The 56,648-nt window shown below is 62.0% G+C and carries 52 protein-coding genes (2 of these 52 only partly in view); 33 read left to right on the forward strand and 19 right to left on the reverse strand.

The window, feature by feature from the left end:
• The 5 genes in view from HKK54_RS26040 to HKK54_RS26060 are tightly spaced (at most 12 nt apart) and all read left to right on the forward strand, a layout consistent with a single transcriptional unit that may run on beyond the window.
• Positions 1-1,092: the 3' end of a non-ribosomal peptide synthetase gene (locus HKK54_RS26040; RefSeq protein ID WP_169388302.1), read on the forward strand. The gene continues 4,332 nt to the left of window position 1, outside the view; the window shows 1,092 of its 5,424 coding nt (coding positions 4,333-5,424); the start codon falls outside the window, past its left edge; the stop codon is at positions 1,090-1,092.
• On the forward strand, positions 1,089-2,177 hold the full coding sequence (locus tag HKK54_RS26045; RefSeq protein ID WP_169388303.1) for a saccharopine dehydrogenase NADP-binding domain-containing protein: 1,089 nt from the start codon (positions 1,089-1,091) through the stop codon (positions 2,175-2,177). The genes HKK54_RS26040 and HKK54_RS26045 overlap by 4 nt, the downstream gene beginning before the upstream one ends.
• On the forward strand, positions 2,174-2,953 hold the full coding sequence (locus tag HKK54_RS26050; RefSeq protein ID WP_010169499.1) for a thioesterase II family protein: 780 nt from the start codon (positions 2,174-2,176) through the stop codon (positions 2,951-2,953). Before HKK54_RS26045 ends, HKK54_RS26050 begins: the two co-directional genes overlap by 4 nt.
• A gap of 12 nt (positions 2,954-2,965) precedes the next feature.
• Entirely contained in the window at positions 2,966-3,280 is a 315-nt protein-coding gene (locus tag HKK54_RS26055; RefSeq protein ID WP_010169498.1) for an isochorismate lyase, read from the forward strand.
• On the forward strand, positions 3,273-4,682 hold the full coding sequence (locus tag HKK54_RS26060; RefSeq protein WP_169388304.1) for an isochorismate synthase: 1,410 nt from the start codon (positions 3,273-3,275) through the stop codon (positions 4,680-4,682). The genes HKK54_RS26055 and HKK54_RS26060 overlap by 8 nt, the downstream gene beginning before the upstream one ends.
• Before the next feature lie 47 nt (positions 4,683-4,729).
• On the opposite strand, the gene efeO (HKK54_RS26065) is transcribed toward HKK54_RS26060, so the two are convergent.
• From efeO (HKK54_RS26065) to efeU, 4 genes are read right to left on the reverse strand one after another with little or no spacing between them, the layout of a single operon-like run.
• A complete protein-coding gene (efeO, locus tag HKK54_RS26065; protein ID WP_029615831.1) occupies positions 4,730-5,548 on the reverse strand; it encodes an iron uptake system protein EfeO in 819 nt (272 codons plus the stop codon).
• Between the two features lie 27 nt (positions 5,549-5,575).
• Positions 5,576-6,883: an iron uptake transporter deferrochelatase/peroxidase subunit gene (gene efeB, locus HKK54_RS26070; RefSeq protein WP_169388305.1), complete on the reverse strand. Its 1,308-nt coding sequence runs from the start codon at positions 6,881-6,883 to the stop codon at positions 5,576-5,578.
• A gap of 14 nt (positions 6,884-6,897) precedes the next feature.
• The gene (gene efeO / locus HKK54_RS26075) at positions 6,898-8,100 is read right to left on the reverse strand and encodes an iron uptake system protein EfeO (protein WP_169388306.1); all 1,203 of its coding nucleotides are present in this window, start codon (positions 8,098-8,100) and stop codon (positions 6,898-6,900) included.
• A gap of 10 nt (positions 8,101-8,110) precedes the next feature.
• Complete coding sequence (efeU, locus tag HKK54_RS26080; RefSeq protein ID WP_010169493.1) at positions 8,111-8,959, reverse strand: iron uptake transporter permease EfeU; 849 nt, start codon at positions 8,957-8,959, stop codon at positions 8,111-8,113.
• A gap of 168 nt (positions 8,960-9,127) precedes the next feature.
• On the opposite strand from efeU, the gene HKK54_RS26085 reads away from it, so the two are divergent.
• Together HKK54_RS26085 and HKK54_RS26090 are read left to right on the forward strand one after the other, a co-directional pair.
• Positions 9,128-10,144, forward strand: a complete 1,017-nt coding sequence (locus HKK54_RS26085; RefSeq protein WP_169388307.1) for an AraC family transcriptional regulator — start codon at positions 9,128-9,130, stop codon at positions 10,142-10,144.
• 50 nt (positions 10,145-10,194) lie between these two features.
• Positions 10,195-10,755: a hypothetical protein gene (locus HKK54_RS26090; protein ID WP_237150994.1), complete on the forward strand. Its 561-nt coding sequence runs from the start codon at positions 10,195-10,197 to the stop codon at positions 10,753-10,755.
• Between the two features lie 127 nt (positions 10,756-10,882).
• On the opposite strand, the gene HKK54_RS26095 is transcribed toward HKK54_RS26090, so the two are convergent.
• From HKK54_RS26095 to HKK54_RS26115, 5 genes are all read right to left on the reverse strand, one after another.
• Positions 10,883-12,298 carry an efflux transporter outer membrane subunit gene (locus HKK54_RS26095; protein WP_169388308.1) on the reverse strand — a complete coding sequence of 472 codons (1,416 nt, stop codon included), beginning with the start codon at positions 12,296-12,298 and terminating at the stop codon, positions 10,883-10,885.
• Entirely contained in the window at positions 12,295-15,474 is a 3,180-nt protein-coding gene (locus tag HKK54_RS26100; protein ID WP_010169485.1) for an efflux RND transporter permease subunit, read from the reverse strand. Before HKK54_RS26100 ends, HKK54_RS26095 begins: the two co-directional genes overlap by 4 nt.
• 15 nt (positions 15,475-15,489) lie before the next feature.
• On the reverse strand, positions 15,490-16,731 hold the full coding sequence (gene mexE / locus HKK54_RS26105) for a multidrug efflux RND transporter periplasmic adaptor subunit MexE (RefSeq protein WP_169388309.1): 1,242 nt from the start codon (positions 16,729-16,731) through the stop codon (positions 15,490-15,492).
• Between the two features lie 225 nt (positions 16,732-16,956).
• Complete coding sequence (locus HKK54_RS26110; protein WP_169388310.1) at positions 16,957-17,367, reverse strand: DUF3757 domain-containing protein; 411 nt, start codon at positions 17,365-17,367, stop codon at positions 16,957-16,959.
• Positions 17,368-17,435: 68 nt separating this feature from the next.
• On the reverse strand, positions 17,436-17,822 hold the full coding sequence (locus HKK54_RS26115) for a cupin domain-containing protein (protein ID WP_169388311.1): 387 nt from the start codon (positions 17,820-17,822) through the stop codon (positions 17,436-17,438).
• 267 nt (positions 17,823-18,089) lie between these two features.
• Between HKK54_RS26115 and HKK54_RS26120 the strand changes: the two genes are divergently transcribed.
• The 4 genes from HKK54_RS26120 to HKK54_RS26135 are packed head-to-tail and all read left to right on the forward strand — an operon-like array spanning position 18,090 to position 22,561.
• Positions 18,090-19,076 carry a sugar ABC transporter substrate-binding protein gene (locus HKK54_RS26120; protein ID WP_169388312.1) on the forward strand — a complete coding sequence of 329 codons (987 nt, stop codon included), beginning with the start codon at positions 18,090-18,092 and terminating at the stop codon, positions 19,074-19,076.
• Positions 19,076-20,611, forward strand: a complete 1,536-nt coding sequence (locus tag HKK54_RS26125) for a sugar ABC transporter ATP-binding protein (protein ID WP_169388313.1) — start codon at positions 19,076-19,078, stop codon at positions 20,609-20,611. Before HKK54_RS26120 ends, HKK54_RS26125 begins: the two co-directional genes overlap by 1 nt.
• The gene (locus tag HKK54_RS26130) at positions 20,598-21,590 is read left to right on the forward strand and encodes an ABC transporter permease (protein ID WP_169388314.1); all 993 of its coding nucleotides are present in this window, start codon (positions 20,598-20,600) and stop codon (positions 21,588-21,590) included. The genes HKK54_RS26125 and HKK54_RS26130 overlap by 14 nt, the downstream gene beginning before the upstream one ends.
• Complete coding sequence (locus tag HKK54_RS26135; RefSeq protein ID WP_169388315.1) at positions 21,587-22,561, forward strand: ABC transporter permease; 975 nt, start codon at positions 21,587-21,589, stop codon at positions 22,559-22,561. The genes HKK54_RS26130 and HKK54_RS26135 overlap by 4 nt, the downstream gene beginning before the upstream one ends.
• A gap of 30 nt (positions 22,562-22,591) precedes the next feature.
• Here the strand turns inward: HKK54_RS26135 and HKK54_RS26140 are convergent, their stop codons facing one another.
• Genes HKK54_RS26140 through HKK54_RS26155 form a run of 4 tightly spaced genes read right to left on the reverse strand, consistent with a single transcriptional unit; the run spans position 22,592 to position 26,511 of the window.
• Positions 22,592-23,443 (reverse strand): urea carboxylase-associated family protein, encoded by an 852-nt coding sequence (locus HKK54_RS26140; protein WP_003210853.1) that lies wholly within the window; start codon positions 23,441-23,443, stop codon positions 22,592-22,594.
• 14 nt (positions 23,444-23,457) lie between these two features.
• On the reverse strand, positions 23,458-24,123 hold the full coding sequence (locus HKK54_RS26145) for a GntR family transcriptional regulator (RefSeq protein ID WP_169388316.1): 666 nt from the start codon (positions 24,121-24,123) through the stop codon (positions 23,458-23,460).
• Positions 24,124-24,140: 17 nt separating this feature from the next.
• A complete protein-coding gene (locus tag HKK54_RS33810; protein WP_169388317.1) occupies positions 24,141-25,649 on the reverse strand; it encodes an amino acid ABC transporter permease/ATP-binding protein in 1,509 nt (502 codons plus the stop codon).
• 16 nt (positions 25,650-25,665) lie between these two features.
• Entirely contained in the window at positions 25,666-26,511 is an 846-nt protein-coding gene (locus HKK54_RS26155; RefSeq protein WP_169388318.1) for an ABC transporter substrate-binding protein, read from the reverse strand.
• Positions 26,512-26,777: 266 nt separating this feature from the next.
• Between HKK54_RS26155 and HKK54_RS26160 the strand changes: the two genes are divergently transcribed.
• The 8 genes from HKK54_RS26160 (at position 26,778) to HKK54_RS26195 (ending at position 35,677) form a co-directional block, all read left to right on the forward strand.
• Positions 26,778-28,178 carry a DHA2 family efflux MFS transporter permease subunit gene (locus tag HKK54_RS26160; protein WP_169388319.1) on the forward strand — a complete coding sequence of 467 codons (1,401 nt, stop codon included), beginning with the start codon at positions 26,778-26,780 and terminating at the stop codon, positions 28,176-28,178.
• A 120-nt stretch (positions 28,179-28,298) separates the two neighbouring features.
• A complete protein-coding gene (locus HKK54_RS26165; protein ID WP_010169463.1) occupies positions 28,299-29,258 on the forward strand; it encodes an AraC family transcriptional regulator in 960 nt (319 codons plus the stop codon).
• 85 nt (positions 29,259-29,343) lie between these two features.
• On the forward strand, positions 29,344-30,720 hold the full coding sequence (locus HKK54_RS26170) for a Rieske 2Fe-2S domain-containing protein (protein WP_169388320.1): 1,377 nt from the start codon (positions 29,344-29,346) through the stop codon (positions 30,718-30,720).
• Positions 30,717-31,205 (forward strand): benzoate 1,2-dioxygenase small subunit, encoded by a 489-nt coding sequence (benB, locus tag HKK54_RS26175; protein WP_010169459.1) that lies wholly within the window; start codon positions 30,717-30,719, stop codon positions 31,203-31,205. Before HKK54_RS26170 ends, benB begins: the two co-directional genes overlap by 4 nt.
• A gap of 10 nt (positions 31,206-31,215) precedes the next feature.
• Positions 31,216-32,238, forward strand: coding sequence for a benzoate 1,2-dioxygenase electron transfer component BenC (gene benC / locus HKK54_RS26180; RefSeq protein ID WP_169388321.1), 1,023 nt, complete (start codon positions 31,216-31,218; stop codon positions 32,236-32,238).
• Positions 32,239-32,247: 9 nt separating this feature from the next.
• On the forward strand, positions 32,248-33,009 hold the full coding sequence (locus HKK54_RS26185; RefSeq protein WP_010169455.1) for a 1,6-dihydroxycyclohexa-2,4-diene-1-carboxylate dehydrogenase: 762 nt from the start codon (positions 32,248-32,250) through the stop codon (positions 33,007-33,009).
• A 55-nt stretch (positions 33,010-33,064) separates the two neighbouring features.
• Positions 33,065-34,399, forward strand: a complete 1,335-nt coding sequence (locus HKK54_RS26190) for an MFS transporter (RefSeq protein ID WP_169388322.1) — start codon at positions 33,065-33,067, stop codon at positions 34,397-34,399.
• A gap of 30 nt (positions 34,400-34,429) precedes the next feature.
• The gene (locus tag HKK54_RS26195; RefSeq protein WP_169388323.1) at positions 34,430-35,677 is read left to right on the forward strand and encodes an OprD family porin; all 1,248 of its coding nucleotides are present in this window, start codon (positions 34,430-34,432) and stop codon (positions 35,675-35,677) included.
• On the opposite strand, the gene HKK54_RS26200 is transcribed toward HKK54_RS26195, so the two are convergent.
• Positions 35,674-35,892, reverse strand: coding sequence for a DUF2790 domain-containing protein (locus HKK54_RS26200; RefSeq protein ID WP_169388324.1), 219 nt, complete (start codon positions 35,890-35,892; stop codon positions 35,674-35,676). The genes HKK54_RS26195 and HKK54_RS26200 overlap by 4 nt on opposite strands.
• 110 nt (positions 35,893-36,002) lie before the next feature.
• Here HKK54_RS26200 and HKK54_RS26205 point away from each other — a divergent pair, with 110 nt between their 5' ends.
• Positions 36,003-36,908, forward strand: coding sequence for a LysR family transcriptional regulator (locus tag HKK54_RS26205; RefSeq protein WP_169388325.1), 906 nt, complete (start codon positions 36,003-36,005; stop codon positions 36,906-36,908).
• Here the strand turns inward: HKK54_RS26205 and HKK54_RS26210 are convergent.
• Entirely contained in the window at positions 36,905-37,699 is a 795-nt protein-coding gene (locus tag HKK54_RS26210) for an AraC family transcriptional regulator (RefSeq protein WP_169388326.1), read from the reverse strand. The genes HKK54_RS26205 and HKK54_RS26210 overlap by 4 nt on opposite strands.
• Before the next feature lie 127 nt (positions 37,700-37,826).
• Here HKK54_RS26210 and HKK54_RS26215 point away from each other — a divergent pair, with 127 nt between their 5' ends.
• The 5 genes from HKK54_RS26215 (at position 37,827) to HKK54_RS26235 (ending at position 41,907) form a co-directional block, all read left to right on the forward strand.
• Positions 37,827-38,015 carry a DUF1656 domain-containing protein gene (locus HKK54_RS26215; RefSeq protein ID WP_178120998.1) on the forward strand — a complete coding sequence of 63 codons (189 nt, stop codon included), beginning with the start codon at positions 37,827-37,829 and terminating at the stop codon, positions 38,013-38,015.
• Between the two features lie 10 nt (positions 38,016-38,025).
• Positions 38,026-38,934, forward strand: coding sequence for an efflux RND transporter periplasmic adaptor subunit (locus HKK54_RS26220; RefSeq protein WP_010169442.1), 909 nt, complete (start codon positions 38,026-38,028; stop codon positions 38,932-38,934).
• The gene (locus HKK54_RS26225; RefSeq protein WP_442962313.1) at positions 38,913-40,805 is read left to right on the forward strand and encodes an FUSC family protein; all 1,893 of its coding nucleotides are present in this window, start codon (positions 38,913-38,915) and stop codon (positions 40,803-40,805) included. Before HKK54_RS26220 ends, HKK54_RS26225 begins: the two co-directional genes overlap by 22 nt.
• A gap of 1 nt (position 40,806) precedes the next feature.
• Entirely contained in the window at positions 40,807-41,004 is a 198-nt protein-coding gene (locus tag HKK54_RS26230; RefSeq protein WP_169388327.1) for a hypothetical protein, read from the forward strand.
• A gap of 69 nt (positions 41,005-41,073) precedes the next feature.
• The gene (locus tag HKK54_RS26235) at positions 41,074-41,907 is read left to right on the forward strand and encodes an oxidoreductase (protein WP_169388328.1); all 834 of its coding nucleotides are present in this window, start codon (positions 41,074-41,076) and stop codon (positions 41,905-41,907) included.
• A gap of 44 nt (positions 41,908-41,951) precedes the next feature.
• Here the strand turns inward: HKK54_RS26235 and HKK54_RS26240 are convergent, their stop codons facing one another.
• Positions 41,952-42,683, reverse strand: coding sequence for a DJ-1/PfpI family protein (locus tag HKK54_RS26240; RefSeq protein WP_169388329.1), 732 nt, complete (start codon positions 42,681-42,683; stop codon positions 41,952-41,954).
• 127 nt (positions 42,684-42,810) lie between these two features.
• Here HKK54_RS26240 and HKK54_RS26245 point away from each other — a divergent pair, with 127 nt between their 5' ends.
• Positions 42,811-43,752 (forward strand): GlxA family transcriptional regulator, encoded by a 942-nt coding sequence (locus HKK54_RS26245; RefSeq protein WP_169388330.1) that lies wholly within the window; start codon positions 42,811-42,813, stop codon positions 43,750-43,752.
• A 73-nt stretch (positions 43,753-43,825) separates the two neighbouring features.
• On the opposite strand, the gene HKK54_RS26250 is transcribed toward HKK54_RS26245, so the two are convergent.
• Positions 43,826-44,740 (reverse strand): LysR family transcriptional regulator, encoded by a 915-nt coding sequence (locus tag HKK54_RS26250; RefSeq protein ID WP_003217142.1) that lies wholly within the window; start codon positions 44,738-44,740, stop codon positions 43,826-43,828.
• A 248-nt stretch (positions 44,741-44,988) separates the two neighbouring features.
• On the opposite strand from HKK54_RS26250, the gene HKK54_RS26255 reads away from it, so the two are divergent.
• From HKK54_RS26255 to pgm, 4 genes are all read left to right on the forward strand, one after another.
• Positions 44,989-46,011 carry a zinc-dependent alcohol dehydrogenase family protein gene (locus HKK54_RS26255; RefSeq protein ID WP_010169435.1) on the forward strand — a complete coding sequence of 341 codons (1,023 nt, stop codon included), beginning with the start codon at positions 44,989-44,991 and terminating at the stop codon, positions 46,009-46,011.
• Between the two features lie 660 nt (positions 46,012-46,671).
• Positions 46,672-48,093: a hypothetical protein gene (locus HKK54_RS26260; RefSeq protein ID WP_169388331.1), complete on the forward strand. Its 1,422-nt coding sequence runs from the start codon at positions 46,672-46,674 to the stop codon at positions 48,091-48,093.
• Positions 48,094-48,117: 24 nt separating this feature from the next.
• Complete coding sequence (locus tag HKK54_RS26265) at positions 48,118-49,524, forward strand: aminotransferase-like domain-containing protein (RefSeq protein ID WP_169388332.1); 1,407 nt, start codon at positions 48,118-48,120, stop codon at positions 49,522-49,524.
• Positions 49,525-49,630: 106 nt separating this feature from the next.
• The gene (pgm, locus tag HKK54_RS26270; protein WP_169388333.1) at positions 49,631-51,277 is read left to right on the forward strand and encodes a phosphoglucomutase (alpha-D-glucose-1,6-bisphosphate-dependent); all 1,647 of its coding nucleotides are present in this window, start codon (positions 49,631-49,633) and stop codon (positions 51,275-51,277) included.
• Positions 51,278-51,445: 168 nt separating this feature from the next.
• Here pgm and HKK54_RS26275 read toward each other — a convergent pair whose 3' ends face one another.
• Positions 51,446-52,141 carry a pirin family protein gene (locus tag HKK54_RS26275; RefSeq protein ID WP_169388334.1) on the reverse strand — a complete coding sequence of 232 codons (696 nt, stop codon included), beginning with the start codon at positions 52,139-52,141 and terminating at the stop codon, positions 51,446-51,448.
• A gap of 217 nt (positions 52,142-52,358) precedes the next feature.
• Between HKK54_RS26275 and HKK54_RS26280 the strand changes: the two genes are divergently transcribed.
• Positions 52,359-54,818 (forward strand): UvrD-helicase domain-containing protein, encoded by a 2,460-nt coding sequence (locus tag HKK54_RS26280; protein WP_169388335.1) that lies wholly within the window; start codon positions 52,359-52,361, stop codon positions 54,816-54,818.
• A gap of 44 nt (positions 54,819-54,862) precedes the next feature.
• Here HKK54_RS26280 and HKK54_RS26285 read toward each other — a convergent pair whose 3' ends face one another.
• Positions 54,863-55,135 (reverse strand): DUF1652 domain-containing protein, encoded by a 273-nt coding sequence (locus tag HKK54_RS26285; protein WP_003217129.1) that lies wholly within the window; start codon positions 55,133-55,135, stop codon positions 54,863-54,865.
• Between the two features lie 260 nt (positions 55,136-55,395).
• Between HKK54_RS26285 and HKK54_RS26290 the strand changes: the two genes are divergently transcribed.
• Together HKK54_RS26290 and HKK54_RS26295 are read left to right on the forward strand one after the other, a co-directional pair.
• Complete coding sequence (locus HKK54_RS26290) at positions 55,396-56,211, forward strand: helix-turn-helix transcriptional regulator (RefSeq protein WP_169388336.1); 816 nt, start codon at positions 55,396-55,398, stop codon at positions 56,209-56,211.
• Between the two features lie 49 nt (positions 56,212-56,260).
• Positions 56,261-56,648, forward strand: the start of a protein-coding gene (locus HKK54_RS26295; protein ID WP_010169422.1) for an NAD(P)/FAD-dependent oxidoreductase. The gene runs 1,019 nt beyond the window's last position; the window shows 388 of its 1,407 coding nt (coding positions 1-388); it begins with the start codon at positions 56,261-56,263; its stop codon lies beyond the right edge, outside the window.

A 56,648-nucleotide genomic window follows, 5' to 3' on the forward strand; every position in this document is an offset into this window, starting at 1 on the left:
GGTGGCGACTCATTACTGGTGGCCCAGGTGGTTGGCCGCCTGCGGGAAAGCCTGCCCCAGGCCCGAAACGTGCCGTGGGGGGATTTACTGCGGCAGTTGATCAATCAGCCGACGGTGGCCGCCCTGGCGGATTACCTGCGGGGGCAGGGCAGCGAGAGTCTTTCGCCGCTGGTGCGTATTCGTGATGAGGTGCAAGGCCCGGCGCGAATCTTTGTCCATGACGGCAGCGGCACCCTGGCACCGTATCGCGCGCTGTTTGCCGCGCTGGGGGAAGAAGCGCCACTGGAAGGGCTGGTGCTCAATGACGTACCGGGTTACCTGGCCCTGGCGCCGGCCACGGCGATTCGTGAACTGGCCGAACGTTATGCCGACACCTTGCACGCCGAAGGCCGGCGTCAGGTGAGCATCGTCGGCTATTGCCTCGGCGGATTGCTGGCGACGGAACTCGCCTCCTGCCTGGCGGCCAGGGGCATCGAGGTGCTGCAACTGACGGTGATCAGCAGCTACCGCGTGCCGTTCATGATCGAGGATGATCTGCTGGCCGAGTACGTGTTCGCCCGCGTCATGCAGGCCGACCCGCACACCCTGGGTTACCCGCTGGATGAACAGGCCATGGAGCGGGCGATTGCCAAGGTGCTGCGCCAGACACCCGGCCGCGTGCCCCAGGGTGCATTGCTGGCGCTGGAGGACGAGCCTGATTGCGCCACGGCCCTGGCCTGCCTGCGGGCCCTGGGACGCAAGTCGGCTGACCAGCGTTTGCAGGCGATTGCCGACGCGATGCGCCATGCGGGCTCGCAATTGAGCGATCTGGACTGGCTGCGGGAGCAATTGCAGGTGTTGCGCCACAGCCTCGCCGCCGTCGCGTTGCACCAGGCCACGCCTTACGACGGCGACATGGTGTTTATCCGCCAATGCGGCGAGGTTCAGGTACTGCCGGGCATGCACCGGGACATGAGCCAATACTGGCAAGCCCTGTGCCTCGGGGAGTTGCAGGTTGTCGACGTGCCGGGCGACCACTTCAGCTGCATGCAGAGCCCGCAGGTCGAAGCCGTGGCCCGGGCGTTCGAGCGGCTGGCGCAGGTGGCGGCATGAACGTCGGGATTGTAGGCGGGTATGGGCATGTCGGTCGGCAGGTCGCCCGGGTGCTGGTGGGGCACTACCGCCTTCGCCTGGGCGGTCGTGACCCCGGGCAAGGCCGGCGTTTTAACCACCGGGAGTTGAACGGGCGGGCCGAGGTCCGTGAACTGGACCTGTGGGACGCCCGCAGCCTGGCAGCGTTTTGCAGCGGCTGCGAGCTGGTGATCAATTGCGCAGGGCCCAGCTACAAGGTGCTCGACCGGGTGGCACTGGCGGCCTTGGCCAGCGGCGCCGATTACCTCGATGTGGGCGGCGATGACCCGCTGCACCATGTGTTGCCCGCGCAGTTGCCGCCCGGTCGTCGCGTGGTGTTGTCGGCCGGCATGTTACCGGGGTTGTCCGGTCTGTTTCCCAAGGTGTTGGCGGCGTCCTTTGAACGTGTCGACACCGTGCGTTGCTATGCCGTCGGGCTGGGGCGGCTGTCGACAACGGCCGCCGAGGATTTTCTGTTGAGCCTGGGCAACGGCTACGGCCAGGCCTCGATGGGTTGGGCCGAGGGCCGTGCAGTCAAGTCCGCCGTGCCCGCCGATGAACACTTCGAGCGGCCCTGGCTGGTGGGCGGTGCGGTGACGGCCTATCCCTACCTCACCACCGAACAGCAGCGCCTGTTTACGGCGTTGCGGGTGCCGCAAGCGGAGGGCTACAACCTGTTCGACGGCGGGCACTTGCGAGCGGCACTGGGGCGTATCCAGGGTTCGCCGCCGGCACTCAGGCACTCGGCAGAAAACGTCGCCAGCCTGGTGCAGGCCAGTGCCCTCGACCTGGCAGGGCGCACGCCCTACCAGTTGCTCGCGGTGGAAATGGAAGGCCTGCAACACGGCGAGCCTCAGCAGGCCAGCGCCTGGCTGCGTGCCGGTGATGGTTCGGCGTTGACCGGCACGGTGGCGGCCATCTGCGCGCTGCAATGGGCCCGGTTGCCCAAAGGCACGCACTACGCCGCTCAGGTGATGGACGCCGACGACTGCCTGCGCCAGGTGCTGCGCTGGTTGCCGCACACCCGGATCCACGTCACCACTGAGCTGGAGGAGGGCGTGCTATGAAAAAAGTCGCCAGCCCGTGGCTGCGGCGTTACCCGCAGCCTCACACCCCGCGTTGCCGATTGGTCTGTCTGCCCCACGCGGGCGGCAGCGCCGGATTTTTCAGTGGTTGGCAGGCGCTGTTGCCGGTCGACATTGAAGTGGTCAGCGTGCAATACCCCGGCCGCGAAGAGCGTCTGGCCGAGACCTGGCCCGGCAGCCTGGAATGGATGGCAGGCACCATTACCCGGGCGCTCTGGGACCTGTCCGACCGGCCGTTGGTGCTGTTCGGCCACAGCATGGGCGCTGCCTTGGCCTATGAGGTGACGCGGCGCCTGCACCGTCAGGGCAAGGCCCTGCAACGGCTGATTGTTTCCGCCCATCCGGCGCCTCACCGACAACGCCACAGCCAATTGCACCAGGGGCCGGATGCCGGGTTGCTGGCGGATGTGCGACGCCTGTCGGGGGGTGCGCCTTCGCCATTGGATGACCCCGAGATGCAGGCACTTTATCTGCCCGCGCTGCGCAATGATTACCGCCTGATCGAAACCTATCGCGGCGATATCGGCGAGCTGCTGGACGTCCCAGTGAGCGTGTGCCTGGGCACCACCGACCGCGAAGTGGATCAGGAAGAAGCCCACGCCTGGTCGGAGGTCACGCGCCAGGTCACCGACTTTCGAACCTTCGACGGCGGGCATTTTTACCTGCGCGACAGCCAGGCCGACCTGATCGAGCACCTGGAGTTGTTGCTGGGCAGTCCCGCCGAACCGGCCTGGCAGTGCTGGCCGTCGACCCCATGAGCAGAGAATCCTATGAAAACACCTGAGCAGTGCACCGGGCTGGAAGACGTCCGCCTGGGTATCGACACCTTGGACGAGCACATCATCCGCGCCCTCGGTCAGCGATTGGCCTACGTGAAGGCCGCGGCGCAATTCAAACCGACCGAAGCCAGCATCGCCGCCCCCGAACGGGTCGCCGCCATGCTGCCCCATCGCCGTCGCTGGGCGGAGCGCGAAGGGCTGGACCCGATGTTTGTGGTGCCGCTGTTCGCGCAGATCATCCAGTGGAATATCGACCAGCAAGTGCGCCATTGGCGCCAGCAGCATCAAGGAGCCGAGCATGAGTGAGCGTCTGCCGGGATTGCTTCAGGCGCTGACCCAGGGCGAAACCCTGGCGCGCGATAAGGGCGCCGCGGCGCTGGTGGTCTTCAGCCTGGCCTGGGAGCGCCTCGACCCGCTGCGGCTGTTCGCCGCCAACCGCCAGGTGCTCGGGCAGAGCCTGTTCTGGTCCAGCGACCGGGGCGCCATGGGCGTGGCCGGGTTTGGCTGCACCGAAGAAATCAGCCCCGGGGTGGATGATCGCTTCAACGCGAGCGCCCTGGCGTGGCAAGCGCTGCTGAGCCAGGCCCACCGGGTGGGGCCGCGCCAACCGTTGCTGTGCGGCGGTTTTGCCTTCGACCCGCAGGGGCCGCGTTCGCTCAAATGGCAGTCGTTTGCCGCAACGTCCCTGGTGCTGCCACGCATCCTGCTGCTGCGCGAGGCCGAGCAACACCATGTGATCTTCAGCCAATGGCTGGAGCCGGGGGCCGACGCCGAGCGTTGCGCCCGGAGCCTGGAAGCCCAGTGGGCCCTGCTGTTGTCGCGCTACGCCAGTGCGCCACGCCAGGAGATTCCCCTCGGCACCCCCAATGACGAAAACGTCATCAGTGCCCAGCAGTGGCAGGACAGCGTGGCGATGGCCGTGCAGCGCATCAACGCCGGTGACCTGCGCAAGGTGGTACTGGCCCGCGAAGTACGGCTGTGTACCGACCGCACCATTCCCTGTGGCCCGCTGCTGGAAAACCTCAAGGCGGCCTATCCCCAGGCCTACCTCTTTGCGTTCAGCCGGGGTGACAGCTGCTTTCTGGGCGCCACCCCCGAGCGGCTGGTGCGCGTGGCCCGTGGCACACTGAACACGGTGGCCCTGGCCGGCACCTGTCCCCGTGGTCGCCATGAGCAACAGGACACCGAACTGGGCCAGGCCCTGATGGACAGCCCCAAGGACCGCCACGAACACGCCCTGGTGGTGCAAACCCTGCGCGACGCCTTGCAGCCGTATTGCGCGATGCTTGACATTGCCAGCCAACCGCAGTTGCACCGGCTGGCTAACGTGCAGCACTTGTTGACGCCGGTGATGGGCCGCTTGCATCCCCACGTGCAACTGCTGCAACTGGTTCAGGCGCTGCATCCGACGCCGGCGGTGGGCGGCCTGCCACGCCGTGAGGCAATGGCGTATATCCGCGAACACGAGCAACTCGATCGGGGCTGGTACGCCGCGCCGGTGGGCTGGATGAATGCGGAGGGGGACGGTGAATTCGCCGTGGCATTGCGTTCGGCGCTGATCCGTGGCTGTGAGGCGCACTTGTTCGCCGGCTGCGGCATTGTCGCCGAGTCGGACCCGCAGAGTGAGTACGAGGAAACCTGCCTGAAACTGCGGACCATCCGCGATGCCTTGCGGCCCTCGGGAGTGGCACAGGTGGCATCAGCCTGAAGAAGCTTCTCGCCCGGCAGGCCGGGCGAGAGTATGACGGGTGTTGATCAGTTCAGGCCAAGCTTGCCACGCAGCGTGGACAGGTCTTCAGCCAGGGTATTAACCGGGCCAACCAGGGCTTTACGGTCGGCTTCCTTGACCTTGTCGTAGGTCTCAAAACCGCCATCCTTGGTTTTGTACTTGGCCAGGATCTTGTCCACGGTGGCGAAGTTTTTGTCGACTTTGGCAACGAACGCCTTGTCTTGCTTCTCGATCTGCGGACGGAACAGGTCGACGATTTTCTTCGCGCCGTCGATGTTGCCCTGGAAGTCATACAGGTCGGTGTGGCTGTAACGGTCTTCTTCACCGGAGATTTTGGTCGCGGCGACTTCTTCAAGCAGGGCAGCAGCACCGCCTACGACTTTTTCCGGCGGGAAGGTCAGGCCGTCCACGCGGGTTTTCAGGTCTTGTACGTCGCTGTTGAGCTTGTCAGCCAGGGCGTCCAGGCCTTTGGTGGTGTTCTCGGAGAACAGGGTGTACTCGATGCGGTGGAAGCCGGTGAAGTCTTCGGCTTTCACGCCTTTTTCGTGGTCGTCTACGCGTGAGTCGATGGAGGCGTCGAGGTCGCTGAACAGCTCGGCGATCGGCTCGATGGACTCATAGTGAACGCGGGTTGGCGCGTACAGCTTCTTGGCCGTCGCCAGGTCGCCTTTTTTCACCGCATCGGTGAACGCCTGGGTCTGGGTGACCAGCTCACCGATTTCTTCGGTGACGTAGATTTTGTAGTCCGACACCGGCCCTACCAGATCCAGTGGCGCGGTGGCGGCAAAGGCGGCCAGCGGCGAAAGGCTCATTAACAACGACAATGCGAGAGACGACTTCTTCATGGGACGATTTCCGCTCTGGGGTTTGTTTTAGGTATTGGCAGTGGTTTGTGGATGTGTCGCATCAAGCAGCGTGCGCCCGATGAAGTCCTGGGGCCCGGTGACGCCTGGCAAGGTGAAGAAATAACCGCCGCCGACCGGCTTCAGGTATTCCTCCAGGGGCTCGCCGTTGAGCCGGGTTTGTACGCTGATAAAGCCTTTCTCCAGGTCAGCCTGGTAGCAGATGAACAGCAGCCCCATGTCCAGCTGACCGTTTTTATTGACGCCGTTGGAGTAGTTGAACGGCCGGCGCAGGATCAGGTTGGCCTGGGTCTGCGGGGTACGCGGGTTGGCCAGGCGGATGTGCGCATCGAGCTTGGTCAACTTGCCTTCCGGGTCCTTGCTGTAGTCCGGGACCTGGGTTTCTTTCTGGCCGTCCATGGGCGCGCCACTGGTCTTGATCCGGCCAATGATGCTTTCTTGCTCTTGCAGGGGCGTGCGGTCCCAGCGTTCGACGAAGTTGCGGATGATCCGCACCGCCTGGTAGCTGCCATTGGCGGCCCAGGCCGGTTCGTCACTGCCGGGTTGAACCCACACAATCTGGTCCATCGCCTTGTTGTCGTTGGAGTTCGGGTTGGCCGAACCGTCGCGAAAACCGAGGAAGTTGCGCGCACTTTGTGCCGGCTCGCCGGGGCGGGCAGGGGCCTGGGGCGGCACGCTGCCTTCCTGTTTCCAGCGCACCAGCAACAGGTCCGGCATGTTCTTAACGATGTCGCGCAGGGCGTGGATGTTGGTGTCCGGGGTGTTGGAGCTGAACTGCAGGCTCAGGTCGCCGTGGCACTGCGCCGGTTCCAGCGCATCGTTGGGGAAACCGACCATGCGGATCAGGCGCTTGGGCTTGACGGCGGCCAGGCCGAAACGCTCGTCGAACAGCGACTCGCCGACCGAGACGGTGATGGTCAGGTTATCCGGCGTTACCACCGGGCCGAGGATGCCGGAATCGGTAGGCGGCAGTTTCGGGTCGACTTGCACCACGGTGCCGCCGGTCATCAGGAACGCGATGCGCTCGTTGAGGGTGCGGAACAGCCGCTCCAGGTCTTCGCGGTCACTGGCCAGTACGTCAAACGACACCAGCATGCCGCAGGCCGGTCGCGGGGTGACGATACCGGTCTGGTGCTTGCCGTGGTAATCGTGATGGTCCTGGGTCTTTTCACTGCTGGGTGCGGTGGTGACTTGTGCGGCCGCGTTGGCGGCCATCGCCGGGCAGCTCAGGCTGCTGCCGGCAATGGCAGCGCCGGTGGCAGCCATGCCCAGCAATACTCGACGACGTTGGGCGGAAAATTGTTCTGAATCACTCATGTCTACGGTCGTCTTCACTTCAGGCCGGAAAGGCCAAGGGCGGGGTCGATTCCATCGAGTGCAACGGCCAGAGCCTTGGCCTTGTCGGCGATCTGCTTGCGCTGATCGGCGGTAACGCTGTCATACGTGGCGTAGCGGCCATCGACTTTCAAGCCGTTGAGCTGGGCGTCGAGGGCGGTGATCGCACTGTCGATGCCCGGCAGCAATGGCTCGGCCGATTTGGTCAACAGGGGGCGCATCAGGTCGACCACCTTGCGGGCGGCGTCCAGGTTGGCGGCGAACCCGTTCAGGTCGATATGGCTGTAGCGTTCTTCCTCGCCACTGGCGGCGCGGACGTCAGCCAGGCTGTTGAGGTTGCGCACCACAATGCTCACCAGTTGTTCCGGCGGCAGCGACTGGGCCAGCAATTGTTGCTTGAGGCTGGTGACGTCGGTGACCAGGCGCTGGGCGACCGGGGTCAGGCCGTCGAGGTTGCGCTGCTGGAACAGGCCGTATTCAAGGCGGTGGAAGCCGCTGAAGGCCGGGTCCTGCTCGCGTTTTTCAAAGTAGTCGGCACGGGCGTTGATCGCGTTGTCCAGCTCCGCCAGGCGTTGCGAGGCCGGCGCCAGGCGCTGGTATGCCTCGCGGGCCGGCACGTAGAGTGCTTGGGCCTGGGTAAGGTCGCCGGCTTCGATGGCTTGTTCAAGCGCGGTAACGGCCTTGACCAGGGCGCTGCCCTGGCTGCTCAGGTACACGCGGAATTCCGACAGTGGGCCAATGAACGCCACCATCGATGGTTTGGCCTTGGCTTGCGCGTCTGACTCGGCCGTTGGCGTGACCTTCAAGGTGCCGCGCGGGTTGCTCAGCAGGCCGCAGGTGATCTGGTAGTCGCCGGGCAGCAGGTTGGCGTTGATCACCTGGCTCAGGCCCGGGGCGATGTTTTCGCGTTCTTCGACCACCAGCACGCCGTCAAGGATTTCCCACTCCACGGCACGGTCCGAGCGGTTGATGATGCGGAAACTGGCGTGGCCGGCCGGCACCGTCAGCGCGTTCGGCTCGCAGCTGTGGGCGTGAATGGTCACGGCAATTTCATTGTGGTTGGCCTGGCGCTTGGAGGCGGCCAGCTGCGAGGCGTAGTAGAACAGGCCACCGGCGGCGATCATCACGACCACCGAGCCGCCCACCGCCCAGCGCAAGGCGCGGGAGGGCGGAGCCGGTTGAGGGGTTTGGTTGGACAAGAGGCGGTCCTTACTGGCTGGAAACGGAAGAGGTTGTACGGGTGGCCGGCTTGCTCGGCGGCGCCGGCAAGAAGAACATCACCAGGGCCACTGCCAGGTAGATCAGGTAGGCCCCGAGGGTGCTCACGGTCGGGGCGTCCTGGTAACCGAACATGCCGGCCAGCACCGAGCCCAGCGGGCCATCCATCGGCAGCGTCGCGCTGAAATCGAACAGGACGGTTTGCAGGTGGTTCCACACCCCGGCTTCGTGCAGGGCTTGTACCGAGTTGGCCAGGATGCCGGCGGCCACCACCAGGATGAACAGGCCGGTCCAGCGGAAGAACGCACCGAGGTTCAGGCGCATGCTGCCGGTGTAGATCAGGAAGCCGACGATGATCGCCAGGATCAGGCCGAGCAGGGCGCCAATCGGCGCGCCCGGGCCTTCGCTCTGCTGGAACACGGCCAGCAGGAAGAACACGGTTTCCAGGCCTTCGCGGGCCACGGCGAAAAACACCATGGCGATCAGCGCGGTAACCTGGTGTTTGGACCCGGCCAGGGCGTGATCGAGGGATTCATGCAGGGAATGCTTGATGGAGCGCGCCACCTTGCGCATCCAGAACACCATGGAACTGAGAATGCCCACGGCTACCAGGCCGACGATACCTTCAAACAGTTCCTGTTGTTTTTGCGGGAATTCGGCACTGACCAGCTCCAGGCCACCGCCCACCAGCAGCGCCAGGGCGGCTGCCAGAAAAACGCCGATCCACACTGCTGGCATGTACTGGCCACGGCCAGTCTGCTTGAGATAACTGGCAATAATGCCAACGATCAAGGCCGCTTCTATGCCTTCACGCAGCATGATTAAAAATGGAACAAGCATTCGGCACCGAATCATCATTAGATAGGATGCTAAGTTGTAACATAATGATACTCATTACTAAACAGTAAATATTGACCTTTACTGAACCTTGACTGAACGGTGGTGGCAAACCGCAACCGCCACTAGAATGCGCGGCATCGTTCCAGCCACCGGACTGCGCCATACCCCATGTCGGAAAAAGACACGATCTCCATCCATCTGGTGCGCGAAGCCCTGTTGCAGAGCTGCGCGCCGGGTGCGGCGACCCACGAAGTGCTGACCAAGGTCGGGATTGATCCGGCGCTGCTGGAACAGCCAGCCGCACGCGTCCCTGCGACGGCTTACGCGCGTCTGTGGCGCCTGCTGGCACGGCGCATGGACGATGAATTTTTCGGCATGGACCCGCGCAAGCTCAAATCCGGCAGCCTGGAATTCCTTTGTCGCGCCTCGATGGCACAACCGACCCTGGCCGCAGCGCTGGAAACCGGCCTGGGCTTTCTGTCGCTGATGTTCGAGCGCATGCCTGCACAACTGGTACACCAGCAGAGCCTGGCAGAAATCGTATTGTGGGAGCCGGAGCCGGAACCCAAGCGGGCCTTCACCTATTTCGCCTACTGGATGATCGTCCATGGCGTTGCCTGCTGGCTGGCGGGGCGGCGCATCCCGATCCTGGCGATTGAATTGCGCTGTCCGCAACCGGACTTTTGCGACGACTACCAGGTGATGTTCTCCGACAACCTGCGTTTCGACCGGCCCCGCACCCGGATGATTTTCTCCGCCGACTGCCTCGAGCTGCCGATCAAGCGCAGCCCGGAAGAGCTCAAGCGCTTCCTGGCCCATGCCCCGGCCAACATCCTGGTCAAATACCGCGACCCCGACAGCCTCGCCACCCGCATCAAGACCGACCTGCGGCAAATGCCCGCCGACACCTGGCCGGAAACCGAAGGGCTGGCGGCGTCCCTGTGCATCTCGGCGTCGACCCTGCGCCGGCGCCTGGCGGAAGAAGGGCAGACCTACCAGGGCCTCAAGGACAGCGTGCGCAAGGAACTGGCGATCGTGTGGCTGGCCGATGCCGACATCAGCTTTTCCGAAATCGCCACCCGCCTGGGGTTTGCCGATGCCAGCTCGTTCTACAAGGCGTTTCGCAAGTGGTCGGGCTCAAACCCCGGGCATTACCGAAGTTTGATTCTCAATGAGGCCAGTTGAATCACGCAGCCTCGCTATATCCATTTGCTACCTCTTCAGGGAGATATCTGTTGCGAAAATTATGGGCTGTGTTTTTTTGCTGCGCGCTCTTCCCGCTGACCGCCTGGTCGGCGATGGGTATCGGTGATTTCACCCTGGGCATGCCGCGCCAGCAGGTCATCGAGATCCTGCAGCGCCATTTTCCGGCAGTGACACTGGAAAAGAACATGCTGTTTGAGCCGCCGATGCCTTACTACAGGGCACTTGAACCGAACCGCGCCTATAACCTGGGTGATGTTCCGATATACGTTGTGCGGGCCTACTTCGATGGGGCCGACCGGCTCAGTCAGCTCGGCATAAGCTTCAACACTACCGATGCCGAGCGGGTCAAAACGCTGGTGCCGTTGATGCGCCAGGCGCACCTGGCCCCAGGCACAGATGAAGGTCGGTACGAAGCGCTTTTCGATGACGGTGAGCTGACCTATTCAGTCAACAATTTTTATGAGTGGACAACCGTCGAGATCGCTGACAAACGCATGTCAGACCTGAATATTCGGATGCGCGCCCACGACGACCAGTTCGCCCGTTCGGTCCGGGAAAAGCACCCGCAGCTCTTCACGCCGTCCAAGTAGTGTGTGAAAAATCCACGCGCCCGTTCCTGGTCGTTGATCCAGGCAAAAAAAAGCCCCGCGACCGAATGAGTGCACGGGGCAAAAAATTGGCTGGATGCGACCAACCAAAGGAGCTCTTTAAATCACATCACTTGGCACTGGCGATGGTGGTACTCGGCTGCCAGCCACCCCCCAGCGCCTTGTAGATCGCCACGATGCCGCGATACAGATCCACCTCGGCCTGGGCCTGGGAATCCTCGGCGGCCAGACGCTCACGCTGCGCGTCCAGCAACACCAGGAAGTCCACGGTACCTTCGCGGTAGCGAATCTCCGCCAGATCGGCAGCAGCGCGGCTCGACTCACTCTGACGAATCAGCGAGACCAGACGCTGCTGGCGTTTGCCGTAATCACTGAAGGCATTTTCCGATTCTTCCAGCGCCAGCAGTACCTGCTGCTCGTAGGTCGCCAGGGCACCATCAGCCTCGGCATCCGCACCCCGCAACCGCGCCCGCACGCTGCCCAGGTCGAACGCCGCCCAGGTAATGCTTGGGCCCAGGGACCAGGCATTGGCTGCTGCCGAACCAATCTGCGAACCACGCCCGGCGGTGAAGCCGAGGAAGCCGCTGAGGCTCACCCGCGGAAACAGATCAGCCTTGGCCACGCCAATGCGCGCGGTGGCTGCTGCCAATTTACGCTCGGCACTGAGGATGTCCGGGCGACGTTGCAGCAGTTGCCCCGGGTCACCAATCGGCAATGCCTTGGCAATCGCCGGCAAGTCTTTCGGGCTCAGGTCCACGGTCAACTTGTCCGGGCGCTCGCCGAGCAGGGTGGCGATGCGGTTACGCTCGCGCACTTCCTCGGCCTGCAGTTGCGGCACGCTGGCTTCTACAGCGGCCAGACGCGCATCGGCACGCACCACGTCGAGCTGATCGCCCACACCGGCATCCCGCAGGCTGACGGTGATGCCCCGTGAATCTTCCTGGTTCTTCAGGTTGGCAACGGCAATTTTCTCGCGCAGTTGCGCGCCCCGCAGTTGACCGTAGGCATCCACCAGCTCGGCAATCATGGTGACTTGCAGCTGATACAGATCGGCTTCGGCTGCCTGTTGGTCAGCGTCGCTGGCTTCCAGGTTGCGGCGGATGCGCCCGAACAAATCCACTTCCCAGGCCATGTCCAGGCCCAGGTCATACCGCTCGCTGTTGACGCGGTTGGTGGTCTGGCCGGGAATCTGGCCTTTGCCCACGTCGCTGCTGACGCGGCTGGTGATCACCGGCATCACGTCGTTGGCGGCGTCGTCACGAATCGCCCGGGCGGCCCGCAGGCGGGCAAATGCCACCCGCAGGTCACGGTTGCCGTTCAGGGATTGAGTCACCAACTGGTTGAGGGTCGGGTCGTCGAACTGCTGCCACCAGATGCCTTCGTACTTCGCGTGGTCGTACTGCTTGGCGTCGGCGGCGGCCGTTACGTTGGCCGCCTCCAGTGGCTGGGTTTTATAGTCCGGGCCCACGGCACAGGCGCTCAGCGCCAGTACCAGCAAGCTCGGCAGAAATACTTTCACGCTCATTGCTGTGTCTCCAGCTTCAAGGCCTTGGCCGCTTTGCGGGCCTCACCGCGCTCAACAAACCGGCGGATCAGTACATAGAACACTGGCGTCAGCAGCAGACCGAAGAAGGTCACACCGATCATCCCGGAGAACACCGCCACACCCATGGCATGACGCATCTCTGCACCGGCACCGCTGGACAACACCAGAGGCACCACACCCATGATGAAGGCGAACGAGGTCATCAGGATCGGCCGCAGACGCAGACGGCAGGCTTCCAGTACCGCGGCGAGCGGGTCGAGGCCTTCCTGCTGTTTATCCTTGGCGAACTCGACGATCAGAATCGCGTTCTTACAGGCCAGGCCCACCAGTACGATCAGGCCAATCTGGGTAAAGATGTTGTTGTCGCCGCCGGAGATAATCACCCCGGTAATGGCCGACAGCAGGGTCATCGGTACGATCAGGATCACCGCCAGTGGCAGGCTCCAGCTTTCGTATTGGGCTGCCAGCACCAGGAACGCCAGCAGTACGCAGAGCGGGAACACGAACAGCGCGGTGTTGCCCGAGAGGATTTGCTGATAGGTCAGGTCGGTCCACTCGTAGGTCATGCCGTTGGGCAGTTCATCTTTCAACAGTTTCTCGATCGCCGCCTGGGCCTGGCCGGAGCTGTAGCCTGGTGCGGCGTTGCCGTTGATCTCTGCAGTGATGAAGCCGTTGTAGTGCATCACGCGGTCCGGGCCCGAGGTGTCGCTGACCTTGATGAAGGTCGCCAGCGGGATCATCTCGCCTTTGTTGTTACGTACTTTCAACTGACCGATCTGGTCTTCATCCAGGCGGAACTGTTGATCAGCCTGCACGTTGACCTGGTAAGTCCGGCCGAAGCGGTTGAAGTCGTTGGCATACAACGAACCCAGGTAGATCTGCAGGGTGTCGAAGATGTCGCTGATCGCCACGCCGTGGGTCTTGGCCTTTTCGCGGTCGATGGCGGCATCGACCTGGGGCACGTTGACCGTGTAGCTGGTGAACAGGCCGAACAACTCGGGGGTGGTGCGGCTTTTGGTAATGATGTTCTGGACTTCTTTATACAGCTCGTCGTAACCCAGGTTGCCACGGTCTTCGACCTGCAGGCGGAACCCGCCAATCGTACCCAGGCCCTGTACCGGCGGCGGTGGGAAGATCGCCATGTAGGCTTCCTGGATGCTGCTGTATTTGCCGTTCAGTGCACCGGCAATCGCGCCGGCCGACATGCTCGGATCTTTACGCTCATCGAACGGTTTCAAGGTCACGAACACGATGCCGCTGTTCGGGCTGTTGGTGAAACCGTTGATCGACAGGCCCGGGAACGCTACGGCACTTTCCACGCCTGGCTGTTTCAGCGCGATGTCGGACATGCGCTTGATCACGTCTTCGGTACGGTCCAGGCTCGCGGCGTCCGGCAATTGCGCGAAGGCCACCAGGTATTGCTTGTCCTGGGCCGGTACGAAACCGGTAGGTGTGTGGGCAAAGCCCAGCCAGGTCAGGACCATCAGGCCGGCGTACAGGAACAGGGCGATACCACTGCCGCGAATCACTCGGCGCACAGTGCCGACGTAACCATGGCTGGCCTTGTCGAAGAAGCGGTTGAACGGTTTGAACAACCAGCCGCCCAGCAGCTTGTCGAGGAACTTGGAGAAGCCGTCTTTCGGTGCGTTGTGACCTTTAAGCAATACCGCGGCCAGTGCCGGCGACAAGGTCAACGAGTTGAACGCCGAAATCACCGTCGAGATCGCAATGGTCAAGGCGAACTGCTTATAGAACTGCCCGGTCAAGCCGCTGATAAACGCCGCTGGAATGAACACCGCACACAGTACCAACGCGGTCGCGATGATCGGGCCGGTCACTTCGCTCATGGCTTTTTCAGTGGCCGGGAACGGTTCCAGTCCAAGCTCGATGTTCCGCTCGACGTTCTCCACCACCACGATGGCGTCGTCCACCACGATACCGATGGCGAGTACCAGGCCGAACAGCGACAGCGCGTTGAGTGAGAAGCCGAACAGGTGCATCACCGCAAACGTACCGATCAACGATACCGGCACCGCCACCAACGGAATGATCGAGGCGCGCCAGGTTTGCAGGAACAGGATCACCACCAGCACCACGAGGATCAATGCTTCGAAGAGCGTGTGTACCACCGCTTCGATGGAGCCACGCACGAAGATGGTCGGGTCATAGACGATGCTGAAATCCATGCCTTCCGGGAAGCTCTTTTTCAGCTCCGCCATCTTGTCGCGTACTTCGTTGGAGATCTGGATCGCGTTGGAACCCGGGCGCTGGAAGATCGGGATCGCCACCGCCGGCTGGTTGTTGAGCAGCGAGCGCAGGGCGTACTGGCTGGAACCCAGCTCAACCCGTGCGATGTCTTTGAGGCGGGTGATCTCACCGTTATCGCCGGAGCGGATAATGATGTTCTCGAACTCTTCCTCGGTGACCAGGCGACCCTGGGTGTTCACCGACAACTGGAAGCTGGTGGCATTCGGTGCAGGTTGCGCACCCAGGGCACCGGCGGCCACTTGACGGTTCTGCTCGCGAATCGCGGTCACCACATCCGTGGCGGTCAGGTTGCGCGAAGCGGTCTTGTTCGGGTCCAGCCAAACACGCAGGGAGTAGTCGCCCATGCCGAACAGTTGCACGTCACCCACGCCGCCCAGGCGTGCCAGCTCATCCTTTACGTTGAGCAAGGCATAGTTGGACAGGTAGAGCATGTCGTAGCGCTTGTCCGGGGAGGTCAAGTGCACAACCATGGTCAGGTCGGGGGAGGCCTTGTCCACGGTAATACCGATACGCGTCACTTCCTCAGGCAGCTTTGGCTGAGTCCGGGTGACACGGTTCTGTACCTGCACCTGCGCGTTGTCCAGGTCGGTGCCCAGGGCGAAGGTGATGGTCAGGGTCAGCTTGCCGTCGGCGGTCGACTGCGAGGACATGTACAGCATGTTCTCGACGCCGGTGATCGCTTGCTCCAGCGGGGCGGCTACGGTTTCACCGATGACCTTGGGGTTGGCACCCGGGAAGTTCGCACGTACCACGACGGTCGGCGGCACCACTTCCGGGTATTCGCTGATCGGCAGCTGGAACAGCGAGATCGCACCCGCGATCAGGATCAGCAGCGAGAGCACCGCTGCGAAGATCGGCCGCGAAATGAAGAACTTGGAAAAATTCATCTTGAGTTGTATCCCTTAACCGCGTGGAGTCGCGACACTGGCGAGCTTGGGCGCGGCTTTATCCGGCGCCACTTGCTCCAGGTTGCTGGCTTCAAGCGCTTGTCGTTGTTGTGCCAAGGCGGCGAGGGTTTCCTTGCTGGCCATCGGGATGGTTTCCGGCGCAACCGGCGACCCCGGGCGAACGCGCTGCAGGCCCTTGACGATGATCGTGTCGTCCTTGTTCAGGCCGCTGCGCACGATGCGCAAGCCTTCGATCTTCGGCCCCAGTTCCACGGCGCGATAGGCGGGCTTGTCGCCTTCCATCACCAGTACGAACTTCTTGCCAAGGTCAGTGCCCACGGCTTCATCGTTGATCAGTACGGCGGAGTAGGTGCCGCTGCCGACCAGCTTCAAGCGGGCATACAGGCCAGGGGTGTATTCACCCTTGCTGTTGTCGAACACGGCGCGACCGCGAATGGTGCCGGTGGCCGGGTTGACCTGGTTGTCGACGAAGTTCATCTGGCCCAGGTGCGGGTTGCCGTCTTCATTGGACAGGCCCAGGTACACCGGGGTGGTGGCGCCACGGCGACCCTGGCGTGCGAGTTCGGTGTACTTGAGGTACACGCGCTCATCGGCGTCGAAGTAGGCGTAGACCTTGTCGGTGGACACCACGCTGGTCAGCGCGGTGACATCGGCGGTCACCAGGTTGCCGGCGGTGATCTCGGCACGGCTGACACGGCCGCTGATGGGCGAGGTGACGCGGGTGAAGCTCAGGTTCAGCTTGGCCAGGTCCAACTGCGCCTGGATCCCGGCCACCGTGGCGTGGGCTTCCTGGGCGGCGGTGGTGCGCGAGTCGGCCAGTTCGGCGGAGATCGCATTGCTCTGGCGCAGGCGTTCGCCGCGCTGGGCTTCGTTATCGCTGCGGGTGGCGGCGGCCTTGGTTTGGGCAAGTTGTGCTTCGAGGCGGCGCACTTCAGCCTGGAACGGACGCGGGTCGATCTGGAACAGCAGGTCGCCTTTCTTGACCAGTGCGCCTTCGGTAAAGGCTACCTGATCGATCTGGCCCGACACGCGCGGACGAATCTGCACGGTTTCCGGTGCTTCGAGGCGGCCGGTGAACTCGTCCCACTCGTTGACCGGTTGTTCCAGCACCTTGGCCACGCTGACGTGGCTCGGTGGCATGGCGGCCGCTTGTTCTGGGGTCTTGCCGCACGCGCTCATCACCATCACGGCCAAAATGGCCAGGGGATAGCGCAAATGTTTGAGTGACTGTTCCATGAGGTGCATCCGCCAATGTATTTAAGATGGGCGGATCATGCTCGGCGGGGTGCTATCTCAGAAATCGAATGAAACAAAGGTAACTATCATTCGGAATGATATAAGCGTAAAGCGAGCCCTCTAGGATGGGGGTTTCGTTAGGGAGCTATCAATAGCGTTGATGACAAAGGACTGTTGCGCAAGATGCAAGGAACAGCGCGCCGTGCAAACTGTCTAGGGTGGTTGCTATTCGAATGTGCACAGCGTGGGGTTGGTTGCCTTGCATTCGTTTCCTGTCCAGGCGCTGCCAACAGGCTTGGCGTTGGCTTGGTTTTTCAGGGTCATGCTCACCGGCTCATGGTTCTGATCGAGGTAGTGGCATGCCACAGACGACTGACCCTGGCTGCTTTGGATCACCGCCTTTTCGAACTGGACCTGGTGCAGGTCCTTCTGCTCTGTCATCGGGTTTTGCCCGGTCCATTGCTGACCGCCCGGGCCGGACGCGTTGTAGGCAACCACTTCGCCAGACGGCGTCTTTTTGAAAGCATCTTTAAGGGCATTGGTGGGCGGGCAGGCGCCAGCCCCAGCATAGGCGTTGCCCACCAGCGCCATCAGGGTAATCACGAGGGCTGAGGTTTTCTTGAGCTGCCTATTCATCACGCGTGCTCCTGATCTTGAGAAACCGTGACGTGAAGACTAGCCCAAACCGGTAACGCCGGACGCTGTTAAATCCACACGTCGTTGATCGCGGTGCGCTCCCCACCTTCCGTGCCGGTGTTCAACACACCGCAGGGCTCGATCAACAGCAACTTCACCTCACCCAATGCGTGCGGCTTGTGCTCGACGCCTTTGGGCACCACGTACATTTCCCCTTGGCCGATCGTCACGGCGCCATCGCGAAAGTCGATGCGCAGCGTGCCCTCCAGCACGATAAAGGTTTCATCGGTGTCGGCGTGGTCGTGCCAGATGAAGTCCCCTTCAATCTTCACCACCTTGAACTGGTAGTCGTTCATTTGCGCGACGACCTTGGGCGCCCATTGCTCGCTGAACAGGGCGTATTTGCTGGCGAAGTTGATCGGTGTGTAATTCGTCGAGGTGGAGGTGGCAGGCATTTGGAGGTTCCAGGGTTTCAATAGGTCGGAGCCCTAAGTTAGGCGCATCGGTCCCGCCGGATATTGAATGATCGTGCAGCGCGCAACGCTGGGGTGTGGACGCAACTGTTGGCTGGGCAACAGCAGTCGGACAGTTGTGGTTTGCGCGGGACAGCGCAATACCGAGTGTTGTTTTCATCCAGTTGATTTTATTGATATTTATTTGTGGCACGGGCTCTGCAACACACACAGGTGAACCCTTTCACCCGTCGCTCAGCGGAGCCTTGTATGCCTTGCACCTTTTTCTCGCGTTCACGTTTCATCTGGCTGGGCGCAGCGCTCTTGCTGGGCCACGCCGCCATCTCCCAGGCCGCCGAGGGCGATGACGCGGTGCCGTCCCTGGCCGGCAAGCGCATTGCCGTGAGCATGACCGGCACCAGTCACTATTTCGATATCAAGGCCTTCCAGGCACAGGTCGACGAGATCAAGCGCCTCGGCGGCACGCCCATCACCCTGGATGCCGGGCGCAATGACAAGAACCTGGTGACCCAGCTGCAAACCGTGGTCACCCAGAAACCCGATGCCGTGATCCAGACCCTTGGCACCCTCAGCGTGATCGACCCGTGGCTCAAGCGCATCAGCAAGGCCGGCATTCCGCTGTTCACCATCGACGCGCCTTCGCAGTACAGCCTCAACAACACCACCTCCGATAACGTCGCCACCGGCAAGGCCCTGGCCGACCAGTTGATCAAGGACGCCGGTGGCAAGGGCAAGATCCTGGTGTTCAACGGCTTCTATGGCGTGCCGGTGTGCGCGATTCGCTACGACCAGTTGAAGCTGGCGCTCAAGGATCACCCGCAACTGGAGATCATCCAGCCGGAGCTGCGGGATGTGATTCCCAACACGGTGCAGGATGCCTATTCCCAAGTGTCCGCCTTGCTCAACAAGTACCCGGCCGGCAGCGTCTCGGCGATCTGGGCGGCGTGGGACATTCCGCAACTCGGCGCGAGCAAGGCGCTGATCGATGCCAAGCGCACCGAGATCAAGACCTATGGCGTGGACGGCACGCCTGAAGTGCTGGAACTGCTTGGCCAGGCGAACTCGCCGGTGGGCGCGGTGGTGGCCCAACAACCGGCGCTGATCGGCAAGACCGCGGTGCAGAACGTCGCCCGTTACCTGGCCGGGCAGCGGGACCTGCCCAAGGAAACCCATGTACCGACGTTGCTGACCACTGCTGCCAACCTGGCGCAGGTCCAGCAATTGCGGGGTGATTGATGGCGGCGTTGCACCTGCAACATCTGCGCAAACGCTTCGGCGCCACCCTGGCGCTGGATGATGCGAGCCTGAAAGTCGAGCGCGGCACCATTCACGGCCTGGTGGGCGAGAACGGTGCCGGCAAGTCGACCTTGATCAAGGTGTTGGCGGGTATCCATAAGGCGGATTCGGGGCAGGTGAGCATTGACGGCCAGTCGTACGCCTCGCTCTCGCCGCGCCAGGTGGACGCGCTGGGTGTGCAGTTCATTCATCAGGAGCGGCTGTTGCCGGCGAGTTTCACCGTGGGCGAAGCGCTGTTCTTCGGGCATGAGTTGCGCCGGGGCCCGTTTGTCGATCGGCGGCGGCAACAGCGCGAAGCCGAGCGCTTGCTGGCGGACTATTTTGAACTGCAACTGCCGGCCGGCGCACTGGTCGGCGAGCTGAACAGCGCTGAACGCCAGGTGCTGCAAATCACCCGGGCGTTGATTCGCCAGCCGAAGATCCTGGTGTTCGACGAGCCCAGCGTGGCCCTGGTCAAGCGTGAAGTCGATCAACTGCTGCGGATCGTCAAGCGTCTGCGGGACCAGGGGTTGTCGATCCTCTACATTTCCCACTATCTGCAGGAAATCGACAGCCTCTGTGATGAGGTGACGGTATTGCGCAATGGCCGCGATGTGGCGGTGGTGCAGCCGCGGCACACCTCCAGCGCGCAGATTGCGCGGTTGATGGTCAATCGCGACGTCCAGGAGATGTACCCCAAGGCGCAGGTCGAGCCCGGCGAGCCATTGCTGCAAGTGCGCGGGCTGAACCTGGCCCGGCGCTACCGGCAGGTCGACCTGGAACTGCGCCGGGGCGAAATCGTCGGCCTGACCGGGCTGGTCGGCTCGGGGGCCAAGGATTTGCTCAAGACCCTGTTTGGCGTGGTGCGTGCCGACAGCGGCAGCATTCATCTGGAAGGGCGTTTGTTGCGCCTGCGTTCCCCTGGCGACGCCATCGCCCAGGGGATTGCCCTGGTGCCGGAAGAGCGCCGCAGCCAGGGGATTTCACCGCTGCTCTCGGTGCTGGAAAACCTCACGCTTGCTGGCCTTGAGCGCTTCAGTCGCTGGGGTGTGCTGAGCAAACGCCAGGAACAGGCCGAAAGCCTGCGGCTGATCCATGAATTGGCAATCAAGGCGCCGGGCCCGCAGGCAGCGGTCCGCCAGTTGAGCGGCGGCAACCAGCAGAAGGTTGCCTTGGGCAAATGGCTGAGCCGGCGCTCGGCGGTGTACCTGCTGGATGAGCCGTGCGTGGGGGTGGATGTCGGCGCCAAAGTCGAAATTTATCGCCTGATCGGGCGTCTGGTGGAAGAGGGCGCTGCGGTGCTGGTGTTGTCCTCTGACCTGCCGGAGCTGCTGGGCATTTGCGACCGCATCCTGGTGTTGCACCGAGGCGAGATTGCCGGCGAATTCCAGGCCGGTGAGGCGGACAGTGATCAACTGCTGGCGTGTGCGACGGGCGCGGTGCTACCCACCGCATCCGTACCGGTGAAACAGGAGGTGGCGCATGTCCCTGCTTGAAACGGCTACCCCGGGTTTGTCCCAGCGATTATGGGTGCTGTTGTTGCGCCGTGGTTCGGTGGGGGTGTTCCTCGCGATCTTGCTGGGGTTTGCCGTCTCTGCGCCGAACTTCCTGTCGGTGGGCAATATCGCCAATGTGTTCAGCCAGTCGGCGATCCTCGGTGTACTTGCCTTCGGCCTGACCTGCGTGATTATCGGCGGCGGCTCCAACGTGGTGGCTGGCGGCCTCGACCTGTCACTGGCGGCAAACCTGGGCCTGTGTGCGGCGGTGTTCAGCCGGCTCAACAACGCCGGACTCGACCTTTGGGCCAGCCTGTTGCTGACCCTGGCCTGCGGCCTGACGGTCGGCCTGCTCAACGGCCTGGCCGTGGTGGTGCTGCGCCTGCCACCCTTGCTCGCGACCCTGGCAAGCATGAACGTGCTGGCCGGGCTGGAGCTGGTCCTGACCGAAAACACCGTGGTCTCCACCGACTCGCCGTTGCTCGACCTGCTCAGCGGCGGGACTTGGCTGGGCGTGCCGGCGCTCGCCTGGGTGTTGCTGGTGACAGCTTTCCTGCTGACGTTGCTGATCCAGCACACCGCCTACGGGTTGCGCCTGCATGCCGTCGGCGAATATCCACACGCTGCCGAGGCCGCCGGGATTCGGGTGCCGGCCTATGTGCTTTCCAGCTATTTGCTGTCGGGGCTGTGTGCAGCGGTGGCAGCCTTGTGTTCAGCCGCCTTTTTCAGCGGCAGCACCACGGGCTCCGGCGACATGCTGTTGTCGGTGGTGGCGATCGCTTTTCTCGGGGTGGTGTTTTCCCGGCGACTGGTGGCGAGCATTCCCGGCACCTTGCTGGCGACCTTGTTGATCGGTTTTTTGATCAACGGATTTCAGTTGCTTAACCTGTCGAGCTTCTGGGTCAACGGTGTGCAGGGCGTGCTGATTCTGCTGGTGGTCGCGGCCTCCAGCGCATTGAACCGGGGAGAGCGGTCATGAGTCGGGTCACAGCGTTAAAGGTGCAAGGCGGCTGGCGTTCGCTGTTGCCCCTGACGTTGCCGCTGGTATTCGTGGCAATCGTGCTGGTGTTTGCCTGGCAGGCGCCCGCATTCCTCAGTGGCGGCAACCTGAAAAGCCTGGTGCTGAACAACTTCGTGCTGCTGGCGATTGTCGCCATCGGCATGACCTACGCGGTAGCGGCCGGTGGTATTGATTTGTCGGTAGGCACCGCGCTGGATTTCGCCAGCTTCAGCTTCGTGGTGTTGCTGAATGCCGGGCACGGGTTGGGTGTTGCGATTGCTGGCGCGTTGGCCGCCGGGTTGCTGGTCGGGCTGTTCAATGCCGGGTTGATCGCGGGGCTGCGGATCAGTCCGTTCCTGGCAACCCTGGGCACCTTGTTTATCGGCACCAGTGCCCAGCAGTTGCTCTCGGACGGCGGCCAGCCGATCTACATCGCCCAAGGCTTCAAGCCCGAGCTGGCGAGCTTCAGCCTGTTGGGCGTGCCCTTGCCGTTATTGATCGTGCTGGTATTGGCCGTGGTCTACGGCTTGTTGCTGGCCCGTGGACGCCTGGGGCGCGAACTGCTGGCCCAGGGCACCCAGCCGTTGCTGGCGTATTACTCGGGGCTGTCGGTGCGGCGCATCGTCACCACCACGGTGCTGGCGGCGGCGCTGGCGTGCGCGGTGGCGGGGATTCTGCTCAGTTCGACGGTAAGCGCGTATGTGCCGTTGTCGGGCAATGCGTTCCTGCTGAACGCGATTGGCGCGGTGTTTATCGGCACCACCCTGAATCGGCAAGGTCGGGCGAATATCCCGGGCACGCTGCTGGGGGTGCTGTTTATCAATGTCATCGCCAATGGCTTGCTGTTGATCGGCTGGAATTTCTACTGGCAGCAGGTAGCCACCGGTGTGCTGATTTTTGTGGTGCTGGCCTTCAGTTTTATCAGCCGCAGGATTGCGCAGAACACCTGAGGCGCGGCGCCCCAGGTGTGCATCTGGCCGTTACTTTTCCCAGTCAGCCTTGGGAATCAACAGGCCGTGGTTGCCGTTATAGGCGGCGCGCTCGGGTTGTTTCCAGCCCTCCAGCAGCGCGTCGTCGAGGCGGTAGATCTCAACCCCCAGCGGCCGGCAGACCTTCAGCGGGTCTTCGGCGTCCGGCCCCCACATCGGCAGCGACAGGTCGCCACCGGGGCAGGTGGAGAGGGCGCACAGCAGGTCGATTTCGGCAAAGAACTCCAGGTAGTCGCCCTGCTTGGCCGGGCAGGCTTTCATGAAGTACATGTCGTCGTGATTGAGGCCGGTGCACTGGAAGATGTTCAGCACGTCGTGCACGTCGAACTCGGTCAGGCCGTGGGGCAGCACCGCACGGGTCAGGTTGGAGTGGCAGTGGTGGTGGAAGTCTTCGCCGGTGAGCATCTTGTTCACGTAAGGGTCGCAGCGCGTGCCCAGTAAGTCGTGCAGGCGCCCGCCGTGTTCGTCGATGCCGTAGTCGGCCAGGCTGTCGTCGGTGATGGTGACCATCGGCCGCAAAAACGGCAGGTTCGACCACAGGCGGTCGTAGGTCGTGACGTGGGCGCCTTGCAGTTGGCGGGTGCGTGCCGCCCACATGCGTTCGCGGGGGTCGTTGGCGCTCCACACATTGAAGTCGCCGACCTGCGGGCCAACCGGTGTGGTCACGCGGAACACATGGCCCGCCGGGACTTTCCAGGCGCGGCCGGTGCGGATCGGCACTTCGAACTGCTCGATCAGGGTGCGGCCATCCCGGGACTCGCGCACGCGGTCATAGAAAGCCTTGTCGACCTGCAAGGCAGCACCTTTGCTGACTTGGTAGGCGGCTGGGTAGTCCTTGTACATGGTGGGTCCTCGCTTCAGGGTTTTGGGTGGCTGCTGAGGATGTCCAGCAGCAGCGATTCGGAGTCGTTGAGGTAGCTGGCGAGGGCTTCGCCGGCGGCTTGTTTGTGGCCGTCCACCAACAGGTCGTGGATCTGCCGGTCACGTTCCAGCCAGGGCCTCTGGAAGGTTTCCTCGCTGGGCGCGTTGGAAAACACCAGGCGCATCTGGGCCGCAATATGGGTGAAAAACTCGTCGAATAACGGGCTGCGCATCAGCCCGACGATGTGTTGGTGAAACCGCAGGCTGTGGGTACCGAAGGCTTGCCAGTTCTCGCGGTCCTGGGCCAGTTGCGCGGCCTCGATGGCTTCCAGCATCAGGTCGGACTGGTACTCGCGCAGCGGCTTGCTGGCGGCAATCGCTTGCAACTCCAAGGTGCGCCGCACCTTGAAGATGTCGCGCACTTCATCCACCCCCAGGCGGCGCACGATCACGCCTTTATTGCGCACGTAACTGGTCAGGCCTTCACGGCCCAGGTGGTGCAAGGCTTCGCGCACGGTGTTGCGCGACGCGTTGTAGGCGTTGACCAGGTCGCTCTCCACCAGCGGCATGCCGGGCAGCAGGCGGCCGCCGATGATGTCTTCGCGCAGTTCGATGGCAACCTGGTCGGCCAGCGACAGGCTGGGTTCCTTGGCTTGACTCACGGTGGGGCTCCTTGGGCTCACGCCAGTTGGACGTCTTTGAGGAACTTGGTCATGCGTTCGCTGCGTTGTTCGAGCATGTCACGGGGTGCGGCGTCCTGGATAATCTCGCCGCCTTCCATGAACACCACGCGATCGGAAAGCTTGAACGCGAAGTTCATTTCATGGGTGACGATGACCATGGTCATGCCTTCGCGGGCCAGTTCTTCGATCACCGCCAGCACGTCGCCCACCAGTTCCGGGTCGAGGGCCGAGGTGGGCTCATCAAACAGCATCACCGAAGGCCGCATCGCCAGGGCCCGGGCAATTGCCACGCGCTGCTGTTGGCCGCCGGACAACTGGTGCGGGTATTTGCCGGCGTGCTCCAGCATGCCCACCTTGCGCAGCAGGGCGAGGCTCAACAGGCGCAGTTCTTCGCCGCCGCCGTGGGCATGGTAGACGGGCGCCAGCATCACGTTCTCAAGCGCGGTTTTGTGCGGGAACAGGTTGAACCCCTGGAACACCATGCCCACATGCACGATGCCGCGCATATGCACCTTGTGGCCCAGTGCGCCTTGCGGCTCCCGGGTACCGCGCAGGAACGGCTGGCCTTGCAGGGTGATTTCGCCCCGGTCCAGGCTTTCGAGGCCGTTCATGGTGCGAATCAGCGTGGTCTTGCCTGAGCCCGACGGGCCGATGATCGACACCACCTCGCCCCAGCGCACATTCAGTTCAACGCCCTTGAGCACTTCCAGGTCGCCATAGGCCTTGCGCACGGCGCGGGCCTGCAAGGCGAACTCGCCAGGCTCGGCCTGGCCGGCTGCACGCCGTGTCGCCACCCCGTCGAGTTCGGCGGGGGCGATGGCCTTGGGTTTTCGGCGGGTCACGTCCAGGTGGTTTTCCAGCACCCGCAACAGCCAGCTGAACACCGTCACGATGAACACGTAATAGAACGCCACGGCCAGCATGGTCTCCATCACCAGGAAGTTCTGGGTGTAGAGCTGTTGGCCCACCAGCAGGATTTCCGAGAGCGAAATCACTGACACCAGCGAGGTGAGCTTGACGATAGTGATGTACTCGTTGGCCAGGGTCGGCAGTGCCACCCGCAGCGCCTGGGGCACCACAATCAAGCGCTGCACGCCGCGATAACCGACGCCCAGCGCCTTGCCGGCTTCGCGCTGGCCCTTGACCACCGCCAGCAGGCCGCCGCGATGGATCTCGGCAATGTAGGCCGCCTCACTCAGCACCAGGGCGATCAGGCCCGCCGAGTAAGGGTTGGACAGCACCACGCTGGTGGACGGAAACACCTGCGGCAGGTTGTAGACGAAGATCAGCAGGACCAGCAACGGCAGGCTGCGGAAGAACCAGATGTAGGCGCCGGCGGAGTCCCGCAGCCAACGGCGTTCCGACTGCCGGGCCAGCGCCAGGAAAAACCCCAGCACAATGCCCAGCAGCCAGGTTTCCAGGCTCAGTTCAACCACAGTGCCGACGGCTCGCCAGAAGTCGCCGTTCCATAACAGGCCCAGGGTGTAGTGCCAATCGAATTGCATACGTGTGCTCCGTGTTTCAGTTACCCAGTGCCGCACTGATCTCGGCGGCGTTCGGCTCGGCCAGGTTGTAGCGCGCCAGCAGCTTGCCGTAGCTGCCGTCCTGCTTGATCTGGCTCAGGGCGCCGGTGAGTTCCTGGAGCAGCGCCGGGTTTTCCTTGCGCACGGCCAGGCCGACCACCACCGGGTAGATCAACTCGTTGGAGCTGATCACGGTTTTGCCTTGCAGTTTTTCCACGGTGATCTTGGCCACCGCCGCGTCTTCCATCTGCACATCCACCGCCTGGGCCAGCAGGGCCTGGGCGGCTTCCGGCGAGGTCGGGAACTCGCGGGATTCAATCGCCGGCTTGCCCGCTGGGAGGCAGTATTCAGCCGAGACTTTGTTCAGTTTCGGCACCCAGGAGGCGCCCTTGATCGAACCGACGCGCTTGCCGCACAGGTCTTCCGGACGTTGGGGCTTGAAGTCTCCGGTGCTGAGCACCATCAGCGAAGAACCGGTCTTCAGGTAGCTGAGGAAATCCACCTGCTTGGCGCGTTCGGGCGTGACATACAGCGCCGAGGCCACTACGTCGAAACGTTGCGCGTTGACGCCGAGGATCAGGTTGGCGAAACGGGTGTCGAGAAAACGCGGTTTCACCCCCAACTGCTTGCCCATCAACTGCATGAACTCCGGGTCGAAACCGGCCGGCGTCTTTTGCTCAAGGTAGGTGTAGGGCGGGTAGGTGAGGTCAGAGCCGATCGACAGCTCGCCCGGTTTGAGGGTGCCTTTGATCTCGGCCGCCGACACTAGCGGCGCCACACACGCCAGGGTGATCGCTAGCCCCAGGGTGCGCATGGTGTTCTTGCCCGTCAGACCTTTTTGCATGTTCGTCGCCTCGGTTGCTGGATACAGGGGGGTGATTTGGATTGTTCAACAATCCTGTATTAGCAAGTAAGCGGTTATCGTGCCAACTAATGGTTTTTCGAGGTTTCTGATGGGTTTCGACGCGTGAGAGAGCTGTTTTTTGTAAGCGCGCACACCAATTCGGGGCAATTCGTTACCGGGCGCCACGTTGTGAGGCAGGCATTTCGCGGACCATAAAGGACGCACTTATTGATAAAGTGCCGATTCAAAATCGTGGGTGACCCGCAATGACGTCGACCTCCCAACGCCGCTCAACCCTGATTGCCTTGCTGGTCGCCGTCACCTTCTTCATGGAGAACCTCGATGCCACGGTGATCGCCACCGCATTGCCGGACATCGCCAAGACCTTCGGCGTGGGCGCGGTGGACGTGAACATCGGCATGAGCGCCTACATGCTTGCCGTCGCGGTGTTCATTCCCATCAGCGGCTGGCTGGCGGACCGCTTTGGCTCGCGCTTGGTGTTCGGCTGGGCGATCGTGCTGTTCAGCCTGTCGTCATTGTTGTGCGGCTTGAGCGACAGCCTGCAGACCTTCGTCGCCGCTCGCGTGTTGCAGGGCATCAGCGGGGCGATGATGGTGCCGGTAGGGCGCCTGGCGGTGTTGCGGGCTACCGAGAAAAAAGACTTGGTACGGGCGATTTCATTTATCACCTGGCCTGGTCTGGTGGCCCCGATACTTGGGCCGCCGGTAGGCGGTTTTATCGTCACTCACGCATCTTGGCCGTGGATTTTCTACCTCAACCTGCCGCTGGGCCTGTTGGCATTGATCGCCACGCGGATGTTGATCCCCAAGCATGACGAGGTCGATTCCAGGGCGTTCGATTTCAGGGGCTTCCTGCTGGTGGGCGTTGCCAGTGCGGCGCTGCTGTACGGTGTCGAACTGCTCGGTCAAAGCCGTGGCAGTTTGTTACAGGGCCTGTTACTCAGCGGTGCAGGGGTGATGCTCGGTGCCTTTGCCTGGCGCCATATGCGCCGGCATGCCCAGCCGTTGATGGCGCTGGGTGTGGTGAGCGTGCGCACCTTCAGCGTGTGCCTGTGTGGCGGGTCGGTTTTCCGGGTGGCCATCAGCACTTTGCCGTTCCTGCTGCCGTTGATGTTTCAACTGGCCTTCGGGCTGTCTGCCTTCGATGCGGGGTTGCTGGTGCTGGCGGTCTTCGCGGGCAACCTGGCGATGAAACCCTTTACCACCTCGGTCATGCAGCGTTGGGGCTTCCGCCCGGTGCTGATGATCAACGGCATCCTTGGCGTACTGGCGATTGCGGCGTGTGCATGGCTGGATGAGCGTATGAGCTGGGCGCTGATCCTGTTCATTCTGTTCGTGGGCGGCCTGTCACGCTCGATGCAGTTCACCTTGTTCAACACCCTGGGGTTTGCCGATATTCCCAAGGCGCAGATGAGCGACGCTTCAACCTTGTTCAGCATGTTCTTCCAACTGAGCATGGCCATGGGCGTGGCGATTGGCGCGCTGTTGTTACGTTTTGCCATGAATTTACACGGCAACACCGGGCAGTCCGCGACCGCCGATTTCCAGCTGACGTTTCTGTGGGTGGCGGTGATCGCAGGCGTGGCGTTGCTGGATAACCTGCGGCTGCCGCCCCGGGCGGGTGAGTCGGTGCTGCAGCGAAAGTGAACCACGATACCTTCGGGGTATGAAGCCACACCTATTGAATATTGGACGGCCTGCATCCCCGGCATCACCCTGCGTTGAAGTAGGGCTTTAGGGGCCAATAATAATAAAAGAGGCGCAACCATGACCGTGCTATTGAGTGAGCGCAGCCAGATATTTGATCGTGCCGATGCCTATGTGGTGTCGGATTATGTCAACCAGCATGTGGGCAGCCACCGCATCCGCTTGCCCCCGAAGGGGCGCCCGCAGGCCAGTATCAGCCATCGGACCTTTTCCAGCCTGGACCTGTGCCGTATCAGCTACGGCGCTCCGGTCAGGGTGACGTCGGTCGCGCTGCAAACGATTTATCACCTGCAGATCCTGCTCAACGGCCATTGCCGCTCGGCCGCCCGTGGCGAGGAGCAGGTATTCGGGCCGGGGGAAATCCTGCTGATCAACCCGGATGACCCGGTGGACCTGACCTATTCCGCAGACTGCGAAAAATTCATCATCAAGCTGCCGGTTCGCCTGTTGGAAAACGCCTGCCTGGAGCAGCACTGGACGCTGCCCCAGGATGGCATCCGGTTCGCGGCGACGCGCCATGTGCTGACCGAAATGGGCGGATTCCTGCCGTTGCTCGGGCTGATTTGCCACGAAGCCGAAAATGCCGCAGAGCCCGAACTGCAAGGCCTGTATGAACGTGTCGTCGCCAACAAGCTGCTGGCGCTGCTGGGCAGCAATGTGCTGCGTGTGATGCCCCGGCCCGATCAACGTGGCGGCTTTGAAGCGGTGCGCGAGTTTATCGAGGAGCATCTGACCGCGGACATCAGCATCGAACAACTGATGGCCATCGCCAAGGTCAGCGAGCGCTCCTTGTATACCTTGTTTGAACGCCAGGTCGGCGTTTCGCCACGTGACTATATTCGCCAACGCAAACTGGAGCGGGTGCACGCGGTATTGCTGCGGGGCAGCGCGCGCAGCGTCACCGAGGTGGCGCTGGACCACGGGTTCGTGCACCTGGGACGCTTCTCCGAGGCCTATCGCAAACGCTTTGGCGAGCTACCTTCCTACACCTGGAAGCGCCGACTTGCGCCAGGCGGATAACGAATTGCAGCCAGCGGATATTGACGGGTAGGGCAAGCACATAAGGTGGAGGGGCCTGATACAAGAACAACCGAGGGCCTACCCCATGATCAGCACATTCGACCGACTCGCCCGACAATTGCGCGACTCCGTCCAGGAAGATCCCGCCACCGGGGTGTTCCGTTGCCGCCGCGACATCTTCACCGACCCCGACCTGTTCGACCTGGAGATCAAGCACATTTTCGAAGGGGGTTGGGTCTACCTGGCCCATGAAAGCCAGGTGCCAGAGATCAACGATTACTTCACCACCTGGATCGGCCGCCAACCCGTGGTCATCACCCGTGATAAACAAGGCACGCTGCACGGCCTGGTCAACGCCTGTGCCCACCGTGGCGCCATGCTCTGCCGCCGCAAACAAGGCAACAAAGGCTCGTTTACCTGCCCGTTCCACGGCTGGACCTTCAGCAACGCCGGCAAGCTGCTCAAAGTGAAAGACGCCAAGACCGGCGCCTATCCCGACAGCTTCGACTGTGACGGTTCCCACGACTTGAAACGCCTTGGCCGCTTTGAAAACTACCGCGGCTTCCTGTTCGGCAGCCTCAGCGAGACGGTACCGGAACTGAGCGATTACCTGGGGGAAACCCGGGTGATCATCGACCAGATGGTCGATCAGGCACCGCTGGGCCTGGAGGTGCTGCGGGGCAGTTCGTCGTATGTCTACGACGGCAACTGGAAGCTGCAGATCGAGAACGGCGCCGACGGCTATCACGTCAGTTCTGTGCACTGGAACTACTCGGCGACCATGGGCCGGCGCAACTATGAAGCCGAGGGCACCCGTACCGTGGACGCCAATGGCTGGTCGAAAAGCCTGGGCGGCGTGTACGCCTATGAGCACGGCCATATCCTGCTGTGGACGCGCCTGCTTAACCCTGAAGTGCGCCCGGTGCATGCCCACCGTGAGGCGTTGGCCGAGCGCCTGGGCCAGGCGCGTGCTGACTTTATCGTCGATCAAACCCGCAACCTGTGCCTCTACCCGAACGTGTACCTGATGGACCAGTTCTCCACGCAAATCCGTGTGGTGCGGCCGATCGCGGTCGACAAGACCGAAGTCACCATCTACTGCATGGCACCCAAGGGCGAAAGTGCCGAGGAACGCACCAGGCGCATTCGCCAGTACGAAGACTTCTTTAACGTCAGCGGCATGGGTACCCCAGACGACCTGGAAGAATTCCGCGCCTGCCAGACCGGCTACCAGGGCGCGACCACCCTGTGGAATGACCTCAGTCGCGGCGCGAAACAGTGGGTCGAAGGCCCTGACGAAAACGCCCGGGCCATGGGCATGAACCCGCAGCTCAGCGGCGTGAAAACCGAAGACGAAGGCCTGTTCGTGCGCCAGCACGCCCATTGGGCGCAAAGCCTGCAACGTGCGATCCAGCGGGAGCAACAAGGCCTGATCGCCACGGACAAGGAGGTGCTGTCATGAGTGCTTCCCGTGACCGCCTGCTGGACTTTCTGTACCGCGAAGCCCGCCTGCTGGACGACCGCCAGTGGGACGAATGGCTCGAATGTTACTCACCCAAAGTCGAGTACTGGATGCCTGCGTGGGACGACCACGACACCCTGACCGAAGACCCCCAGAGCGAAATTTCGCTGATCTATTACCCCAGCCGTGACGGCCTGGAAGACCGGGTGTTCCGGATCAAGACCGAGCGCTCCAGCGCCAGCACCCCGGAGCCTCGCACCGCGCACCTGATCACCAACCTCGAAGTACTGGCCGATGACGGCCAGAACGTGGAACTGCGTTTCAACTGGCAGACGCTCAGTCATCGGTACAAGACCACGGATACGTATTTCGGCACCTCGTTCTATCGCCTGGACATCAGCGCCGACCAACCGCTGATCACACGCAAGAAGGTCGTGCTGAAGAACGATTACATCCACCAGGTCATCGACATCTACCACATCTGAGGACGCGCCCATGACGTACTCCATTGCCCTGAACTTCGAGGACGGGGTGACCCGTTTCATCGACTGCAAGGTGGGTGAAAAGGTCCTCGACGCGGCCTTTCGCCAACGTATCAACCTGCCCATGGACTGCTCGGACGGGGTGTGTGGCACCTGCAAATGCCACTGTGAAACCGGTGCCTACGATTTGGGTGACGACTACATCGAGGACGCCCTGAGCGAGGATGAAGCCAGTGAACGCCAGGTACTGACCTGCCAGATGGTGCCGCAATCGGACTGCGTGATTGCCGTGCCGGTGGCGTCCGGCGCCTGCAAGACCGGCACCGCGCAGTTTGCCGCGACAGTGGCGAGCATTACCCGGCACGCCGATGCGGCCCTGGAGGTGAGTTTCGAACTGGACCAGGCGCCGGTATTTCTGCCGGGCCAGTACGTGAATATCAGCGTGCCCGACAGTGGGCAGACCCGCTCGTATTCCTTCAGCAGCCGTCCTGGCGACAAACGCGCCAGCTTCCTGATCAAGCATGTGCCCGGCGGTTTGATGAGTGGCTGGCTGGAACGTGCCCAGCCGGGGGACGCCGTGCCGATGACCGGGCCGCTGGGCAGTTTTTACCTGCGTGAAGTGGCGCGGCCCTTGTTGCTGCTGGCGGGCGGCACCGGGTTGGCACCGTTCCTGTCGATGCTGGAAGTGCTGGCCGAACGTCGGGAAACCCGGCCGGTCACGCTGATCTACGGCGTGACCCGGGACCAGGACCTGGTAATGGTCGAGGTGCTGGAAGCCTTCGCCAAGCGCCTGCCCACCTTCAGTTTTGTCACCTGCGTGGCGGACCCACAGACCGCGCACCCCCGCCAGGGCTATGTCACCCAGCACATGGCTGCCGATGTGCTGAACGACGGCGACGTGGACGTGTACCTGTGCGGCCCGCCACCGATGGTCGACGCGGTGCGCCAGCACTTCAAGCAGCAGGGCGTCACCCCCGCGAGTTTCCACTACGAGAAGTTCACCCCCAACGCCATCGTCACCGGCGATGCCGCCTGAGGAGTCCCCATGAGTCTACGTTTTAATACCCGGGTTGCATTGGTCACCGGCGCCGCCCAAGGCATCGGCCGGCGTGTTGCCGAGCGGTTGCTGGAAGAGGGCGCCTGGCTGGTGGCGGTCGATCGCTCGGAACTCGTGCATGAATTGCAGCATGAGCGGGCGCTGATCCTCACCGCCGACCTGGAACAGCACGCCGAGTGCGCCCGGGTGATGGCCGCCGCGAAGGCGCGCTTCGGGCGTATCGACATTCTGGTAAACAATGTGGGCGGCACCATCTGGGCCAAACCGTTCGAGCACTACGCAGAGAATGAAATCGAGGCTGAAGTGCGCCGCTCGCTGTTCCCGACGCTGTGGTGCTGCCATTGCGTGTTGCCCTACATGCTGGAGCAAGGCAGCGGCGCCATCGTCAATGTCTCGTCCGTGGCCACGCGCGGGGTGAATCGCGTGCCCTACGGCGCCGCCAAGGGCGGCGTCAATGCCCTGACCGCATGCCTGGCCCTGGAGACCGCCGGCAGCGGCATACGGGTCAACGCCACCGCACCGGGCGGCACCGAAGCGCCGCCACGGCGTATCCCGCGCAACAGCCAGCCCCAGAGCGACCAGGAGCGCGTCTGGTACCAACAGATTGTCGACCAGACCCTCGGCAGCAGCCCGATGAAACGCTACGGCAGCATCGACGAACAGGCCGGCGCGATTCTGTTTCTTGCCTCCGATGAGGCTTCCTACATCACCGGCGTCACGTTGCCGGTAGGAGGCGGCGACCTCGGCTGACCCACCGCTGTACCTGCAGACACTGACTCACAACAACAATAATGAGAGCACTGCCATGCGTACCCATGACGTCAATTCGATTATCGATAACGCCCGTTTCAACCGTTTCCACTGGCTGGTGGTCAGCCTGTGTGCCTTGCTGTTGATCTTTGACGGTTATGACTTGTTCATCTACGGCGTGGTCTTGCCGTCGATCATGAAGGAATGGGGCCTGACGCCCTTGCAGGCCGGCGCGCTGGGCAGTTATGCGCTGTTTGGCATGATGTTCGGGGCACTGGTCTTCGGCAGCCTTGCCGACAAGTTCGGTCGCCGCAAAGGCATCGCCATCTGCTTTGCCTTGTTCAGCGTCGCCACGGTGATCAACGGCTTTGCCAGCAACCCGACTGAGTTCGGGATCTGCCGGTTTATTGCCGGGCTTGGCTGTGGCGGCCTGATGCCCAACGCGGCCGCACTGATTACCGAATACGCACCGAAGAAAATGCGCAGCATCCTGATGGCGGTGATGTTCGGCGGTTACTCGCTGGGCGGCATGCTTTCGGCCGGCGTGGGGATTTTCATGCTGCCGCGTTTTGGCTGGCCGTCCATGTTCTTCGCGGCGGCGATCCCGCTGTTGCTGATGCCGTTGATTGTGTATTGGCTGCCCGAATCCATCGGCTTCCTGATTCGCCAGGGCCGCAAGGAACAGGCGCGTGAGCTGCTCAAGCGCCTGTCGCCTGATACCCGGATCGAACCGGACGATGAGCTGCACGTCAGTGCCGGCAAGGGCAAGGGCGCCTCGGTGCTGGAGTTGTTCCGCCACGGCCTGGCCTTGAGGACGGCGGCGATCTGGGTCGCGTTTTTCTGCTGCCTGTTGATGGTCTATGCCCTGAGTTCCTGGCTGCCCAAGCTGATGGCGGGTGCCGGTTACAGCCTGGGGTCGAGCCTGTCGTTCCTGCTGGCGCTGAATTTTGGCGGCATCGCCGGGGCGCTTGTCGGTGGCTGGCTGTGTGACCGGCTTAACCTGGTGAAGGTGGTGATCGGTTTCTTTATCGCCGCGCTGGTCTCCATCAGCCTGCTGGGGATCAAGAGCCCGATGCCGGTGCTGTACCTGCTGATCTTTTTTGCGGGCGCCACCACCATCGGCACGCAAATCCTGTTGTACGCCGGCGCCGCACAACTCTATGGCTTGAACATTCGAGCCACCGGCCTGGGCTGGGCTTCCGGCATCGGCCGCACCGGCGCCATCGTCGGCCCGCTGCTGGGCGGCGCGCTGATGGGGATTGAACTGCCGCTGCACCTGAACTTCATGGCCTTTGCCATCCCCGGGGCCATCGCCGTGCTGGCGATGACGGCGTATGCGCTGAATGAGCGTCGAGGCCGGCTTGGGGTGATCGCCGCCCCGGCGCAGTAACTGTCGATAACAATAACCAAGAGCAACGACATGAAGACACAACGTATCTGGCTGTCCCTGCTGGGCATGCCCCTTGCGGCGACGGCGGCCGAGGGTGGTTTTATCGAAGGTTCCACGGCCACCTTGCAGGCCCGTAATTACTACTTCAGCCGCGATTTCTCGGACATCGTCGGGGCCAACAAACAGTCGAAGGCCGAGGAGTGGGGCCAGGGTTTTATCCTGACCTACAAATCCGGCTACACCCCAGGGCCCGTCGGTTTTGGTTTGGATGCACTGGGCACCCTGGGCCTCAAGCTCGACAGCAGCCCGGACCGCGCTAATACCGGCTTGCTCCCGGTCAAGGGCGATGGCAGCGCGCCGGACGATTACAGCCGTTTGGGGTTGACGTTCAAGGCCAGGTTCTCAAAGACGGAGTTGAAGGTCGGCGAACTGCAACCCAACCTGCCGGTGCTGGCGTTCAGCGATATCCGCCTGCTGCCGCCGAGCTATCAGGGCGTGAGTGTCAGCTCCGGTGAAATCGCCGGCCTTACGCTGCAGGCCGGGCACTTGACCACCACCAGCCTGCGCAACGAGGCCGGCGACGAGAAGATGATCGCCATGCTCGGCCACGTGCCGCAGCGCGGCGCTGAAAGTGATGCGTTCAACTACGTCGGCGGCGACTACGCCTTCAACACCAACCGCACCACGCTCAGCTACTGGCGCGGCCAGTTGAAAGACATCTATCGCCAGGACTTTGTCGGGCTCAAGCACAGCCAGCCAATGGGCGACTGGGTACTCGGCGCCAACCTGGGTTACTACGATGCCCGGGAAGACGGCGACAAACTGCTCGGCAAGATCGACAACCAGGCGTTTTTCTCGCTGCTGTCGGCGAAGCATGGCGGCCATATCTTCTACGTCGGTTACCAGGCCATGTACGGCGACAGCGCGTTCCCACGGGTCTTCGCCAACATCTCGCCATTGGGCAATGAGGTGCCCACCTACGAGTTCGCCTACACCGACGAACGCTCCTGGCAAGCGCGCTATGACTACGACTTCGCTGCGCTGGGCATTCCCGGGCTGACCACCACCGTGCGCTATATCACCGGTAACAACGTGACCACCGGCGCCGGTTACGAGGGCAAGGACCGCGAGCGCGACCTGGATATCGGGTATGTGGTGCAAAGCGGCACCTTGAGTGGCCTGGGTATTCGGGTGCGCAACGTCATGGCGCGCTCGAACTACCGCAGTGATATCGACGAGAACCGGCTGATCCTCAGTTACACCTGGAAACTGCTTTAAACGCCGCCCTGGCAAGTACCCATGACCTGGTAGTTGACGGTGTGGCGCACGCCCTGGCTGTCGAGATAAACCATCGTCGCCGGTTCCACCTGGCAACTGCCGGGCACGGGTGTGATTGAAACGATGCGCTGGATGTCCGGCGCTTCATTGCTGCCGGCCGCCATGGCGCCGGTGGCGGTGAACAGCATGATCAGACTGAGCCATTTGATATTCATGATGAGTCCCTCTGTGAGTAGGGTTCATTTTAGTGATTGCCCCGCCGGGATAAAGACAGGAACAGGTGAATGACTCGTACGGATCAGGTAGCAATCGAGGGGCAGCGCTGATGGACCTGCTCAATGGCATGCAGGTGTTTGCCCGGGTTGTCGACACGGGCAGCTTTGCGGCGGCGGCGCAGGCGCTGGACATGTCCGGGGCGCACGTGTCGCGGTTGATCGCCGAGCTGGAAAAACACCTAGAGACCCGCCTGTTGCAGCGCACCACCCGGCGCCTGAGCCTTACAGACTCGGGCGAGCGGTTCCTGTTGCGCTGCCGCGACATTCTTGAAGACGTGAGAGAAGCCACGGCAGAAGCCAGTGGCGCCCACCTCAACCCGCGCGGGCGGTTGCGGGTGCATTGCATGAGCGGCTTGGGGGTGCTGATCACGCCGTTGATTGCCCGCTACAGCGAGCACTGCCCGGATGTTTGTATGGAGTTGACCCTGTCACAGCACAACCCGGACCCGCTGGAAGAGGGCCACGACGTGGTGATTTCCATCGCCCATTCATTGCCGGATTCGGCGCTGGTCAGCCAAACGGTGGGGCAGTTGTTCAGCGTGCCCTGTGCGGCGCCGGGGTACCTGGCCAGGTACGGGGTGCCCGAGCAGCCGCAGCAGTTGATGCAACATCGACGCTTGCATCTTCAGGATTTCCAGGAGGATGCGTGGCTGTTCAAGGGCGAGGAGGGCGAGATTGCGATTGCGCCGGGTGATACCTTCAGGACCAATGTCGCGGATGCGATGGTCAAGGCCACGCAGGAGGGCATGGGCATCAGCCTGTTGCCGTTTTTCAGCGCAGCCCCGGCGTTGCGCGACGGCTCGCTGGTGCGGCTGTTGCCCGCCTATCGGCTAAGGGAACGGAGCATTTTTGCGGTGTACCCGTCGAGGCGCTTTCTGGATGCCAAGGTGCGGACGTGGGTGGCGTTCTTGCAGGCGCATCTGCCGGTGTTGCTGGCTGAACAGGTGGGGGGCTAGCGCGTTGCGGTACCGCGGATGTAGCGCGCCGGCGACGAACCCAGGGTCTTGCGAAACATACTGATGAACGAACTGACCGACTCGTACCCCAGCGCCTCGGCGGTTCGTTGCACCGACTCGCCTTCGGCCAGGCTCTGCAAGGCCACGATGATTTGCCATTGCTTGCGCCACTGGCCAAATGTCAGCCCTGTTTCGTTCTTGACCAGGCGCGCCAGGGATCGCTCGCTCATGGCGACCTGACGTGCCCATTGGGCCATGGTGCAACGATTGGCCGGGTCCTGGGCCAGGCCGCGCGCGATAAACCGCAACTGCGTGGTGGCGGGAAGTGGCAGGTACAACTGCTCCGAGGGAGCCAGTTCCAATTGTTCCAGGAGCACGCTCGCCACGCGGGCATTGGCACTCGCGGGCGGATAATCCTGGGCCTGGGCGCTCAGGTGCAGGATCAGCTCCAGGATCAGCGGGGATAGCACCAGCGTGCAGCATTTCTCCGGTAACGCGGCGGCGCCCGGCTCGACAAACAGAAAGCCGATCCTGCCGTTGGCGGTCACCCGGTTGCTGTGGGCAACACCGCCGGGAATCCATACGCCGAAGCCCGACGGCACCATCCACACGCCATCCTCTACGGTGCACACGATGCCGCCGTGGTACGCCACCACCAACTGGCCTTTGCGGTGGCTGTGCACGGGGAATTCGGTGTCGTTGCGCTGGCTGCCGAGCATCAGCGCGACGGCGGGCTGGGCGAAACTGTCCAGTTCGAATTGATCAATTCCTTGAAGCTTCATCTCGCCCATGCCCTGTCGCCTCGATTGTCCGAATTTGATTATATGCTGGCAGCATACTCAATATCGGCAAGACCTTGCAGTCCCTACCATCGTCACCAAGGCCATCAAGGTGATTGCCGACTGCGAGATTCAACCGATGCTCAGCGAAATTACGATTGCCCACCTCTACCTGCCTCCGTTCCTGCTCTACGTGGGGGTTGCCGCCCTGGTGTACGGGCTGCTGGAGCGGACCCTGCGACGCTGGCTGGATTGGACTTGGCACCCGAGCCTGGCGCGCTTCTTTGTGTCGCTGATCGTGCTCTCGACCCTTGTCCTGAAGTGCTGAGGGCGCCGCAATGACCCTCAAACACATCCTCAAGACCCTCGTCACCCTGGTGCTTGGGCTGACGGCGTTGCTGTTCTGCACGCAGTTGTGGCGCGCCTATGAATTGGCACCCTGGACGCGGGACGGGCGTGTCAGCGCGCAAGTCATCCGGATTGCCCCCGAGGTGTCCGGCCAGGTGGAACAACTGCAGGTGGGGGACAACCAGTGGGTGGCCAAGGGCGCCTTGCTGTATCAGATCGACCGCAGTAGCTACCTGCTGGCCCAGCAACAGCGCATGGCCGAGCTTGCCGAAGCGCGCAGTGTGTTCGAGCAGCGCAGCGCACAGCTCAAACGCCGCAACCAGCTCGGCGATGCCATCGCGCGGGAGGAAACCGACAATGCGGCCCGGGACTTCGCCGTAGCCAGGGCGCGCCTGGAGGCTGCGCAGAGCCAATTGGCCCATGCACGGCTTGACCTGGACCGCACCACCATTCGTTCGCCGGTCGACGGGTATGTGACCCAATTGCGCCTGCAGCCGGGTGACTACGCGGCGGCGGGCGAGACCAATATCTTCGTGGTCGATAGCCATAGCTTCTGGGTCACCGGTTACTTCGAGGAGACCAAGCTGGCCGGTATCCGGGTGGGTGCCAGGGCGTCAATCAAACTCATGGGGTTTGCACCGCTGCTCGAAGGGCATGTGGCGAGCATGGGCCGGGGCATTGCCGACGGCAACGAGTTGCGCAGTAACAGCGGCTTGCCCCAAGTGGCGCCGACGTTCAGCTGGATACGCCTGGCCCAGCGCGTGCCGGTGCGGATTGAACTGGACACCGTGCCGCAGGACGTAGAGCTGGCAGCGGGGATGACCGCCAGCGTCGAGGTCGCGGAGGCAGGGACCGCACCGCGCTGGAGGCTTGTGCAATGGCTCCAGGCATTCATGTGAGGGTCCGGGCGCTGCGCATGCTGGGGGCATGGGAACCGGCTATATCGGGCTACGTGGTACGCAGTCTGATGGCGGCCTCATTGGCCCTGTGGCTGGGGTTCCAATTGCACCTGGACTCGCCGTTCTCGGCGGCTTCAACGGTGTTGCTGCTGATCCACCCGCTACAGGGCGCGGTGGTCGGCAAGGGGTTCAACCGGGTGCTGGGCACCCTGGTGGGGTTGGCTGTCGCGCTGGTGCTGATCAGTCTGTTCGCCCAGAAAATGCTGCTGTTTATCCTCGGGATCGGGGTGTGGCTCGGCCTTTGTGTCGGTGCCATGACCGTGCTTCGGCACTACCAGGCCACGGCGGCGGTGGTTGCCGGCTACACCGTTTGCCTTGCCCTGGGGCCGGCCATTGTCGCGCCGCAGCAAGGTTTCGAGCATCTCGTCGGGCGGGGCACCGCCGTGGTACTCGGAGTGTTGAGCCTGAGCCTGGTGGCCACGCTGTTCAGCCGCAAGACCGTGGAGCGCACACTGCACAAGGCGCTTCAGGACGTCTCGTCCCGCACCCTGGGTTTGCTGGCCGCGCGGGTTAACGCAGACGCGACGAGTGCGCCGGGCCCGCTCATCCTTGATATCAGCAAGGTAGACGAACTGCTCGGGATGGGTCGAGGTGAGTCATTCCTGATCCGCACGAGGCGGGTGACCCTGCAGGCCGGCCTTGCGTACTTACATGCCGTGGTGCTGGACGAGTGTGTGTTGCCTTCGCAGGCTCGAATCGGCGCGGACCTGCAACAACTGGCGCAAGCCATGCCCGGGTTTGCCGTGGCGGCCGACCGCGTCCGGGCGCTGCAATCCAGTCTTGAAAGCAGTGCGGGCCAACAACGCCTGAATGAACAACTGACCGACCTGGCCAGCGCCTTGTCGAGTTTTGCCTGCCTTGAGCGCGCGCCTCAACCGCCGGCCCGCGCCGTGGGCTTCCACCGGCATTACGGCGCCGCAGTGCGTAACGGTGTGCGGGCCTTGCTGGCCACGCTGGCGACCGGGGCTGTCTGGTACCTCACCGGCTGGGACCAGGGGCCAACCTTGCTGGCCGTACTGGGCCCGTTCTGCACCTTGCTGGCCATCAGCCCGGCGCCCGAGCAAGGCATCGCAAGCTTTGCCAGGGGAATCTTCTACGGAATACTGGCAGCGGCGGGGTGCAAGTTCCTGCTGTTGCCCCATGTCAGCGGGTTCGGGTTGCTCACGGTGGTGCTGATTGCGTTCTGGTCGGTCGGGATTCATGCCACCACCCGGCCGCGCCATGCCCTGCAAGGCATCGCCTACCTGATTACCTTTAACACCCTCGTCGGCACCGGCGGGACCGCCCAATACGACTTCACCGACTTCGCCAATCAGGCACTCGCCTGGATGGTGACGATCGCTATCTGCCTGCTGGCCTTCCAGCTCATACCGGGGAAAACCGCCAGCCACGCTCACGTCCTGAGGAAGGCCCTGCACAAGGACACGCGCCGGTTACTTCGCCATGGGCACCGCATGGACCTGCTCAAGTGGCAGGCAACGCAACAGCACCGGATGGTTGCCTTGCAGGCGCTGTCGGGCGCCGATGAGGCCGGCTCTGTGTCGCTTCAATTGGGCCGGCAGTTGAGGTTGCTGCACCGCAAGACACGCGACCTGGACCCCGGCTCATCCATCGCCAGGTGCGTGCAAACCGGCAACCGGCGCATTTCCAGGCATGCCTCCCATTCAGCGATCAGCGCGGCCCAGGCCCGGCGAACATCAAGGTCATTGACCCGGCTGGGCGCCCACGACCTGGCGGCTTGCTACCAGGATCTGGCGGGGTTGCTCGACCACTACACACAGGTTTCAGCCAACACAACGAAGGTGAGATGAAATGAAGCAACTCCTAGTCTGGACGCTGTTCGGGATGATCGTGTCTGCACCCGTCGCGGTGCAGGCATCGGACGGGGCTGAGGCGCTGGCGCGCTGGCAGCAGCAATTCAGGCAAGAGCAAAAAAAGCGCACTGAGCGTCGGGCGGGCGAGCAGCATCCGGCACCAGGCGAAGCTGATAGGAATAGGCAACGCTCATAGATTTACCGGCATAGGTCGACGGTGATTAGCTGACTACCATGGGTGCACGTCAACCGAGAGGTATTTCCCATGAGTATTCACAAAACCCTGTTCATCACCGGCATCAGCAGCGGCTTCGGCAAGGCGCTGGCGGCAGAGGCGCTGGCTGCCGGTCACCGAGTCATCGGTACCGTGCGTAACAAGGAAGCGCTGCAAGCCTTTGAGGCGTTGTCCGCGGAGCGTGCCCACGGGGTAATCCTCGATGTCACGGACTTTGAGCGCATCGACAGCGTCGTTGCCGGGGTCGAGACCCGCTTCGGGCCGGTGGATGTCCTGGTGAACAACGCAGGTTACGGGCACGAGGGCATTTTCGAAGAGTCGCCGCTGGAAGACATGCGTCGTCAATTCGACGTCAACGTGTTCGGCGCCGTGGCCGTGACCAAGGCCTTCGTGCCGTACTTGCGCCAGCGCCGCAGCGGCCACATCATCAACATCACGTCCATGGGCGGCACGATTACCATGCCGGGCATCGCCTACTACTGCGGTAGCAAGTTCGCCCTGGAAGGCATTTCCGACACCTTGAGCAAGGAACTCAAGCCATTCAATATTTTTGTCACCGCGGTGGCGCCGGGCTCGTTTCGCACCGATTGGGCCGGCCGCTCGATGCAGCGTACCCCCCGCAGCATTGGCGACTACGACGCCAGCTTTGATCCGGTGCGCCAGGCGCGGGAGGAGAAAAGCGGCCACCAACTGGGTGACCCGCAAAAAGCCGCACAGGCGATGTTGACGCTGATTGCCAGCGACAACCCACCGGCGCATCTGCTGCTGGGCAGTGATGCGCTGGGTTATGTGCGGGAAAAACTCGCGCAGTCCCTGCGGGATATCGATCAGTGGGAGGCACTCACGCGGTCTACGGATGGTTGAGCGGTGTATCAGCGGCTGTCCGGGTCCCCGTTATGGAACTACGATCAGGCGGGAACCCGTTTTGATAACTGCGCTCGGCGCTCCATATGCTCATTCGCGACTCTTACCGCCTCGTCAGTTCGCCCCCACAGCCCCGTTATCTGTGCGACGATCTCTGGCCGCGCGGTACGCGGGTTGCCCGAGCTCATTGTCGGCTGTGGGTCGTACTCGAGCACGAGTTGCGTAAACTCAGCCGCGTCCCGGCCTTTGAGTTCGGCGATGACCTTCAGCGCAAAGTCGATGCCTGCCGTTACACCGCCACCTGTGATTCGGTTCCTGTCGACGCATACCCGTTCGTAGCTCGGTTCGATACCCAGTGCGATGAGGGGTGCGTAGAAAGGCCAATAGGTCGCTGCACGGTAGCCCTCCAGTAGTCCCGCCATAGCAAGAAGTACAGAGCCTGTGCACACGGCGGTTACATAGGTGGCCGTCTTTCCTGCGCGAGCAATAAAATCGAGCAGCTCCTGGTCCTTCATGATTTCAGGCGTTCCTCCACCACCTGCGACAAACAGCACGTCCAGGTTATCTGGAACGTCATCAATCGTGATCGTGGGGTTCAGGGTGACGCCCATATCCGTGGGAACGGGCTCCAGCGTCTTCCAGATGATGTGGGTCTTGGCATGAAGGCCGAACGCCGTCTGTGGGCCAGCCAAGTCCTGCAGAGTGAAACCAGGAAAAATCACCATGCCAATCTGCAGCTGGCGGTCTTCAATCGCATTGCTCATCTCATCAGGCATTACCGTCTCCTCGCGTCGTGGTTGACGAAAGAGTATTCCTGCTGGACGCTACAGGTGAGTGGCTTAAACGACATCAAGCGATCGTTTACTGCCAATTATTTTGCGTGTGAGAGCAGAGGCCAACGTCGTGCATAAAATTGCGGTTCTGGTATTGAATGACGTGGTGCCGTTGGACTTTGGTATCGCCTATCAGGTTTTCGCTTTGGCTTCCCAGGTCGATGGCCGCAACGCATACGAGGTTGAGGTGTGCGCACCCGAGCGGACAATTCGGTCCGCAAGCTTTGATATGCAGGTGCGGTACGGCCTCGACCGTCTTGAGCTCGCCCACACTATCGTCGTTCCAGGGTGTGAAGACCCGTTTGGAGAGGTTCCAGAGGCAGTAAGCATCGCCCTTCGCGAGGCATATGTTCGTGGTGCAAGATTGGTATCAATCTGCACGGGGGCTTTTATCCTTGCCGCGAGCGGTCTTCTTGATGGAAAACGCGCTACCACCCATTGGCGTTTCGCCGAGGACTTGGCCAGGCTTCACCCAGAGATACAAGTAGAACCTAATGTTCTGTTCGTCGATGAAGGAAGCATCGTGACTTCGGCCGGCGCGTCAGCAGGACTGGATATGTGTTTGCATCTCGTGCGACGCGACTTTGGTCAGACTGTTGCGGCAAACACTGCCCGTCTAGCGGTCGCGCCACTGTACCGTGACGGTGGTCAGGCCCAGTTCATTCGTCAGGAGCTTCCAGGCTCTTCAACGAGCTTAATGCCCTTGATCGAATGGATACGGGACAATCTGAACAGTTCGCACACTGTCGACAATCTTGCGGCGCGTGCCAACATGAGCTCTCGCACCTTCGCTCGGCGATTTCAACAACAGACCGGGACTACACCTCTACAGTGGCTTCTCACCGCTCGTATTGATCGAGCGCGTGCATTGCTTGAGGAGAGCGAGACATCGATTGATCAAACGGCATTTCTTTCCGGATTCGGGTCTGCGGTGACCTTCCGTTCACGGTTCCGGAGAGTCGTTGGCCTCACGCCCACGGAGTACCGGCGTCGTTTCAACTCGGCAAGCTAACGTTGTAATCGCAGAACCATGCCGGCGCTGTTTCCGGCAAACGAAGATGACGCCGCCGTCGCGGGGGATCCCATTACAGGCTATCCGGATCCCCAAAAAACATCTGAATCCGCGACCTCAACCAACGTTCCCCCGGATCATTGTCCTGGGACCCGCGCCACGCCATGTGCAATTCAAACGTGCGCACCGGCAATGGCGGCTCCTCAGCCCGCAAGCCACCGGCTGAAGTCAGCGCTTCAGCGGCATAGTCCGGCACGGTCGCGACAATATCGGTCCCCGCCAGCAACGTCCCCAGTCCATTGAACTGCGGCACCGCGAGCACCACGTGGCGCTTGCGGCCGAGTTTTTCCAGTTCTTCATCCAGAAACCCGCTCAAGTCCCCGGCGAATGACACCAGGGCGTGGGGGCGGGCGCAGAAGTCGTCCAGGCTCATGGAGCCCGGCATGCTGTCGGCCCGCAGCAGCATCGGTTTACTGCGGCGCAGGACCTTGCGCTTGGCGTTGGCCGGTAAGTCGGTGGTGTAGCTCACGCCGATGGAGATTTCCCCGGAGGCCAGCAGGCCGGGCATCAAGATGTAGTTGACCCGACGCACCACCAGCACGATGCCGGGGGCTTCGGCCCGCAGGCGTTTGAGCAGCAGGGGCAGCAGGGCGAATTCGACGTCGTCGGACAGGCCGATGCGGAATACGGCGGTGCTGGTGGCCGGGTCGAATTCGGACGCGCGGCTGACAGCGGTGGAAATCGAGTCCAGGGCCGGGGAGAGCAGGGCGAAGATTTCCACCGCACGGGCCGACGGCTCCATGCTGCGCCCGGTCCGCACGAACAGCGGGTCGTCGAACAGGCCGCGCAGGCGCGACAACGCCGCGCTGATGGCCGGCTGGCCAAGGAACAATTTCTCGGCAGCGCGGGTCACACTGCGCTCATGCATCAAGGTTTCGAATACGATCAACAGGTTGAGGTCGACACGACGCAGGTCGTTACGGTTCATCTTGTGTCCCAGGCGGCGTCAGTAAACTTGACGGGAGTGGTCATATAAGAACAATGACCGGCATGAATCTTACGGGGAAAGGCTGGTACTCTGCACCGGCTAATTCAGTTTTCCTACATGGCTTGGTACGTTTTCCGTATGTGCGGAATCAATGACAGGCATGTCGACTATTAACGGCGACCGGTGGTCTTGCTCCGAAAGCCCAGATAGAGTTCATGGCAATAGAGGTTACTTTGACGAGGTTTGCGATGTCCCGCACGATCCGTTTTCACAAGTTTGGTCCGGCCGAGGTGCTCAAATGCGAAGAGCATGCAGCCGCTAAGCCCGCACCGGGCGAAGTGCAGGTGCGCGTCGAGGCGATTGGCATCAGCTGGTACGACATCCTGTGGCGCCAGAACCTGGCGTCGTCCCATGCCCGCCTGCCATCAGGCCTGGGCCATGAAATGGCCGGTGTGGTCGTGGCGGTTGGCGAGGGTGTCGACGACCTGGCAGTGGGTGACAAGGTCGCCAGCTTCCCGGCCGAAAGCCCCAATGATTACCCGGTGTATGGCGAACAGATCGTCCTGCCCCGTTCGGCCCTGACCCGTTACCCGGATGTCTTGAGCCCGATTGAAGCCAGTGTGCACTACACGCCACTGCTGATTGCCTATTTTGCGTACATGGACCTGGCGCGGGTCAAACCCGGCCAATTCGCCCTGGTGACAGACGCCAGCCACTGTGCCGGCCCGTCGTTCGTGCAACTGGGCAAAGCCCTGGGTGTACGGGTGATTGCCGCGACCAAGACCAGTGACGAGCGTGAGTACCTGCTGTCCCTCGGGGCAGAGAAGGTCATCGTCACCGAGGAACAGGACCTGTTGATGCAAGTCAACAAGTTCACCGATAACCGCGGCGTTGACGTGGTGTTCGATGGCTTGGGTGGCCCGCAGATGTCGCTGCTGGGCGACGTATTGGCGCCCCGTGGCAGCCTGGTGCTGTATGGCCTGCAAGGTGGCAACCAGACGCCATTCCCGGCCTGTGCGGCGTTCCAGAAGAACATTCAGTTCTTTGTGCACTGTATCGGCAACTTCACTGGCAAACCGGAACTGGGCATCATCCAGGACCAGGTCGCCTTGCAGCGCGCCCTGCGTGACATCAACCAACTGACGGCCGACAAGGTGCTGGTACCGCTGAAAACCACGGTATTTCCCTTCAGCCAATTCGTCGAAGCGCACCGCTATATGGATGAATGTCCATGCCGCGAGCGTGTTGCCTTGCAGGTAGAAGCTGTTTGATCTGTGGGAATATTCTCAAGCGAGTATTCCTGCCCCCGGGCGCATGGGGCAAATGCGCCATTTGAAAGGATTTAACCTGCTCGCCGTTTAAACCGGGACTTAAGCGTTTCAGCCCGGTAAATCAGCTGCCTCCCCCTGACGCCGCCCTGAATCCCAGCGCGGCGTTGTCGTATCTGGACGCTCCGGACCCACTGCGTGCGCCCATCTGAACTGGTTTTAGCCCGGGTTCTGTATCTGTTAATCATTATTCAAGCGCTGATAATTGCCCGGTCACTTTCATCTCAAGGATTGAGCAATGATTGAATATCTGAAATCACCCTGTGCATCCGTTAAACCCAATAACGTTCCGTGTGCCTGTCCCGGCGAAAAACCATTATTAAAGTTGCTTGTGTCGGATGCTTCTTTAGTTTCCAAGTTAAAACAGCGAAGGAAGTTGTAAGAGCGTTCCTAGGGCTGCCCGGTTGAGCTGCGCGCCGCAATGCAAGGCGTTTCCCGGTGCTGGAAGCCCCTCGAAGTGCCCCTCGGCGGGTATGGCCCGGTGCTAATCTTCATTGAATGTCACATGTTGCAATAGACAACGCCCCCCTACAGAAACAACAGGTCCGGCAAGTGCCGTTAACGGTTGCCCGAAACTGATATTTCAACTCAGGTAGTAGAACTATGAGCGCTATTCACGAGCAAGCCATGAACTATGTCTATCAACAAGTATTGCAACGCCTGGTAGGGCATTTTTCTCGAACAGAACGCACCTCGCTTCAGTTGTTGATTCAACGCATCGTCGTGGCAGCAGGTGGCATGGAGCGGATCGGTGAGTACAAGGTATTGGTCGCCCACGGCACAGGCGCCGGCAGCAGCTATGCACTGGCGTTGCTGCGTGCGGCACAGTTGACCCTCGCGGGCCGCACACCGCGCACCTTTCAATTGCGCGTCGCCACCTTGCGCCATGCTGGCATGACGCAAACCGCGCTGGACACCCTGCATCGCGTCTACAGCGCGCTGTTTCTGCATGACGATCCGCGTGTCGAACTGCTGATGGTGGAGAATCAGGAGGTGTTGCCGTTCAACCATCTGCGGCCGGCCTCCGGCGCAGCGCGCGATACCAGCCGGCGCAACCTGTTGATGGTGGGCCACCTGACCTCCGGAGATCTTCGCCAGACGCTGTGCAATGACGGCTACCTGGCCCTTGGCGACTTTTACCAGCGCGTGAGCACCTGGAATGGCGGCGTGCATGCACTGGTCAGCGGTGATTCCTCACGCAAGCAGCGTGCGTACCTGGCGTGGCTGAAGAAGGCTGCACTGTCGGCCGGCGTAGTGGTCCCCGCGCGGGAACCCCTGGTGCTCAGCGGGTTGTTCGCGCGCATGGACGAGTGGAGCAACGGCTATTACTGCAACCTGTACGGCGAGCACTACGATGTCGCCGATATGCCCGAGAAGGACGACCACCGCCACATCGCCTATATCGGCATTGCTGACCTGATGGAAGCGGTCGAATACTCGTCCGGGCCTTTGGTGCGGCAGTTTCTGGCCTACCAGCCGGACAAGTTCGGCTTTCATTACAGTCATCCGACCTACGTGAATCCGTTGCTGATGGCCCATCTGTGCGGCCTGCAAGCCGAGTGCCTGCGGGAACTGGAGTATGCGGAGGGCGTAGCGGGCTTTGTGCAGCAGGCCACGCCGTTCATGCGGCGCAAGCAGATGCCCGAACAGCTGATTGCCCAGGCGGCGACTCAGGAAGGGCGCGCCTTGGCGGCCGACTACGTCCAGGAGCTGTTTGGCCTGGACGAAAATCAACTGAACTGCCTGATGTTTTCGCCGTTTATCCGTCACGGCGAACGCCTCGACAGCTTTTTGCGCCAATGCCACCCCGGCATGCTGGTGGCACTCCCTGAGCTGCATAAGGCACTGCAAGGCAAGCCGGTGGCCGAGATGCTGGGGCAATGGGCTACCGATATCAGCGGGTTACCCATTGATTTGCTGCAACACCTTTATCGCAAGCGGTCTGCCACTGAAGTGGCGTGCATGGCCACGGCGCCGCAACAAGACGCGCCCGCCGTTGCAACCAGCCAACTGTCCGGGCGTTAAGCGGGTGACGGTGGGTGAACGGCGATGAGCTTCAAGGATGACAGGCAAACCGACTTCGCCTACCAGGCGGTGTATCGCTACATGATCAACCTCATCAACGAGGTCGGCACCGATGCCCGGGTGAAGTTGCCGTCGTTGCGGCAGCTGTCGGAGCGCCTGAACGTGTCGATCTCGACCATTCAATACGCGTATTCATTGCTGGAGAAGGAAGGCCGGGTCTATTCGGTGGCCAAGTCGGGCTATTACGCCTGGCCGGTGCTGAATAAACCGCCCGGCAGCAACGGTGGTGACCTGCTGGAAAGGCTTTATGCGAACGCGCGGCGCCCAGGCATGCTGGTCCTCAGCGCCGACGAGCCGGCGCTTGGGGTGTCTCTGGACGGGGCGCTGTTGCTGCTGGAACGCGAACTGTTGCGTCATTACCCACGCCATTTGCAGCCATGGTCGCAGCCGTGCGGCGTCTGGGAACTGCGTGCGGCCCTGGCGGCGCGCTATACCTCGTCGCCCACCCGTTGTTGGCAGGCGGACGAGGTGTACATCGGCGCCGACCTGCGCGGGGTGCTGGAGATCCTGATTGAGGTGCTGGGGCTCAAAGGCGCCGCCGTTATCGTGGAATCACCCTGTGACTGGCTGATTCTGCGGTTGTTGCAGGGGGCGGGCGTGAGGATCATCGAATTGCCGTTTACGGCGGACGACGGCCTGAATCTGACGCTGCTGGAGCAGTTGCTCAACAATGAGCCGGTGCAACTGGCGCTGCTGTCATCAGGCGTCAGCCTGCCGTCGGGCGTGCTCTTGTCCAACCATGACCGCATGCAATTGATACGGCTGCTGGACCGGCACGGGTGCTGGTTGTTAGAAAATGACAGCCATGGCGACCTTGGCTTCGAACAGCCGATCACTGCGCTGCGGGACCTGGCCAACCCCGAGCGACTGATGGTGTTTTCCACCTTCGAGAAAGTGCTCGGCCCGGAAGCGCCCTTTGGTTACTTGCTGTCGCGCCACCTCGGCAGCGAGTTGCAGCGCCAATTCCTGCTGCGCGCGTTCCGGTTGTCGTCCATCCGCCAACGGGCCATTGCCCGGCTCTATCAGAGCGGGCGGATCGACCAGCATCTGCGGGAGTTGCGACCCCAGCTCAAGGAGCAGGCCTGGCGAATGAGTCAGCGCCTGGACGAGCACCTGAGGGATCACGTGTCTTACCAAATGCCGGCGGCGGGCGCGACCTTCTGGTTGCGCTCCCGGGCGGCGGTGGACATGCGCCAGGTGTTTCAACGGCTGCTCGGCCGGCAGGTGGTGATAGCGCCAGGCGAGCTGTTCAGCATCAGCGGCCTGCATCGCCAGCACCTGCGACTCAGTCACACGTTCGACGGGGCATACAACCTGGGGAACGCCCTGAGCGACCTGGCCCTGGCATTGACCCAGGCGCAGACCGAATGAGAATGAAATATCGCTGATTGTTGTAGGATTTATAACGTCGCGGAGCAGTCCAACTCCCAGTAAACTGCACTCTATTTCCGAATCCTTCTCTTTCAGAGGTTTATGCATGACTCTCAGTCCTTTTGCGGGCAAGCCGGCACCAGCTCAACTGCTGGTAGACATCCCGCGACTGGTAACGGCCTATTACACCGGCCAGCCTGATGCAGCGATCTCCACCCAGCGCGTCGCCTTTGGTACCTCCGGGCACCGGGGCAGCTCATTCGACATGAGCTTCAACGAATGGCACGTGCTTGCCATCAGCCAGGCCATCTGCCTGTACCGTGAGGCCCAAGGCATCAACGGCCCGTTGTTCGTTGGCCTGGATACCCATGCGCTGTCCACCCCGGCGGGCGCCAGCGCCCTGGAAGTGTTGGCGGCCAACGGCGTGCACGTGATGCTTGCCGAAGGCGATGAGTACACCCCGACACCGGCGATTTCCCACGCCATTATTTGCTACAACCGTGGCCGTACCAGCGGCCTGGCCGACGGCGTCGTGATCACGCCGTCCCATAACCCGCCACAAAGCGGCGGCTACAAGTACAACCCGCCTAACGGTGGCCCGGCCGATACTCACATCACTAAATGGATCGAAGCCAAGGCCAACGAACTGCTGGCCAATAAACTGGCCGGGGTCAAACGCATCACTCACGCCCAGGCGCTGAAGGCTGACACCACCCATCGCCACGACTACCTCAACACCTACGTGGCCGACCTGGTCAACGTCATCGACTTTGATGCGATCCGCAACGCCGGCCTGCGCCTGGGCGTGGATCCACTGGGTGGAGCAGGGGTGCGCTACTGGTCGGCCATCGCCGAGCATCACCGCCTGAACCTGGACGTGGTGAACACCGAAGTCGATTCGACCTTCCGCTTCATGAGCGTCGACTGGGATGGCCAGATCCGCATGGACCCGTCCTCCAGCTACGCCATGCAAGGCCTGATCGGCCTCAAGGACCGTTACGACGTGGCCTTCGCCTGCGACCCGGACCACGACCGCCACGGCATCGTGACGCCAACCGGCGGCTTGCTGGCCCCGAACAACTACCTTGCGGTGTCCATCGACTATCTGTTCCAGAACCGTCCTGAGTGGCGCGCGGATGCCGCCGTGGGCAAGACCGTGGTCAGCAGCGGCTTGATCGATCGCGTGGCCAAACGCATCGGCCGCCGCCTGTACGAAGTGCCAGTGGGCTTCAAGTGGTTTGCCGACGGCCTGTTCGACGGCTCCCTCGGTTTTGGCGGCGAAGAAAGCGCCGGCGCCTCGTTCCTGCGCAAGGACGGCAGCGTCTGGAGCACCGACAAGGACGGTTTGATCCCGGCACTGCTGGCCGCAGAAATGACTTCACGCAAAGGCCAGGACCCGAGCCAGATCTACCGCGGCTTGACTGACGCGCTGGGCGAGCCGTTCGCCATCCGGGTGGACGCCAAGGCGACACCGGCGCAGAAAGCCTTGCTGGGCAAGTTGTCGCCGGACCAGGTGACGTCCAAGCAACTGGCGGGGGAAAGCATCCAGCAGATTCTCAGCCACGCGCCGGGTAACGACCAGGCGATTGGCGGGCTGAAAGTCATGACCGAAAACGGCTGGTTCGCCGCGCGGCCATCGGGCACCGAGGACATCTACAAGATCTACGCCGAGAGCTTTATCGGTGAAGATCACCTCAAGCAACTGGTGGAAGAGGCGCAGGTGTTGGTGGACGTGGCGATCTCGTCTAACTGACACCCCAATTGCACCTGTGACTGATTAACCTGTGGCGAGGGAGCTTGTGTGGCGAGGGAGCTTGCTCCCGCTGGAGCGCGTAGCGCTCCAAGGATTTCGGGGCCGCTTCGCCCCCAGCGGGAGCAAGCTCCCTCGCCACACAAGCTCCCTCAGCACATTTAAATTCAGTCAAGCCAGGTCGACCAACACGATCTCGCTGTCCTCAACGGCAGTCACCCGCAACACCTGCTCATCCTCAATCGCCACGCCGTCTCGAGCGTGTGCACGCAAGCCGTTGACTTCAATCACCCCGGTCGCCGGCACCAGGTACGCCCGGCGCCCGTTGTCCAGCCGATACTCGGCACTTTCACCGGCTTTCAAGTTGGCCGCCACCAGGCGGGCATCGGCACGAATGCGCAGGCTTTCGCTGTCTCCGACCTTGCCGCTGGCCAGGGTCACAAACCCTTCGCGATCACCTTTCGGAAACGGCTTGGCGCCCCACGACGGCGGTAAACCTGCCTCGTTGGGAATAATCCATATCTGGAAAATCTTCGTCGGCGTGGCTTCCAGGTTGTATTCGCTGTGGGCGATCCCGGTGCCTGCGCTCATCACCTGCACGTCGCCAGCCTCGGTACGGCCCTTGTTACCCAGGTTGTCGGCATGGCTGATGGCGCCTTCCCGCACGTAGGTGATGATTTCCATGTCGCGGTGCGGGTGCTGCGGGAAGCCGGTGCCCGGTGCAATGAGGTCATCGTTCCATACCCGCAGGTTGCCCCAGTGCATACGCTTGGGGTCGTGGTATTCGGCAAAGGAAAAGTGGTGGTGAGCGTCCAGCCAGCCGTGATTGGCGCCGCCCAGCGTGTTGAAAGGTCGAAGTTCAAGCATGATCGTCTCCTGTGGATGGGGCCATGATCCATCAGCGCCAGATCGATAAAAAGCGTAAAAAATGCAGGATTCCTATCGAATGCTTCGATGCCGATGCTCAGGGCTTGTCTTCACTTCATCGCCTAACTGCCTGAGCGCAAAGTAATTGGCTGGAACTGAGGGGCATTTGCGGCGAACATAGGGCTCTTGTCCGAGTTAAAGCATCGCAGGAGTCCGCGTGCCGCAACACACCCCCGATCTGCCTCCCGAACTGCGGCCACTGGCCGAAATGCCCCTGTTGAAACGGCTTGCCGCCCGATTATTCGGACACGGCCTGACGCGGCTGCGCGCCCAGCACCGTTTTTCATGGCTGCATGGCCAGGCCGATGGCTTTCGCAGCGGCCACACGGCTGGTGTGGAGTACGGTTACCAGGAAGGCAAGGCGGATGGCATTGAAGAGGGCCGCCAGGTCCTGCTGATTCGCGACTTCCGCCCGGATGAACACACCGCGCCGGGCGTCGACGACGACTTGTTCGACGACTGGCGCCTGCCGCTGACCGCCGAGCTGAAAAAACGCATCAAGGCCGATGTGGCGCGCCTGTTGCCGGCGCATGCCCAGCCAAGCGCGGCCCAATGGAAGATGATTTTCAGCGATACGCCGTCCACTTCGGTGATTGCCGGTGCCGGCGCCGGCAAATCCACCTCGCTGGTGCTGCGTATCCTGCTGCTGACCCATTACCTGGGCTTTGAACTCAGCTCAATGACGGTGGTGACCTTCACCCGCGAGTCGCGCAAAGACTTCATCAACAAGCTCATGGACATTCTCGCCTTGTGGGGCCAACCCCTTGGAATGAAAGAGGCGCAAGCGGTGGTGCGCACCTTTCACTCGCGCATTCTGCCGATGGTGCGCAGCCTACCGGGCCTTGAGCGCCTGCAAGCCTTTGAGAACCTCAACGCCCGCACCGAAGCGGGGTTTGATGAAGCCGACAGCAATCCGTTCGAACTGCGCATCAACGACGCCCAGCGCCAGCAGTTGAACGCCTGCTATCACCAGCTGCACGGCCGTCACGAACGCTTCCGCGAGATGATTGCCCCGTTGGCGCGCCATGCCCTGCAGCTCAAGGAGCTGGAGCGCGATCATCCGGACGTGCAAAAACGCGTGGCCGTGACCGAACTGGCGGCCAAGCGCGATGAAGAACTCTGCGATGTGATCGAAGACCTGTGGTTTCGCGCGGGCGCCTGGCCGATCAAGGGCATTGAGCCCAATCGCCAGACCTTCGATATCAACGGTGCGCCGTTTCACTGCCACGGCTACATCGCCGAACTCGATGCCTGGGTGGTACTCGGCTTCGACCCTCGGGAAAACGCCCAGGTCAGCCGACCGGGCTCAAAGCTGTCGGTACGCGCAGAGTGGGCGGTCAAGCGCACGCTGTTTCAAGCTTTCTGTCGTAAACCATTGATATGGCTTGAAAGCTACGATTCATCCAAGCGGCTTTTGAGCAGCCTGGCGGGCGACGCAACTGCGGGCCCGGGCTTCGATTACAAGGTCAAGGGCGAGCTGAGTTCCGCGCCACTGCTGGACAGCTTTGTCGCCGCCGCCGGGTTTATCGAAAACCTGGGGCTGGACGTGCCGACGGCCGTGGGCAAGATGAGTTTTGCCAAGGATGACCCGGACCGCTTTTACTTCGAGGCCCTGAGCATCTTCTGGAAAGCCCTGGAAGATCATCTGCTGGACCAGTCGCCACCGGTCATGACCTATAACCGGATGTTCTCGCTGTTTGGCGAAAACACCCCGGAAAACCTCAAGCTATTGAGCGACGGCCTGCTGCGACCGATGTCGCACCTGATGATCGACGAGTTCCAGGACGTGTCGCCGCAGATTGTCTCGTGGATCCGCGCCAGCCTGCGGGAGATTCGCAGCCGTGGCCCGGCCATGCACGTAGGGCGTGGCGCCCAGCGTTCTTCGCTGCTGTGCGTGGGGGATGACTGGCAGTCGATCTATGGCTGGCGGGGCAGTTCGCCCAAATACTTCATGGAATTCAACAAGGAATTCCCGTCTCCGGCGACCACACGGGTGATGCTGGGCGAGAACTACCGCAGCCATCAGCACGTTATCGATGCCGCCGAACACATCGTGCGGGCCGCCCCGGCCATCAGCGGCAAGAAAGCCAAGGCGAGCGGTACCCCGAAGGCGCTGGTGCCGGTGACCGTGCGTGACCGGGATGACGCGGCCCTGGGCCAGCAACTGCTGGCGCACTATCAAAAGGGTGATTCGATATTAATGCTGTATCGAAAAAGCAGCGATAAGCTATTGATACAAGAGTATATTCAGTCTGTAGTTAATCTGGATTCTAGCTTGCCGTACGATGCTCGTCGGCTCAAGCAACTGACCTATCACAGCGCCAAGGGCTTGCAAGCGGATGCGGTGTTCCTGCTGGGAGATTGCCAGCATCTGACCAGTTCACCGTACAAGAACCAGGTCTACCGCATGGCGGGCCTGGGCAAGGACGGCGATACCGAGCCTTACGACAGCGCGCAGAAAGACGAAGTGCTGCGCCTGGCCTATGTGGGGATTACCCGGGCGGTGAGCCATTGCTACTGGTATGTCGAAGCGCAGGACGGCCAAGGGGTAAACGTGCCGAAAGCATCGGACCGGGTGGCCGGGGACAAAGCGTTTTTTGATGATCAGCGAAAATGAAAAAGGGCCACCCCAGGGTGGCCCTTCTTTTATGCCCGCAGCGACTAAGCCCGCAACGACAGCGGCGGCACAAACGACTCCAGCTCATCCTCGACGGCTTCAATGATCCGCTCCACGTCGGCGGCGTTCATTACCGTGGCGCAGGGAATGCCGGCAATCGCAATCAGGGTTTCTCCGCTGGCGCGGTCGAACAGGCGGGCAATCATGCTGCCGGGAGCGTCCATGCTCGCCTCAAAGCCCATGGGATGAAAATGCCAGCGCATCAACTGGCAGGCGTTGGGGAACGTCACTTTATTCATGTTGCCCACCTTGTTCATTGAGCGCTTCCTTTAGCTCGCTGCAGGGGCGCCATGACCGTCACTGGTCCTGGCCGTCGTGAGCCCTAAAAATAGCATTCGTTCGCATCCGGCAGGGGAGTTTTTTGGCCCCGTTCGGCAGTTGTTTTCAGGAAGTTTGATGTGGGTCATGTCCTACGTGGTAATGGGCTAAAGGCCATTAGTCAGAACTGTCAAATGGCCATTGAACCGGCCTGAAAAGTTGGGCAAGCTCGCAGGCTGTCCCAGCCTTAGAGCGCTCCATGCCCGACTTCATCCCGGATGACTCCCAGCAAACCCAAGCCACTGGCGAGTTGGTGCTGCGTCACCATCTGTGCTGGAAACACCGGGACCTGGACGGTGTGATGTCGTACTACCACCCGGACATCCAGTACCACGATTTCTTCCAGAACCGCGTCGTGGGGGCAGAGGACCTGCGCGAGTACCTGCAGGCCAGCATGCCCCGTGGCGCCGATGAGGCGATCGAGCACACCGACCGCATCCGCGCCGACGGCGACACAGCGTTCATTCAATACCGCATCACGTTGCGCGGCGGCCAGGGGCTGGTGTCGTTTCGCACCAGCGAAGCCATTACCGTGCGCGACGGCCTGATCTGGCGGGTCAACGAATACGCGTCCCTGGTGCACGAACAGTCCGCCAGCCGCAGCGAGACCACACGCCCGACCGTCAGCCGCCTCGGCCTGTCGCCCCAGCAACTGAGCTACATGGCCAACGACCTGCAACAGTACTTCCAGCGTCAGCAACCGTACCTGGACCCCGAACTGGACCTGCAACGGGTAGCGAAGGAGTGCGGGTACAGCCGCAACCAGATTTCCTACCTGTTGAACCAGGTGCTGGGCCAAAGCTTTTACCGCTACGTCAACCAGGCGCGCCTCCAGCATTTGCTCGCTGCACTGGATAACGCCACGCCACCGATACGTATCGATGAACTGGCGTTTGCCGCCGGTTTCAATTCGACATCAGCGTTCTATAGCAGCTTCCGCCAGCACACCGGCCAGTCGCCCAAGGCCTACGTCAAACAAATTTCCCTGCGTGCACGCGCGCAAGACAACCCCTGAGGCCAGGCTCTAGGATCACTGCCATCGAAGTGTGGTGGTGGAGCTTGGCATGCCTGCATGGCGCAATATCAGTTTATGGATGGACCAGTTGGACGAGCCGCTGGTGGCGCGCCCGTCCCTGGAGCACGACCTGGACGTCAACGTGGCCATTATCGGCGCCGGCTACACCGGGCTCTGGACCGCGTATTACCTGAAGCGCCAGGCGCCCGAGCTGAAGATAGCGATCATCGAAGCGCAAACCGCCGGCTTCGGAGCCTCGGGGCGTAACGGCGGCTGGTTGATGGGCAACCTGCTGGGGGAAGACCGGCTGCTGGCAGGGTTGTCCCCGGAGCAACGCCGGGCCTCGTTCGACCTGCTGCATGCAATCCCTGATGAAGTGGCGCAGGTGATTGAGCGCGAAGGCATCGATTGTGACTACCGCAAGGGCGGCGTGCTGT

The sequence above is a fragment of the Pseudomonas sp. ADAK13 genome, assembly GCF_012935715.1.
GTDB lineage: Bacteria > Pseudomonadota > Gammaproteobacteria > Pseudomonadales > Pseudomonadaceae > Aquipseudomonas.

Excerpts from the sequence above, each read along its gene's own strand:
- HKK54_RS26045 (WP_169388303.1), top strand. The coding sequence starts at position 1,089 with ATGAACGTCGGGATTGTAGGCGGGTATGGGCATGTCGGTCGGCAGGTC.
- HKK54_RS26050 (WP_010169499.1), top strand. The coding sequence starts at position 2,174 with ATGAAAAAAGTCGCCAGCCCGTGGCTGCGGCGTTACCCGCAGCCTCAC.
- HKK54_RS26055 (WP_010169498.1), top strand. The coding sequence starts at position 2,966 with ATGAAAACACCTGAGCAGTGCACCGGGCTGGAAGACGTCCGCCTGGGT.
- HKK54_RS26060 (WP_169388304.1), top strand. The coding sequence starts at position 3,273 with ATGAGTGAGCGTCTGCCGGGATTGCTTCAGGCGCTGACCCAGGGCGAA.
- efeO (WP_029615831.1), bottom strand. The coding sequence starts at position 5,548 with ATGAAGAAGTCGTCTCTCGCATTGTCGTTGTTAATGAGCCTTTCGCCG.
- efeB (WP_169388305.1), bottom strand. The coding sequence starts at position 6,883 with ATGAGTGATTCAGAACAATTTTCCGCCCAACGTCGTCGAGTATTGCTG.
- efeU (WP_010169493.1), bottom strand. The coding sequence starts at position 8,959 with ATGCTTGTTCCATTTTTAATCATGCTGCGTGAAGGCATAGAAGCGGCC.
- HKK54_RS26085 (WP_169388307.1), top strand. The coding sequence starts at position 9,128 with ATGTCGGAAAAAGACACGATCTCCATCCATCTGGTGCGCGAAGCCCTG.
- HKK54_RS26095 (WP_169388308.1), bottom strand. The coding sequence starts at position 12,298 with ATGAGCGTGAAAGTATTTCTGCCGAGCTTGCTGGTACTGGCGCTGAGC.
- HKK54_RS26100 (WP_010169485.1), bottom strand. The coding sequence starts at position 15,474 with ATGAATTTTTCCAAGTTCTTCATTTCGCGGCCGATCTTCGCAGCGGTG.
- mexE (WP_169388309.1), bottom strand. The coding sequence starts at position 16,731 with ATGGAACAGTCACTCAAACATTTGCGCTATCCCCTGGCCATTTTGGCC.
- HKK54_RS26110 (WP_169388310.1), bottom strand. The coding sequence starts at position 17,367 with ATGAATAGGCAGCTCAAGAAAACCTCAGCCCTCGTGATTACCCTGATG.
- HKK54_RS26115 (WP_169388311.1), bottom strand. The coding sequence starts at position 17,822 with ATGCCTGCCACCTCCACCTCGACGAATTACACACCGATCAACTTCGCC.
- HKK54_RS26120 (WP_169388312.1), top strand. The coding sequence starts at position 18,090 with ATGCCTTGCACCTTTTTCTCGCGTTCACGTTTCATCTGGCTGGGCGCA.
- HKK54_RS26125 (WP_169388313.1), top strand. The coding sequence starts at position 19,076 with ATGGCGGCGTTGCACCTGCAACATCTGCGCAAACGCTTCGGCGCCACC.
- HKK54_RS26130 (WP_169388314.1), top strand. The coding sequence starts at position 20,598 with ATGTCCCTGCTTGAAACGGCTACCCCGGGTTTGTCCCAGCGATTATGG.
- HKK54_RS26135 (WP_169388315.1), top strand. The coding sequence starts at position 21,587 with ATGAGTCGGGTCACAGCGTTAAAGGTGCAAGGCGGCTGGCGTTCGCTG.
- HKK54_RS26140 (WP_003210853.1), bottom strand. The coding sequence starts at position 23,443 with ATGTACAAGGACTACCCAGCCGCCTACCAAGTCAGCAAAGGTGCTGCC.
- HKK54_RS33810 (WP_169388317.1), bottom strand. The coding sequence starts at position 25,649 with ATGCAATTCGATTGGCACTACACCCTGGGCCTGTTATGGAACGGCGAC.
- HKK54_RS26155 (WP_169388318.1), bottom strand. The coding sequence starts at position 26,511 with ATGCAAAAAGGTCTGACGGGCAAGAACACCATGCGCACCCTGGGGCTA.
- HKK54_RS26160 (WP_169388319.1), top strand. The coding sequence starts at position 26,778 with ATGACGTCGACCTCCCAACGCCGCTCAACCCTGATTGCCTTGCTGGTC.
- HKK54_RS26165 (WP_010169463.1), top strand. The coding sequence starts at position 28,299 with ATGACCGTGCTATTGAGTGAGCGCAGCCAGATATTTGATCGTGCCGAT.
- HKK54_RS26170 (WP_169388320.1), top strand. The coding sequence starts at position 29,344 with ATGATCAGCACATTCGACCGACTCGCCCGACAATTGCGCGACTCCGTC.
- benB (WP_010169459.1), top strand. The coding sequence starts at position 30,717 with ATGAGTGCTTCCCGTGACCGCCTGCTGGACTTTCTGTACCGCGAAGCC.
- benC (WP_169388321.1), top strand. The coding sequence starts at position 31,216 with ATGACGTACTCCATTGCCCTGAACTTCGAGGACGGGGTGACCCGTTTC.
- HKK54_RS26185 (WP_010169455.1), top strand. The coding sequence starts at position 32,248 with ATGAGTCTACGTTTTAATACCCGGGTTGCATTGGTCACCGGCGCCGCC.
- HKK54_RS26190 (WP_169388322.1), top strand. The coding sequence starts at position 33,065 with ATGCGTACCCATGACGTCAATTCGATTATCGATAACGCCCGTTTCAAC.
- HKK54_RS26195 (WP_169388323.1), top strand. The coding sequence starts at position 34,430 with ATGAAGACACAACGTATCTGGCTGTCCCTGCTGGGCATGCCCCTTGCG.
- HKK54_RS26200 (WP_169388324.1), bottom strand. The coding sequence starts at position 35,892 with ATGAATATCAAATGGCTCAGTCTGATCATGCTGTTCACCGCCACCGGC.
- HKK54_RS26205 (WP_169388325.1), top strand. The coding sequence starts at position 36,003 with ATGGACCTGCTCAATGGCATGCAGGTGTTTGCCCGGGTTGTCGACACG.
- HKK54_RS26210 (WP_169388326.1), bottom strand. The coding sequence starts at position 37,699 with ATGGGCGAGATGAAGCTTCAAGGAATTGATCAATTCGAACTGGACAGT.
- HKK54_RS26215 (WP_178120998.1), top strand. The coding sequence starts at position 37,827 with ATGCTCAGCGAAATTACGATTGCCCACCTCTACCTGCCTCCGTTCCTG.
- HKK54_RS26220 (WP_010169442.1), top strand. The coding sequence starts at position 38,026 with ATGACCCTCAAACACATCCTCAAGACCCTCGTCACCCTGGTGCTTGGG.
- HKK54_RS26225 (WP_442962313.1), top strand. The coding sequence starts at position 38,913 with ATGGCTCCAGGCATTCATGTGAGGGTCCGGGCGCTGCGCATGCTGGGG.
- HKK54_RS26230 (WP_169388327.1), top strand. The coding sequence starts at position 40,807 with ATGAAGCAACTCCTAGTCTGGACGCTGTTCGGGATGATCGTGTCTGCA.
- HKK54_RS26235 (WP_169388328.1), top strand. The coding sequence starts at position 41,074 with ATGAGTATTCACAAAACCCTGTTCATCACCGGCATCAGCAGCGGCTTC.
- HKK54_RS26240 (WP_169388329.1), bottom strand. The coding sequence starts at position 42,683 with ATGCCTGATGAGATGAGCAATGCGATTGAAGACCGCCAGCTGCAGATT.
- HKK54_RS26250 (WP_003217142.1), bottom strand. The coding sequence starts at position 44,740 with ATGAACCGTAACGACCTGCGTCGTGTCGACCTCAACCTGTTGATCGTA.
- HKK54_RS26255 (WP_010169435.1), top strand. The coding sequence starts at position 44,989 with ATGTCCCGCACGATCCGTTTTCACAAGTTTGGTCCGGCCGAGGTGCTC.
- HKK54_RS26260 (WP_169388331.1), top strand. The coding sequence starts at position 46,672 with ATGAGCGCTATTCACGAGCAAGCCATGAACTATGTCTATCAACAAGTA.
- HKK54_RS26265 (WP_169388332.1), top strand. The coding sequence starts at position 48,118 with ATGAGCTTCAAGGATGACAGGCAAACCGACTTCGCCTACCAGGCGGTG.
- pgm (WP_169388333.1), top strand. The coding sequence starts at position 49,631 with ATGACTCTCAGTCCTTTTGCGGGCAAGCCGGCACCAGCTCAACTGCTG.
- HKK54_RS26275 (WP_169388334.1), bottom strand. The coding sequence starts at position 52,141 with ATGCTTGAACTTCGACCTTTCAACACGCTGGGCGGCGCCAATCACGGC.
- HKK54_RS26285 (WP_003217129.1), bottom strand. The coding sequence starts at position 55,135 with ATGAACAAGGTGGGCAACATGAATAAAGTGACGTTCCCCAACGCCTGC.
- HKK54_RS26290 (WP_169388336.1), top strand. The coding sequence starts at position 55,396 with ATGCCCGACTTCATCCCGGATGACTCCCAGCAAACCCAAGCCACTGGC.